Raw genomic sequence first — 57,671 nt, 5'->3', positions numbered from 1 at the left:
TTATTAGCTAGTGGGAAAAGTGTATATGGAGTTGAACCATCTCAACCGATGAGAGAACTAGCGATTGAAAAGTTAGGGAAAAAAATTAAGGTAGAAGACGGGGATTTTCTTCAATTTGAAGTGCCTGTTCAACAGATCGATAGTGTTGTCAGTACGTATGCATTTCATCACTTAACAGATGAAGAAAAACAAGAAGCCATCGTAAAGTATGGAAACTTGCTAGAGACAGGTGGTAAAATAGTGTTTGCTGATACCATGTTTGAAAGCAAAAAAGCTTTTGAAGACACGATTGAGCAAGCAAAAGCAAACGGTTATCACAACTTAGCTGAAGACTTGCAACGTGAGTATTACACAACTATTGATGTGTTGCGCACCAGTTTTGAGGAAAATGGATTTGAAGTAACGTTTAGTCGCTTTAACCATTTTGTATGGGTGGTGGATGCAACAAAAAAATAAACGAAAGAGGGTTTCAAATGAAAATTGCAATTATTGGTGCAATGGAAGAAGAAGTAACGATTTTGCGCGGGAAAGTAGAAAATCGACAAGAAGTAGTGATTGGTGGTTCGGAATATTCAACAGGAACAATTGATGGTGTTGAGGTTGTACTATTAAAATCAGGGATTGGAAAAGTAAATGCTGCTATGTCAACAGCTATCTTACTAGAAAAGTTCCAGCCAGATTATGTGATTAACACAGGATCAGCTGGTGGGTTTCATCCAGACTTAAACGTTGGAGATGCGGTCATTTCAACAGCTGTTGTTCATCACGATGTAGATGTAACAGCTTTTGGTTATAAATACGGTCAAGTGCCAGGTTCACCAGCAACATTTGAAGCAGATGCAAAATTAATTGAAGTAGCAGAAAAAAGTGCAAAAGAAGTAACAGATATGCAAGTAGCAAAAGGATTAATTGCAACGGGTGACTCATTCATGAACGACCCAAAACGTGTAGAGTTTGTTCGTGAGCAATTCCCAGATTTGTATGCAGCTGAAATGGAAGCAGCAGCAGTAGCGCAAGTATGTAACCAATTCAATGTTCCATTTGTTGTACTTCGTGCATTGTCTGATATTGCCGGTAAAGAATCAGATGTTTCATTTGAACAATTTTTAGAAAAAGCGGCGATTAACTCAACAAATCTTGTTCTGAAATTTGTTTCTAATTTAAAAGGTTAAACAGCTAGTTTACTTACATTCATGCTTATTCTGCCAAGTGTGAATAAACAAAGCCCTCTCAACTTCGTCAGTCTATACTTAATGTAGAAAGCAGGGGGCTTTGTGGGCTGTGCGAAAGGGGGCAGATTTGCTCCTTTTGGCACAGCTCCTTTCCTTAAGTGTAAGGTCAATCGTAATGAGGTGAAACAATGCAAGTAGCAAAAAGTGTACATGAGCTTATCGGGAAAACACCAGTGGTGGAAATTACACATTTTTCACTTCCTGAAGGTGTTCGTCTCTTTGCTAAATTAGAATATTTTAACCCAGGTGGTAGTGTAAAGGACCGACTTGGTCAAGAGCTGTTAGAAGATGCATTACAATCAGGTAAACTAAAAGAAGGCGGTACAATTATCGAACCAACGGCTGGAAACACAGGTATTGGTTTAGCTTTGGCCGCAATTAATCGTAATATTAATGTCATTGTGTGTATGCCAGAAAAGTTTAGTGTTGAAAAGCAAGAGATGATGAAAGCGTTAGGAGCTAAAATTGTTCATACACCGACAAGTGAAGGAATAAAAGGAGCAATTGCGAAAGCGCAAGAATTGCTAAAGGAAATTCCCAATTCATTCTGTCCGCAGCAATTTGCCAATCCTGCCAATCCATTAACCTATTATAAAACACTAGGTCCAGAGCTGTATGAACAGCTAGATGGGAAAATCGATGTGTTTGTTGCGGGAGCTGGAACTGGTGGTACCTTTATGGGCACGGCCAAGTTTTTAAAAGAAAAGATTCCGCATTTAAAAACAGCCATTGTTGAACCTGAAGGATCGATTTTAAATGGAGGAGAATCTGGGCCTCATAAAACAGAAGGAATTGGAATGGAATTCTTACCAGAATATATGGAAACTTCTTATTTTAATAGCATTCATACTGTATTTGATGTAGATGCTTTTGAACGGGTAAAACAACTTGCTCAAAAAGAAGGATTACTAGTTGGGAGTTCATCAGGTGCAGCATTTCACGCAGCGTTAATTGAAGCAGAGAATGCCAAGCCTGGGACGAACATCGTTACGATTTTCCCTGATAGTAGTGAACGTTATTTGAGTAAAAAAATTTATGAAGGTGGGATTTAAGAATGAAACGAAAAACACGTTTAATTCACGGCGGTATTTCAGGAGATCCACATACAGGAGCTGTTTCAGTTCCAATCTATCAAGTAAGTACGTATAAACAACATGGAGTAGGAAATTTTAATGGATTTGAATATTCACGTACAGGTAATCCTACAAGACATGCACTAGAAGAACTTATTGCAGATGTTGAAGGTGGAAAAGCAGGGTTTGCATTTGGTTCGGGAATGGCTGCAATTACAGCTGTTATGATGTTATTTAATAGTGGTGATCATGTTATTTTAACAGATGATGTGTACGGTGGTACGTATCGTGTTATGACGAAAGTATTAAATCGAGTGGGAATTAATTCTACTTTCGTTGATACGAGCAACCTAGACAACATTGAAAAAGAAATCCGACCAAACACAAAAGCTATCTATATTGAAACACCAACTAATCCATTATTGAAGATTACTGATATTGAAGGTGCTGCACAGATTGCGAAGAAACATCGCTTACTTACAATCGTTGATAATACGTTTAGCACACCTTATTGGCAAAATCCAATTGAACAAGGTGCAGATATTGTTCTTCACAGTGCTACAAAATATTTAGGTGGACACAGTGATGTTGTTGCTGGACTTGTTGTTGTAAATGATAAGCAATTAGCTCAAGATTTACATTTTGTTCAGAATTCAACAGGTGGTGTATTAGGGCCACAGGATTCTTGGTTACTAATGAGAGGGATGAAAACGTTAGGAATTCGTATGGAAGAGCACGAAGAAAATACAAGAAAAGTTGTTGAATTTTTAACAAATCATCCAAAAGTTACGAAAGTATACTATCCAGGGCTCAAATCTCACCCTAATCATGAGCTTGCGAAAAAGCAAGGACGTGGGTTTGGTGGAATGGTCTCCTTTGATGTCGGAAGTGAAGAAGCAGCTGATCAGTTATTGAATTCAGTGAGATATTTTACACTAGCAGAAAGCTTAGGAGCGGTTGAGAGTTTGATTTCCGTACCTGCTCGAATGACACACGCATCAATTCCGGCAGATCGTCGTCAAGAGTTAGGAATTACGGACGGGTTGGTTCGTATATCGGTTGGTTTAGAAGATGTTGAAGATTTAATTGAAGACTTAGCCAGTGCAATGAATTAACGGAGAAGCTCGAGAAATCGAGCTTCTTCTTGCGTTTATACGTTTAAATCAATGTGTTGGCCTGCATATGGATGAGGTGCTTGTACTGTACTGTTCTGAAGTAGCTCGACCATACCGCGTTCGGTTTGTTTTGATTGATTCATTGTCATTTTCATCACAGAAAGGCTCGCTTGATTTTGTACATTTGATTGATTGAGAACAACAGATAGTGACGCAATATCCATTAAAACCCTCCTTTATTTTCTCTATGAATAGAATACCATAACTAATATATACCTAAATAAACCACTAATTGAAAAAATTGCTAGATAAGCTCCCTCGTCATATATGTTACAGTAGTAGTATCACATTCAATTCAGAGGTGATACAACATGAAGAATACATTAACGAAAAAAATTGAAGCTAAAATTGAAGACTATCGTCGATTTATTTATGTACTATTATCTATTAGTACATTTTTATATATTGGTATTTTAATTGGGAATGGAGAAAAGGCAGAGCTTCAACTTAATTTAATGATGGGTGTTATTGTTCTACTGTTAGGTGCCGCCTTTTTCTTTGCATTTAAAGTGAAACAGTTAAAGAATGAGTTGCTTGAGAAAGAAGAAAGCTAGAATTTCTGAAAAGACAAGGTAAGCGGTGAGAGGTCACTAACTTTGTCTTTTTTTGTTGAAAAGAATTTAGAAAAAGAGGTTTACAAACTAAGTGATTGTGGATATAATTACCAATGAAAGTATTTAACATTACGAATGAAAAAAGGAGGTCGAATGATATGTTAAGAATTGTAGAGTCGTCAGTAACAAATACAACAAAATATGTATATTCTATTCGACCGGTATGTGTATCTTCGTAATGTAGAAGTGTTTCTAAACATGTCTAATTACCACAGGTTCGAATAGTCGTCCTGTGGTTTTATTATGTCTTAAAACTGCAGGAAGGTATATTCCTGTGGTTTTTTTATTGAAAGGAGGTGGGAAAAAATGACACTTAATATCTTTTTTCTTACAATTACAATCCAACCACGTAAATTAACAAAGAATGAACTTGAACATGCGCGACGCGTGAAGAAAATTGAAGAACAATTAAAAGACCGTAAACATGAATTTCATCGATTTTTTTAATGGACACATAAAATAAACGAAAGGTGTGATCAATGATGGTAAATCCGACTTTTTATATGATTACTTGGTTATTTGTGGAGAAGGACTCCACCTAACGACATATGCCGAAAATTAGGGGGAAGAGCGATGATTTTATTAAGACTTATCATCTGGCCCGTTCGAATTAAATGAAAGAAAAAACGGTAAGTAAGAGGATGAAAGTCCCCTTACTTACCGTTTTTTCGTTTTTCCTTTTCAGCTCTGTAAAATTCATGGAACATTTTCATGAGTGCGCGCTTTTCAATTCGGGAAACATAACTACGAGATATACCAAGTTCCTTCGCAATTTCTCTTTGTGTTTTTTCTTTTTGAAGGTCTAATCCAAACCGGCCAACGATGACTTCTCGTTCTCGGTCATCTAATATATCGATATATTCTTTTATCTTTTCAAGTTCCATATTTAATTGAATCGTATCAATGACATCATCTGACTCAGACTTTAGTACATCAATGAGACTAATTTCGTTTCCTTCCTTGTCTTGACCAATTGGATCATGGAGAGAAACATCTTTTTTCGTTTTCTTTAACGCTCGAAGATGCATTAAAATTTCATTTTCAATACAACGAGCTGCATAAGTCGCTAATTTTGTTCCTTTACCTTGAGAATAGCTTTCGATGGCTTTAATGAGGCCAATTGTTCCAATTGAAATTAAATCTTCTGCATCTTCACCTGTGTTTTCAAACTTTTTGACAATATGTGCAACAAGCCTTAAATTGTGCTCAATGAGTGTGTTACGAGCGTGTGCATCACCTTCGGCCATAAGCGTTAAGTATTTTTGTTCATCTTCGGATGAGAGCGGTTGGGGAAACGCGTTGTTTTTTACATATGATACGAGAAAAATAAGCTCTTTCACTAAATAACCAACAGCAGCAAAAAAAGTAGACATCTCCTCACCTCCACATAGTAAAAAGCGACTAAAAGCCTATTGTTTATTTATATGAGAAAAGAGACGTTCTGTGTCTGTACAATAAAAAAACCATGCTTACGAATGTGTTGAGGTATTTAAAAAGGTGATAAGCATTAGACTTATAAACGGTTTCTTTGTAAAATAAGGATGAATAATAAAGACAAGGTGAACGAATATATGATGAAAAAGATAATGGTTTTACTCACTGGGGTTGTTATAATACTCGCAACGATTGCAAATATAATAGAGGAGGGATTTACATTTAAGTGGATCTCGATACTCGTTTTAACCATTTTACTTGTAGGAGTTTTATGGATAAAGCCGGAAAGATAAAAATGAGAAAATTGACTGTGAGTTGTGTTATAAGAGGGAATCATTAACGCAATCCTTGTTTAATTCTCCTTCAAATTCGGTGGCAACTTCTGTTCCGATAATAATGGCAATAACAGAAGTTAAGACGATAGTAAGTACGCTTAAAAACATCTCCTTCACTCCTTTTCGTTCTTTTCTTTAATGTAACATGTAGGTAAAAAGATAGGGAGACGTTATTTGGATAACTTGTTACTATCTAGTGGCTGATTTATAAACGAGAAGAACCTTGTAAGAGTAGGATAAGTGCCTATACAACTTCTACTATTGTACATATTTTATGAGTAACGAGAAATAAAGGGGTGAAATATGATGCAATATGGATGTTATCCTTATGGGTATTCTTGCTATCCTCCTTGTGGGGGAGGTGGATTCGGCTTTGGATGGGGGTTAGCCATTATTATCGTTCTAGTCGTGTTGTTACTGATTTTTGGTTGTTTCTGGTGGTACGGCGGCTATTATTGTAAATAACAGAGACTAAAAAAGCTCATGCATATGCATGAGCTCAGTTTATACCTTTTTAAGACGAAATGTTCCAATCATTAATAGCGCTAATGTAATGGTTAAGAACATAAAAAAGTGTGAAGGTAAATAAGGTACTCCTAAATAACTTAACGTAAGTAGGCACCCTGCTGCTGTAATAGGCAAGCCTGTAAAATAGCCGTTACTCTCTGTAATATTAAAGCGAGCAAGTCTTAAAGCGCCACAAGCGATATAAAAAATGGTGAAAATCGCACCTGGTGCTCCGTATTCAAATAAAATACCTTGATAAAGTAGTAGAGCTGGGGCGATTCCAAATGATATAATATCGCACATGGAGTCTAATTGTTTGCCAAGCTCTGATTCAATTTGAAGCTTTCGTGCTACCATCCCATCAAAACGATCTGCTAATGCAGCTAAAAAAATTAATAGTAAACTTAAGTTTAATTGATCTCTTAATATAAACAAGATAGCTAGGCCACCTAAACTTAAATTAAGCAATGTTAATGCATTGGCTGCTTGTGATTTTATTTTTTTAATTGTATGGTCTAAATACTCTAATAAAAACATTCTCCTCACTCCTTTACTGAGGATGGGACGTGTTAAAAAAAGGAAAACTTAAAAGTGCATTGTAATCTTATTTTAGATGTAAATATTAGTCTAGTAAAGAGGTATTTTTTATGGAGGTAAATTTTATTGATTAAAAATGTCTATCGTGTTCTAATCGAACTAACAAACCATCCCATGTCTTCTAAGGTTGTTCGTAAATTTGCAATGTCTCGAATTAGTTCTTTGTTAATTCCATCATATGCACGAATATTTAAAATTAACCAAGACGAGATGGGTAAAAGTTTGAGTTCTTATCCAACGTTGCATGATTTATTCATTCGTCAGTTAAAAGAAGGCGCACGCCCAATTGACAATATCACCAACAGTTTAGTTAGTCCAGTAGATGCAAAGGTAGAAGAGTGTGGTCGTATTTTACCGTCAAAAGAGATTGTTGTGAAAGGTAAAAACTATTCCATTCAAGAAATGGTAGGAAATGATGATGTTTTACATAAATATATTGATGGACAATTTGTCATTTTATATTTAAGTCCAAAAGATTATCATCGCATTCATAGTCCACTTTCAGGGAAAATCACCCACACATGGACATTAGGAAATAAATCATATCCAGTTAATCAAGCTGGTCTAAAGTATGGAAAAGATCCGCTTATAAAAAATTATCGAAAGTTAACTGAAGTTCAACACTCATCAGGTCATGTTTTAATGGTAAAAGTAGGAGCTATGTTTATTAATAGCATTGAGCGCACTCATGAGCATGAACAATTAACAAAAGGACAAGAAATGGCTTACTTTACATTTGGCTCCACTGTGATTTTGTTATTTGAAAAAGATACGATAACGCTTTCTTCGCATGTTAGGCAAAATCAAATCGTAAAAGTTGGAGAGAGAATTGGAACATTAAGCTGATAAAAAAAGAGCCCTTTATGGCTATATCTATCCGTTTAATTAGAAAAGATATGGTCATAAAAGGCTCATTTATGTGTTAAGAAGATAATTTCACTTTAATCTTTAAAGAACGACGTTTTATCTCTTTTTCAATAAGTTGAATAAACTCTGGGTTTAATTTCAATTCTGTCGCTTTACAATATGATTCGATAAGCAGTTTGTCAGATAATTTTTTCATTTGTCCGCCAATGTTAGGCGGCCACCTCCTATATAAATCAGATAGGTGTTCTAGCTGACTGATTGGTTGCATACAATAGTAAATTCCTTACACATAATCTACCACGAAATGGAAGGTAGAACAATCGTTCTGTTATCCACAAGTAGAAGTGGATAAATTGTGGGTATCTTGTTTATAATTACCAATAAATGTTGAGTTTTCAGAGGGGATAATGTTGATAAGATTATCCACACTTTTGTTTGTTCAAATTTTGTCGAAAAATTTATTTCGTATAATCCTGTTTTTATAAAATATTTTTGATTGTTAAAAAGAGTTAGGAAGAGTTAATTTCTGCTCTAATCAATTTTAAATAGCAGTCTTTCTAAAGGTGAGTTAAAAAAACAACAAGCTTTTAGAACAAAGTCTATTATAAAAACGTTTATAACTTCTTTGTACATTTATTTCACAACTTTATTAAATTTTATTGGAAAATTAATAGAAGCCATTGTTATAATTGTGTATTGTATTCTTTTAAGGGTTTTACTATAAATACGAGGTGTTGAATACGTGTTAAACTTTTTTTTACCAAATGAGCATGTAAAGAGTATTTTTCATATTACCCCAGCAATGCTAAAAGAAAGAGGCATTAAAGGGATTATTACAGATCTTGATAATACACTTGTGGAATGGGATCGTCCTGAGGCAACACCAGAGTTAATTGAATGGTTTAAAACAATGAAAGAAAGTGATATTACCGTAACGATCGTATCAAATAACGTAGAGAAGCGCGTGCGTGTTTTTTCAGATCCAATCGGTATACCATTTGTTTATAAAGCAAAAAAGCCGATGCGAAGAGCATTTCGTCGAGCGATAAAGGATATGAAGTTACAACAAGATGAAGTCGTCGTCATTGGTGATCAACTACTAACAGATGTGCTAGGAGGCAATCGTCTAGGTTTATATACCATTCTAGTGGTACCTGTTGCACAAACAGATGGTTTTATTACAAAGTTTAATCGCCGAATGGAGCGTCGCATCTTAAGTTGGATGAAGCGAAAAGGTATGATTAATTGGGAGGACTAAATACGTGAGTGGAAAAGATTTACATTGTATGGGCTGTGGAGTTGTACTTCAAACTGAAAACCCTAGTGAAATCGGATATACACCAAAATCAGCATTAGAAAAAGAAGTGGTCATCTGTCAACGATGCTTTCGATTGAAGCATTATAATGAAGTTCAAGATGTTTCGTTAACAGACGATGACTTTTTGAAAATATTAAATGGAATTGGACAAACCGATGGATTGATTGTTAAAGTGGTTGATATCTTCGATTTTAACGGTAGTTGGTTACCTGGTTTGCATCGCTTTGTAGGTAATAATAATGTGCTGTTAGTTGGGAATAAAGCAGACTTGTTACCGAAGTCGGTTAAGCATAACAAACTCATTAATTGGATGAAAAAGTCAGCAAAAGATCTTGGATTAAAGCCGCTAGATGTATTCTTAATGAGCGCCCATAAAGGACAAGGCATACAAGAAATGGCTGAAGCCATTGAGCACTATCGTTTTGGAAAAGATGTCTATGTAGTGGGGTGTACAAATGTAGGAAAGTCTACATTTATTAATGCAATTATCAAAGAAGTGAGTGGAGAGAAAGATGTCATTACGACATCTCAATATCCAGGAACGACATTAGATATGATTGATATTCCATTAGATAATGGTGCATCGTTGTATGATACACCAGGGATTATTAATCATCATCAAATGGCTCATTATGTTGATAAACGAGATTTGAAAATCATCTCACCTAAAAAAGAGATTAAACCGAAAATCTATCAGCTAAATGAAGAACAAACGCTTTATTTTGGTGGACTAGCTCGCTTAGATTATAGTAGTGGAGGAAGAAGGTCTTTCACTTGCTACATCTCAAATGACATTAATATTCATCGTACAAAGCTTGAAAAAGCAGATGAACTTTATAGAAACCAAGTAGGAGAACTTCTTCAACCTCCTCGTAAAAATCAGCTTGATGAATTTCCTGAGTTAGTGGCACATGAATTTACAATTAAAAATGGAAAGACAGATATTGTCTTTTCAGGTTTAGGCTGGGTTACTGTAAATGAACCGGGCGCAAAAGTTGTCGCTCACGCACCAAAAGGCGTTGGGGTATTTATTCGAGAGTCGTTAATTTAGGTTACGGATAAAGAACACCTTACTATAAGAGGTAAAGAGGGGAAATGCTTTGAATAAATTATATGGTTTAGTTGGGTATCCAGTTGGCCACTCATTGTCGCCTATTATGCACAATGATGCATTTCAACGTTTAAATGTAGAAGGATATTATCATCCTTTTCAAATTGAGCCTACTCAGTTTCAAAAAGCGATAGAAGGGTTAAAGGCAATTGAGATAGCAGGCTTTAACGTAACCATTCCATATAAGGTGAAGATTATGTCTTTTTTAGACGAAATTGACCCACTTGCAAAAGCAATTGGAGCAGTTAATACAGTTGTAAACGAAAATGGGCGTTACATTGGTTATAACACAGATGGTAGAGGATATGTCGCTTCGCTTGTACAAGTGTTAGATTATGATTCATTAGCGAACAAGCGAATTGTCATTATTGGAGCAGGTGGTGCTGCTAAGGCCATTTTTTATACATTGGCTGTTCATCATGAGCGACCTGCTGAAATTAGCATTTGTAATCGAACCGTTGAAAAAGCTGAACATCTCATTCATCATTGCCCAACTTCTATTACCTCTTATGCTTTAAGTGTAAAAGAGGCGGAAGAACAGCTAGACAAATTTGACATTGTCATTAACACAACGTCGGTCGGTATGTATCCTAAAACAGATGATATGCCGCTTAATATTGATTTGTTAAGATCACAGGCCATTGTCAGCGATATTATCTATAATCCGTTCGAAACCAAATTGTTAGCTTCTGCGAGAGAAAAAGGAGCTAAAACACATAATGGAATTGGCATGTTTGTTCTTCAAGGTGCGCTAGCATTTGAGAAGTGGACAGGCACATTTCCGAATCAACAAGCAATGGAAGATATTGTAGTGAAATCTTTAAGAAAAGTATAGTGGAGGAATTCGATGTTAACAGGAAAGCAAAAGCGTTTTTTACGTTCAAAAGCTCACCATTTAAACCCTATTTTTCAAGTAGGTAAGGGTGGCGTAAATGAAAACATGGTTAAGCAAATTAGCGATGCACTAGAAGCTCGTGAATTAATGAAAATTAGTGTGTTACAAAACTGTGAAGAAGATCGCGACACAGTTGCTGAGCAATTAAGTAAAGGTGCACGTGCAGAGCTTGTTCAAGTAATTGGTAATACAATTGTGTTATATAAAGAGTCACGCGAAAATAAAACAATCGTTTTACCGTAATGACAAAGGAGCGGAGGATCATTGAAGCGAATAGGCATCTTAGGTGGTACATTTAATCCACCACACCTGGGTCACCTTATCATTGCAAATGAAGTGTTCGAGCAGTTAAAACTAGACGAGTGTTGGTTTATGCCATCCTATACGCCTCCTCATAAAGAGGTAAGCAATGAGATTGATCCAGAACATCGATTGCATATGTTAAAACTTGCTATTCAAAATCATGAACATTTTTCAGTACAGGACATTGAGTTTCAGCGAAAAGGTACATCCTACACGTTTGATACAATGAAAGCTGTAAAGGAATTATACCCGGATGTTCATTTTTATTTCATTGTTGGTGGAGATATGGTGGAATACTTACCCAAATGGTACAAAATCGAAGAACTCGTTCATCTTGTTACATTTGTCGGTGTGAAAAGACCTGGCTATGAGCTCAAATCCTCTTATCCTCTTGAGTTTGTAGAGGTAATCCAAGTGGATATCTCTTCTTCTCTTATTCGTCAACGAGTAAAAAGCAAACGTTCCATTCAGTACTTAGTACCAAATGATATTAAACAGTACGTGGAGGAGAACAAGTTATATGAATCGAGATGAAGCACTGAAAGTTGTGAAGGAACAGCTGACTGATCATCGCTATCAGCATACAATTGGTGTGATGGAAACTGCGATTACGTTAGCTGAGCGTTATGGAGCGGATGCTAAAAAGGCCGAATTGGCTGCGATCTTTCACGACTACGCGAAATTTCGTCCAAAAGAAGAAATGAGAAAAATTATCGTTTCTCAAAAAATGGAACCATCTTTGCTGCTTTATAATACGGAGCTTTGGCACGCACCAGTTGGTACATACTTAGTTCAACAAGAAGTTGGCATAACCGATAAAGAAGTATTGGATGCAATTAAATACCATACATCTGGCCGACCTGATATGACGTTATTAGAAAAAATTATTTATGTAGCGGATTATATAGAGCCTGGACGACATTTTCCTGGTGTGGATGAGGTTCGTGAATTAGCGAAACAAGATTTAGATACGGCGCTCATTCAATCGTTAAAGAATACCATTGTTTTTTTATTAAAGAAAAATCAAGCCGTGTATCCAGATACGATGAAGACGTACAATTCGTTAGTATTAGGAGGGAAATAAATGCAAGAACGTGAACTATTATCGTTGGTTGCAAAAGCAGCTGATGACAAAAAAGCAATTGATTTAGTGGCCCTTAATATGCAAGGTGTGTCGTTAGTAGCCGACTACTTTGTGATTTGTCATGGTAACTCTGATAAGCAAGCGCAAGCTATTGCGCGTGAAATTAAAGATAAAGCCCAAGAGCAAGGTATTCAAGTAAAGCGCATGGAAGGTTTTGATGAAGCAAGGTGGATTTTAATTGACTTAGGAGATGTAGTTGCTCATGTCTTCCATAAGGATGAAAGAAGTTACTACAAATTAGAACGCCTATGGGGAGATGCGCCCGTTGTTAACTTGCAAGAAGAGTTGAAATCATGAGTGCGAGCTACGGGCATTTTGCCTATGTCTATGACCGTTTAATGTCGGATGTTCCTTACGAACAATGGGTTCATTACTTTAAACAACAGATGTTCAAAGCAAATGTGGAAAGTCCAAAAGTGTTAGACTTAGCTTGTGGTACTGGAGAAGTTGCGGTACGTTTGGCAAAAGAAGGTTTAGACGTGGTTGGGGTAGATTTGTCGGACGATATGTTGATGGTAGCAAAAGAAAAGGCAGCTGCTGAACATGTTTCACTATCCCTGTATCAACAAAATATGAGCGAATTAGATTTAGGCATGCAGTTTGACTGCGTTGTCATCTTTTGTGATTCACTCAACTATTTACAATCAGCTGATGAGGTTAAGCAAACAATCCATAAGGTTTATGAACATTTAAAGCCAGGAGGCATGTTGTTATTTGATGTGCATTCGGTTTATAAAATGACAACGATCTTTGGTGACAATACATTTTCGCACATTGATGAAGATGTCTCTTATATATGGAACTGTTTTTCAGCAGAAGATTATGTTGTAGAACATGAATTAACGTTCTTTGTGTATGATGAAGAGATTGAGGCTTATCAACGATTTGATGAGTTGCATAAGCAACAAACATTTACAATCGACACATATACAAAGTGGTTACAAGAAGCAGGATTTCGTGATATGAAAATTACAGCTGATTTTGAAGCGATGGATCCTGTTCATGATAGTGAACGTATTTTCTTTTCAGTATATAAATAAAAGAAGCTTTGCCATTAAGGATTACTCTTGACGGCGAAGCTTCTTTTTTGTAAGAGAGTCTTTAGCATAAATCGTTTCTGCTAAAAACAAAATGATGGATAAAAGCAGGAAAAACGAAGAAGAAAAAGAATACATAAAAAGTGCTGACTTGAATAAAGAAAAAGAATGTCTAAAAAGCCAACATCCCTCTTCTTTTTTAGCTACCTTGTTAGAAGTTAAATTGATGTGTTACTTTTTCAATGTCTTCATCAAATTTTAAATGTGTTTGCTGGAAAATATGCACGAACATATCTCCAAGTTCTTTTTCTAATACCTTAATACCTTCACCTGTTACTCCGCCTTTTACACATACCTTCTCTTGCAAAGTAGGGAGAGTGAAAATCTCTGACTCTAATAATTTCCCCATTCCGATAACCATTTCACTTGTTAGCTTTGTTGCTACATCTTCAGAGATATTCGTTTCTTGAACGGCTGCATCAATAAATCTTTGTAATAAAAAACTGAAAAAAGCAGGACCACAACTGACGATGTCAGATGATACGCGAGTAATATCATTGTCGATTGAGATAGGCCTTGAAATTTTAGAAAATAAATGTTGAAGGTAACTTCTGTAATAACGATTGCAACTTTCGCCGAATGTTGTTAGAGACACACCAGCTAATGCTCGGTTCGTAATGCTTGGAATGATACGTGCCACTTGACAATTAACCACTTCTTCCATTTGTTCAACAGAAATAGGACTTGTAATGGAGACAATGCAATGATTTGGTGTAAGTTTTGGCTTCAATTTTATTAAAAGGGGGTGAATGTCTAATGGCTTTACACATAAAAAAATAACCTTCGATTTATTTACGACCTCTTCAGCCGTACGCTCAACTGTGATAAGAGGGTGATCTGCTTGAATGGCTAACGCTTTTGATAAAGTACGATTCGTTACAGCAACGGTTGAAGGATGTATGGCTTCTGACTCTAAAAATGCATCAATCAGTATTTTTCCCATATTTCCGGTTCCGATAAACCCTATGTTCATTGTTTCATCCCCTCCTTCAAAACCTTCTCTCCTAAACATTATGAGTCATTCCACAAATTTATGATTCGGTTCAATTTTGAAAGGGTGTTCAGTATAAATTACCTAAAAAAATATAAAGTCATTGTTATCGTATGTATCAGTTTGATTAGTTTGTACATCATTTACGAGAAAAGTAATACTCCTTCAAAATCTTCGTCTTCAGAGGAACTGCAAAGTATGCTAGGTGATACAAAAGAGCCAGTTGCTGAGTTACCTGAACAACCAAAAGTTGCTGATGTGCCAAGTACGATTATTGTTGATGTAAAAGGTGCCGTGAAAGTTCCAGGAGTCTACGAACTTGAAGCGGAAAGTAGAGTACAAGATGTTATTATGTCTGCCGGTGGGTTGTTAGAAAGTGCAGATTCAAAGCAAATTAATTTTGCTATGAAACTTCAAGATGAAATGGTCGTATATGTCCCAATTGAAGGTGAGGTAACTGACACTCCTGTTCTTACAACCAATGTTGTAGAATCTCACTCAAATGATCAATCAAAACTCATTAACATTAATACCGCTACCGAGCAAGAGCTTCAAACACTTAACGGAATAGGACCTTCTAAAGCAGCTTCTATTGTCTCTTATCGTGAAGAAAATGGGTTGTTTAAATCAATTGAAGAGTTAACGAATGTATCAGGGATTGGTGAAAAGTCTTTTGAACAACTAAAAGATCAAGTTACAGTAAACTGAATGAATCAATGCATTGACGTTGAAAACCGGTAACAGCTACACTAGAAGTAATAGAACAGTAAAGGTAGGGGAGCTCTTTGAATAGGATTTCGTGGGATCAATATTTTATGGCACAAAGTCATTTATTATCATTTAGAAGTACATGTACAAGGTTAGCGGTTGGAGCTACAATTGTACGGGATAAACGAATCATCGCTGGTGGTTATAATGGTTCCATTAGTGGTGGTGTTCACTGTGCAGATGAAGGATGTTATGTGATTGATGGACATTGTGTTCGAACGATTCATGCTGAGATGAATGCCTTGTTACAATGTGCAAAATTCGGTGTGAAAACGGAAGGCGCGGAGATTTATGTCACCCATTTTCCTTGTTTGCACTGCTGTAAAGCGATTATACAAGCCGGAATTAAAACAGTTTATTATGCCAACAGCTATAAAAATCATCCCTATGCAATTGAATTATTTAAACAAGCAAACGTAAAAGTAGAAGAGGTTCCACTAGAAGAGTCTGTATTAGAACCAAACAGTAAAGAAAAAAGTGACTTTGTGTCACAGTTGCTTTCGATTCTTCAATCGAAAAATCTAGATAACGAGCAACTAACAAAGTTGCAACAGCAAGCATCTTCTCTCTTTTCCATGTCTAAATAAAAGGTGGACAAGCGTTTTGTCTGCCTTTCTTTTTTTCCATCGTCTACTTCTTGATGAAACAAGGTGATACATTGACAAACAATTGGATCTATCTAGCTTTTAGCTGTGCGTTATCCATCTGGATATATGAAGGACAACACACATTGAGTTTTCTTCTATCACTCGCTTATTTAGCTTTTTTGTACGTGCGTTGCTCTAGGAAGATTTTATTTCTCTGTATCGGTGCTTTTCTTTTGTCTGGGCTCTATTATGACTATATGGATAGAACCAATGCAACAACCCTCTTTGACAACCAACGTGAATTTGAAGGTGTTATTTCATCCCCTCCTTCTATAAATGGAGACAGCCTCAGGTTTCAATTTTCTATCTTAGATGAACACGTCACAGCTATATATAAACTTTCAACTGAAGCAGAAAAGCAAGCAATGGCATCGCTAGAGGTTGGAATGTCTTGCTTGTTAAAAGGTGAATTAAAGGTTCCAGAAGCAGCACGAAATGTCAATGCATTTGATTATAAGCAATATTTATATTACCATCGCATTCATTGGGTGTTACACATATCAGACATGGAGCTATCAACATGTAAAAATAACTCAAAAACGGCACGTGAGCACCTCTTAACGTGGCGCCAAAAAGGAATTCAATATATTCACCATACGTTTGGTGAGCCGATAGCACCGTTTATGCAAGCGTTGCTATATGGAGAACGAAAAGAAATGAATGAGGACGTCACCAAAAGTTATCAGCAACTAGGTGTTATTCATCTATTAGCTATTTCTGGATTGCATGTTGGTTTTCTTGTTGCTGCTGTTTTTTATGCTTTAATTCGAGTGGGGTTAACGAGAGAGCATGCGACGATTCTTATCATCTGTTTGTTACCTATCTATGTTCTTTTGGCGGGGGCTGCACCTTCTGTTATACGTGCTGCATTGATGACGATGTTCATCCTTTTTTCTCTTCGTGTGAAAAGTAAGTTACGACCGCTTGATGCGTTAAGTCTTGCGTTTATCTTCATGCTTCTCATCAACCCCTACTATTTGTTTCAAGTCGGCTTTCAGCTATCTTTTACCGTTAGTTTCTTTCTCATTGTATCCAATCCGTTTATTATTCAAAAGAGAGAGATGGTTATTTCGCAGTTGTTTATTGTTTCTTTTATCGCTCAGATAGGTTCATTACCTCTTATTTTGTATCACTTTTATGAAGTCTCTTTGTTAAGCTTACCTCTCAATATGATGTTTGTACCTCTTTTTTCAATCCTCATTCTTCCTTTGTGTTTTTTAACGGTTATTTTCACCATTTGTCTCCCATCAATTGGGGGCATTATTGAGTGGATACTTCACGTTTTATTAATCATAAGCATGGAGTTGGCCTCTTTCTTTTCTTCAATTTCGACTTTTCAACTAATAGTAGGGAAGCTTTCTATATGGGGACTTCTTTGTCTGTATGCATCTAGTTGTTATTTGCTTTACAAGATGGAGAAGAAATCTAACGCAAAATCCTTTTTGGTAGCAATAGGCATCTTTTTACTCTGTGTTATCGTTCAAATGGTACTTCCTTATTTACATCCTTTCGGTAGAGTAACGATGATTGACGTTGGGCAAGGAGACAGTATTTTAATTGAACTTCCTTTTCGAAAATCTGTTTATTTAATTGATGCAGGTGGAACAGTCCCATTTGATAAGGAAGCTTGGAGAGAAAAGAAAAAATCTTTTGAAGTGGGAGAAGATGTCATCACCCCCTATTTGAAATCACGTGGAATTAACAAAATTGATAAATTCATTATTACGCACGGCGATTATGATCACGCAGGGGGAGCTTTTACATTATTAGACGAATTCACCATTGATGAACTGGTGATTGGAAAGAAAAAACAAATAGAAGGTGTAGAACAGGCAATAGTGAAAAAAGCAATAGAACGCAACATAGCCATAACAGTTGTCCAAGAAGGAGATAAGTGGGAGGTTGGAGGCTATAGGTTCCACGTAGTTGCTCCATATGGTAACGAATCCTCCAAAAATGATGGATCTGTCGTTCTTTTTACAAAGTTAGGAAGGTATACGTGGCTCTTTACAGGAGACTTAGAACAAGAAGGAGAAGAAAAATTAATAAAAGAGCACCCGATGATGAAAGTAGATGTTTTAAAGGTTGGTCATCATGGAAGTAAAAGCTCCACAACTGAACAATTTATTCAACATGTTAATCCGAAAATTTCGTTCATATCAGTAGGAAAAACAAATCGTTATCACCACCCTCATCCAGATGTACTACGTACCTTGAAAAATCATCACATCTTTATTTTTCGAACAGATCAAGATGGAATGGTGACGTATACATTTTCTTCAAATAATGGAACCTTTACAAAGACATTGCCATAATCTATAACTAGGCAACTGTACAAAAAAAGCTGTGTCAACATGTGCAAAAAGCACTTCGTTTGACACAGCCCGCTACACCTCTTGTTTCATTAAATAAGCAAGAAATGTAGCCTGCAAACGCTATCTTAGCTTTACAGACCTATGAGACAGTCTTTGACGTCATATCTATGTAGGTATTATAGAGCTAAAAAATGAATAACCGTTGCGATTGCAAATAACGTAGTGAAAAATCCAAAAGAAACAACAAACCCTACTGCAGAATCAACAGCATCGTTACGTTTACTTTGTACACTCTTTTCAAATTCGTTCACTGCTACCCCTCCTATTTCATACTTAAGTATAAGCGAAGTATGTAAAAAAATCCATATGATGTTAAGCGTTTTCTTCAATGACAGTAGTTGTCACAAATAGTTCAAATTGATAAAGAGATACTATAGTCAAGGTAAATTTATTCGCTAGGTAAGGACGTTCCTTTTAGTAGGAATTGTTTGTAATCGATGGATTTATCACTGACGAATAGGAATCCTAGGGCTTATTTCGTTAGTGTTTAACATAAATAGAGCATGTGACTCGACAAGCGGATAGCTCTCTTGTTGAGTCGCACTCCTTGAAACAGATTGTCGTCAACGTTCCATTTGTTATTTTATTCTTTATAAGACAGTCTCTTTTGTATTCCAAGTAAATCATGTAGGATTATGAGTATGAATAAAATGCAAGTGTAACTTGGTTATGCATAGAGAGTGGGGCGACAGACAATTGGAATTAAAAAGTTTACAGGAATTAAAAAAAGCAAAGATTGCACCTGTTTATTTAATATATGGGGTGAACTCTTTTTTAATAAAAGAAGCAAGAAAAGAAATTATTAATCAAACTTTAAGTGAAGAAGAAAAAAGCTTTAACTTATCTACTTATGATCTAGAGGAAACACCGATTGAACAAGTCATTGAAGATGCAGAAACTCTTCCTTTTTTTGGAGATAAACGTGTGGTTATTGCCCACAATGCCTCTTTTTTAACAGCTGACAAGCAAAAGTCAAAGGTAAAAGTTGAACATCATGTGGAAAAGTTACTTCAATACATAGAACATCCTTCTTCGTTTACTGTGCTCATTATCATTGCTCCTTATGAAAAGTTAGATGAGCGTAAAAAAATGACAAAGGTTCTTAAAAATCAAACATTATGTGTAATGGCAAATGAGTTTGGTGAAAAGGAAATGAGAGAATGGATTTGTGATTATGCATCTTCAAACTCTGTTACAATTGATGAGGAAGCTGTTACGTTGTTACTTCAGCTAGTTGGATTAAACCTTACACTGATCACGAATGAGTTAGATAAGTTGATGTTATACAGTGGAGAGGGTGGACATCTTACACAAGACGTGGTGCTTCTTCTTGTTGCAAAAACGCTCGAACAAAACGTCTTTACTCTAGTAGAGGCTGTGATAAAAGGAAAGGTTTCAGAGGCATTGAGTATGTATCAAGATTTATTAAGAAACAATGAAGAGCCAATTAAGATCTTATCTATCTTAGCATCTCAATTTCGCCTTATTTATCATGCGAAGCAACTTTCAAGTCAAGGATACGGACAGCAGCAAATTGCCCAAACACTAAAAGTCCATCCGTTTAGAGTAAAACTAGCCGTTCAACAAAGCCGAGCATTTTCAGAGGAGCGATTGCGCTCTATTTTAAAAGACATTGCTCAAGCTGATTATGATATGAAAACAGGAAAAATGGACAAGTCACTCATTTTAGAGTTGTTTTTCTTAAAACAAGCACATTAAAAAAGCGATCCTATCTTTTGTAGGATCGCTTTTTTAACACATTATGCAGATAGACCGTTTAATTTTTTCGCTAAGCGAGATTTTTGACGGTTTGCAGCATTTTTGTGGATAAGCCCTTTTTGAGCAGCCTTGTCTAATTTTTTAGAAGCAACAGCGTATGCAGCTTTTGCGTTATCTAAATCATTGTTTGCTACTAATGCTTCAAAGTTTTTCACTGCAGTACGCATAGCAGATTTAACTTGAATATTTTGAGCACGGCGAGCTTCAGTTGTTTTAACACGTTTGATCGCTGATTTAATATTTGGCATTCATTTCACCTCCCGAAATTAACAATCGAGATTATATAGAACTCGACATTTCATTACAATAAGAACACAAGATATTCTATCAAACCAAAAGACAGAATGCAATAGCATTTTATCTCAATGACGATTGCTATTCCTATGATTATGAGTAAATAAATAATTCTCTTCGTAAAAGGGGGGGTTAGGAATGAAAAGTTGTGATGATGTAGAAACAACTAGTGAATGAAGACGGCTTTTTCAGGTCAAAATAAGTCTATTCTTTTTGACTGGGAGGAATAGGCTGTGAATGAAAAATTAGACTTAAGTATGTATAGTGTCAGAACGGATTTAGCTGTAGAAGCTCGACAAATGGCTGTTGAAGAACGTGAGAAAGCCAAAAATACGTCCGAAATAGAAGGCGTCATTATTAAAGAAAGAGAAGTAGATGGGGTAAAAGTGTCAGCGGTTGAAATTACTCCTGAAGGAGCAAAGAGTCTTGGAAAGAAAACGGGTAGGTACTTAACACTTGAATCGATAGGGATTCGTGAACAAGATACAGAGCTTCAGCAAAAGATGGAAGAAGTATTTGCAAGAGAACTCTCTTATTTTATTAAGAGCCTTAATATACCAGACGATGCAAGTTGTTTAGTTGTAGGTCTAGGAAACCGTCATGTGACACCCGATGCGCTAGGTCCTCTTGCGATTGAAAACTTATTAATTACAAGACACTTATTTGAGTTAGAACCTGAAAGTGTCCAAGATGGATTTCGGCCAGTAAGTGGCCTTGTTCCTGGAGTAATGGGTGTGACCGGGATTGAAACAAGTGACATTATCCTAGGTGTTGTACAAAAGACAAAACCAGATTTTCTGATTGCGATTGATTCACTTGCTGCCCGTAGCATTGAACGTGTAAATGCTACGATTCAAATTTCTGATACAGGTATTCACCCAGGGTCAGGTGTAGGAAATAAGCGAAAAGAGTTGAGTCAAGATACACTAGGAATCCCTGTTATTGCAATTGGTATCCCGACAGTTGTAGATGCTGTATCGATTACGAGTGACACCATTGACTTTATCTTAAAACACTTTGGGAGAGAAATGAATGAGGGAGGACGACCATCGAGGTCGCTTGTACCATCTGGGATGACATTTGGTGAACGAAAAGTGTTAACAGATGAGGATTTGCCAGCAGAGGAGCATCGCCAAACGTATTTGGGGATGATTGGGACTCTTCCTGATGAAGAAAAGCGCCGTTTAATTCATGAAGTGTTAGCACCGCTTGGTCACAATTTAATGGTGACGCCTAAAGAAGTAGATTTATTTATTGAAGATATGGCCAACGTTGTCGCAAGTGGGTTAAATGCAGCTTTGCACCATGAAGTTGATCAAGAGAACTATGGTTCTTACACACATTAATTACTGTTCTTCCTTTGAGAGCTTGTACATATAATAAATGTGTACAAGCTTTTTTGTAACGAAAATAGCAAGACCGACAGAGCTAGAGTGCCATGCGTGGTAAGAAAAAAGAAATGAGAGGGTTACGCTAATAGCTGAAGTACATAGTAAAAGTGATGAATAAACGAAAAAAGCTGAATGCCTAAGTTGATAAAAAGCAATAATGGTAAGTAGTAGAATAGCAGAAGGAGTTTAAAAAGAATGAAATTCATGATGCAGTGCTTTTTACTTACGACGATTTTGTTGTTTGGTGTTTTACTTGGGATGCAAACTGCACAACAAGGACTTGTTAAAATGAAGGGGTATGAAGAGGAGAATATGTCAGGCGCTTTTACTATCTCTAAAACAAAAGAGGGTGAAGTAGAAGCATCTGTTTTAGGTACAACTAGAGTGGTGGACTTACAAGAAAAACAAAAAGTCCTTGAAGAACGAAAAATTTTCAATTTATTTTCTTCTCTTGGTAAACAACTAGCGACAACGGTGCAATCCACCATTGAAAAAGCAGTAGAAGCTATACACAACGTGTTATCAAAGTAGTTTGCAAAGGATAAATGGAAAAGTTGAGAGGTGAAGGGAAAGGTGTTGTCGACCCTTTTGAACACCTCTCAACTTTTTCTGCGTATTGAATGTTGCGTAACGTATTGTTATAATTTAATCTAGTGAAGTTTGTCGAGTTTTGGTAGGAGTGAAAAGACGATGGATAGAGAAGCGAAATTAAAACGTCAATCGAAAATACGTAACTTTTCGATTATTGCACATATAGATCACGGGAAGTCTACACTAGCAGACCGTATCTTAGAAAAAACAAATGCGTTAACACAGCGTGAAATGAAAGAGCAGCTTTTAGACTCTATGGATTTAGAACGTGAACGTGGGATTACAATTAAGTTGAACGCAGTACAGCTTACGTACAAGGCGAAAGATGGAGAAGAATATATTTTTCATCTAATTGACACACCTGGGCATGTCGACTTTACATACGAGGTATCACGTAGCTTAGCGGCATGTGAAGGAGCTATTCTTGTTGTAGATGCAGCGCAAGGGATTGAAGCACAAACACTGGCTAATGTGTATTTAGCGCTAGACAATGACCTTGAAATCTTACCCGTTATTAACAAAATTGATCTTCCAAGTGCGGAGCCTGAACGTGTTCGTCAAGAAGTTGAGGATGTTATTGGTTTAGATGCATCAGAAGCGGTATTAGCTTCTGCAAAAGCAGGTATTGGAATTGAAGACATTTTAGAGCAAATTGTTGAAAAGGTTCCAGCGCCACCAGGAGATCCTGATGCGCCTTTACAAGCCCTTATTTTTGATTCCCTATACGATGCATATCGAGGTGTTATTGCATCCATCCGTATTGTAGAAGGGTCGGTAAAAGTTGGCGATAAAATCAAGATGATGGCGACAGGTAAAGAATTTGAAGTGACTGAGATTGGTGTCTTAACACCAAAAGCTGTACCAAGACAAGAACTAACAGTTGGAGATGTAGGATATTTAACTGCTGCAATTAAAAATGTTGGGGACACACGCGTGGGTGATACGATTACTCATGCAAAAGGTGGAGCGACTGAACCATTACCAGGTTACCGTCGTTTAAACCCAATGGTATATTGTGGTTTATATCCAATTGATACAGCTAAATATAATGATTTACGTGATGCTCTTGAAAAATTAGAGTTAAATGATTCTGCTTTGCAATTTGAGCCAGAGACTTCGCAAGCATTAGGATTCGGTTTCCGCTGTGGATTCTTAGGGTTATTGCACATGGAAATTATTCAAGAACGTATTGAACGTGAATTTAAAATTGACCTTATCACAACAGCACCAAGTGTTATTTACGAAGTGTATTTAACAGATGAGAGCAAATTAACAGTGGATAACCCAGCAAACATGCCAGATCCACAAACAATTGAGCGTGTAGAAGAGCCGTTTGTAAAAGCGACAATGATGCTTCCAAATGATTATGTAGGAGCAGTTATGGAGCTTTGTCAGAAAAAACGTGGCGTCTTTGTTGATATGCAATATTTAGATGAAAATCGAGTAAGCATCGTTTATGAAATTCCACTTTCTGAGATTGTTTACGATTTCTTTGACCAATTAAAATCAAATACGAAAGGTTACGCTTCTTTCGACTATGAGCTAATTGGTTATCGTCCATCTAAACTTGTGAAAATGGATATTTTATTAAATGCTGAAAAAGTTGATGCTTTGTCCTTTATCGTTCACCGTGATGCTGCTTATGAGCGTGGGAAAGTCATTGTTGAAAAGTTAAAAGAATTAATTCCGCGCCAACAGTTTGAAGTGCCTATTCAAGCTGCAATCGGTCAAAAAATTGTGGCTCGTTCCACAATCAAAGCAATTCGTAAAAACGTATTAGCAAAATGTTATGGTGGAGATATTTCACGTAAACGAAAACTTCTTGAGAAACAAAAAGAAGGTAAGAAGCGTATGAAACAAGTAGGTTCAGTCGAAGTACCACAAGAAGCATTTATGGCTGTTCTGAAAATGGATGATGATAAGTAATCGTCTTGTTTTAAAATAGATATAAGCTCTGATATGATAAAAATACCGCAGATTGACTCTGCGGTATTTTTATCATTTACTATCAAGCATAATTTGAGGTGGAAATAAAGTGGTACAAGCAGCATACTTGCATATACCGTTTTGTCATCATATATGTCATTACTGTGACTTTAATAAAGTCTTTTTTGAAAATCAACCAGTCGTTCCTTATTTAGAAAGTATGAAAGAAGAGATGAAAAACACAGTAGAGGCTTATCCGACAAAAGGATTAAATACAATTTTTGTAGGTGGTGGTACACCTACAGCTTTAGATGAAAACCAATTGCACTATTTCTTAGATGCGATTCGAACATATCTACCTTTAGAAAAAGAAGGAGAGTTTACATTTGAAGCAAACCCAAATGAGCTCACAGAACAAAAGTTGAAAATTCTCAAAGAATACGGTGTGAACCGATTGAGTATTGGTGTACAAACTTTTAACGATGATTTGCTACAAAACATCGGTCGTGTTCATACAAAGAATCAAGCATTTCAAGCAATCGAAACTGCAAGAGAGATAGGGTTTAATAACATTAGTGTTGATTTAATGTATAGTTTACCTCATCAAACAGTTGAAGATTTCAAGAAAACATTAGACATTGCTTTTTCGCTAGATGTTGAGCATATGTCGGCTTATTCGCTTATTATTGAACCAAAGACAGTCTTTTATAATTTGATGAAAAAAGGGAAATTGCATGTTCCGACACAGGAAGCGGAAGCGACCATGTATGATTTACTTATGATAGAGATGGAGCGCCATGGCTTCCATCAGTATGAAATTAGCAACTTTGCCAAAAATGGATATGAGAGTAAGCATAATTTAACTTACTGGGATAATTCGGAGTATTACGGAATCGGTGCTGGAGCTCATAGCTATGTAAATGGTGTTCGACGAGCAAACAGTGGACCATTAAAAAAATACATGTCGTTGATTGAAGAAACAGGTTTTCCGTATTTAGAAGAAAATAAAGTGTCAAAAGAAGAGATGATGGAAGAAGAAATGTTTCTAGGTTTGCGCAAAACAGCAGGGGTGTCAAAAGAGATTTTTAAAGAAAAATACGGAGTAGAACTTTCAACGGTTTTTGCTGAACCGATTCGAGAGTATAAAGAGAAAAAGTTACTTCAAGAACAGGATGATTCTTTATTCCTCACAAGAAACGGACGTTTTTTAGGTAATGAAGTGTTTCAGGCATTTATTGGTGTAATCTAAACGTTGACATCACACAGTCGTTTTGGTAATTTATTATTAGATTTAGCACTCGTTATAAAAGAGTGCTAACAGAGGTGATGAAATGTGCTTACTGATCGACAACTGCTTATTTTGCAAGTGATAGTAGATGACTTCATTCGATCTGCACAGCCTGTAGGCTCTAGAACTTTGTCTAAAAAACCTGATATTAATTTTAGTTCAGCTACAATTCGTAATGAAATGTCTGATTTAGAAGAGTTAGGTTTTATTGAAAAAACACATAGTTCATCAGGTCGAGTCCCTTCAGAAAGAGGATATCGTTATTATGTTGATCATTTGCTAACGCCATCTCTTTTAGAAAATAAGGATGCTAAGCAAATTAAGTCTTTGTTTGCAGAAAAAATTGTGGAGCTTGAGCAAGTCGTGCAAAAATCCGCACAAATTTTATCTGATTTAACAAGCTTAACGTCTATTGTATTAGGTCCACAAGTAATCAATCATAAGTTAAAACAATTGCAAATTCTACCACTTTCTCCTGGTTCTGCCGTTGCGATTATTGTAACGGACACGGGGTATGTAGAGAGTAAAACCATTACGTTACCAACGTCAATGAATGCATCTGATGTCGAAAAAATGGTGAATATCTTAAATGACAAGCTCGTTGGGGTATCAATTGTTGATTTACAAGACAAGATGTATAAAGAAGTTGCTAAATTGTTAAAAGCTCATATTGAAAACTATGAACAAGCAATGGCTCTCTTGAGTGGGGCATTAAAGTTGAGAACCGATGAGAAAATCTTTATCGGTGGTAAAACGAATATGTTCAGTCAGCCAGAGTTTCATGATGTTGATAAGATGCGCGCTTTACTGACAATGATTGAACAAGAACAGCAAGTCTATCAAATGCTACGAACAAACAAAGCAGGTATTCATGTTAAAATTGGACGAGAAAATGAAGTAAGTGCGATGGAAAATTGTAGTTTAATTACAGCTACGTATTCATTAGGACAAGAACAATTAGGGACAATTTCAATACTTGGTCCAACACGGATGGAGTATTCACGTGTCATTAGCTTATTGCATGTTCTTTCTTCTGATATGTCGAAAGCATTGACGAGATTATATAATCAGTATTAAGGTTGATAGGTCGGATGAAGAATGAATGAGTTCATCCGATCTACCTATGTGATGTATTCTTTAAGGGAGGTGAGTTCATTGTCGAGCGAAAAGCAAGTAGAAGATGTGGTTGAAGAAGTTGAAAGTGTAGAAGAGGAAACAGAGACAGTTGAGGAAGAAACTCAAGAAACTGTAGATAATCCACTTCAACAACAAGTTGATGAATTAAAGCAACAGCTTGAAGAACAAGAGAATCGCTACTTACGTCTCCAAGCTGATTTCGATAACTTCCGTCGTCGTGTGCGTTTAGATACAGAAGCTGCTGAAAAGTATCGTGCACAAAGCTTAGTAACGGATATTTTACCAGCACTTGATAATTTTGAACGTGCTTTACAAGTTGAAGCAAACGATCAAACAAAAGCTGTTTTACAAGGAATGGAAATGGTCCACCGTCAATTAGTGGAAGCTCTTCAAAAAGAAGGAGTAGAAGCGATTAAGGCTGTAGGCCAAACATTTGATCCTTATGAACATCAAGCGGTGATGCAAGTAGAAGATGAGTCACATGAGTCAAATACTGTAGTCGAAGAATTCCAAAAAGGTTACAAGTTAAAGGATAAAGTGATTCGTCCATCAATGGTAAAAGTTAATCAATAATAAAGAAACTACATAAATTATTTAGGAGGTAGTAGTCAATGAGTAAGATCATCGGTATCGACTTAGGTACAACTAACTCATGTGTTGCTGTTTTAGAAGGCGGCGAACCAAAAGTTATTCCAAATCCAGAAGGAAATCGTACAACACCATCTGTTGTTGCGTTTAAAAATGGAGAGCGTCAAGTAGGGGAAGTAGCGAAGCGTCAAGCAATTACAAACCCTAATACAATTATCTCTATTAAACGTCATATGGGTACAGATTATAAAGTTGAGGTAGAAGGAAAAGATTATACACCTCAAGAACTTTCAGCTATTATTCTTCAAAACTTAAAAGCATCTGCAGAAGCTTACTTAGGTGAGGAAGTAACAAAAGCAGTTATTACGGTTCCTGCTTATTTTAATGATGCAGAGCGCCAAGCAACAAAGGATGCAGGTCGCATTGCAGGTCTTGAAGTAGAGCGTATCATTAACGAACCTACGGCAGCAGCGCTTGCTTACGGTTTAGATAAAACGGAAGAAGATCAAACAATTCTTGTATATGATCTTGGTGGCGGTACGTTTGACGTATCAATCTTAGAACTAGGTGATGGCGTATTTGAAGTTCGCGCTACAGCTGGTGACAACAGACTTGGTGGAGACGACTTTGACCAAGTGATCATTGATTATTTAGTTGCTGAGTTCAAAAAAGAAAATGGCATCGACTTATCAAAAGACAAAATGGCTCTTCAACGTTTAAAAGATGCAGCTGAAAAAGCGAAAAAAGATTTATCAGGTGTAACATCAACACAAATCTCTTTACCATTCATCACGGCTGGTGAAGCAGGACCTCTTCATTTAGAAGTATCATTATCACGCGCTAAATTTGAAGAGCTGTCTTCAACTCTTGTTGAGCGCACAATGGCACCTGTACGTCAAGCGTTAAAAGATGCGGGTATGTCAGCAAGTGAACTTGATAAAGTTATTTTAGTTGGTGGTTCAACACGTATCCCAGCGGTACAAGAAGCGATTAAAAAAGAAACGAACCAAGAGCCTCATAAAGGTGTAAATCCTGATGAAGTAGTTGCACTTGGTGCAGCAATTCAAGGTGGAGTATTAACAGGTGATGTAAAAGACGTTGTTTTACTTGACGTAACACCACTTTCACTTGGTATTGAAACAATGGGTGGCGTATTTACGAAGTTAATTGAGCGTAATACAACAATCCCAACAAGTAAATCTCAAGTATTCTCAACAGCTGCAGATAATCAAACAGCGGTTGATATTCATGTTCTACAAGGTGAGCGTCCAATGGCATCTGATAACAAAACTTTAGGTCGCTTCCAATTAACAGATATCCCACCAGCTCCACGTGGTGTACCACAAGTTGAAGTATCATTTGATATCGACAAAAATGGTATCGTAAATGTACGTGCAAAAGATCTTGGTACAAATAAAGAGCAAGCTATTACAATTAAATCTTCTACAGGTTTATCGGATGACGAAATTGACCGCATGGTAAAAGAAGCGGAAGAAAATGCTGATGCAGATAAACAACGTAAAGAAGAAGTAGAACTTCGCAATGAAGCTGATCAATTAGTGTTTACAACTGAGAAAACATTAAAAGATCTAGAAGGAAAAGTAGATGAAGCTGAAGTTGCAAAAGCGAATGAAGCAAAAGATGCTTTAAAAGCGGCAATTGAAAAGAACGACCTTGAAGAAATGAAAGCGAAAAAAGATGCGCTTCAAGAAATCGTACAACAGTTATCTGTGAAGCTTTATGAGCAAGCACAACAAGCGGCTCAAGCAGCACAAGGTGGCGAAGAAGGTCAAACAAAGCAAGATGATAATGTCGTAGACGCTGAGTTTGAAGAAGTAAACGACGATAAAAAATAATAAGAACGACAAAATGATGAGAGTGTGAGTATGCTCGATGTATAAAGTTCATTTTGGCGCTAGCTAGGATTGATAAAAAAGTCAAAGCCATTTTACCTTGGCTTTGGCTTTTTATCATCATGTTGAAAAAATAGGATGATCATAAGAAGGTGAAGAAGTAGTTGTAACTTTTATGTTGCGATGAAAAGATTAATAGTGATACAATAACCTTTATGTGAAACGATTCGGGAGTGAGTATTGATGAGTAAGCGGGATTACTATGAAGTACTCGGTTTGGGCAAAAACGCCGGGAAAGATGAGATCAAAAAAGCCTATCGCAAACTTTCAAAAAAATATCATCCAGATATTAATAAAGATGCGGATGCACCAGAGAAGTTTAAAGAAATTAAAGAAGCATATGAAGTATTAAGTGATGATCAAAAACGTGCTCATTACGATCAGTTTGGTCACACAGATCCAAATCAAGGATTTGGTGGAGGCTCTGACTTTGGTGGAGGCTTCGGTTTTGAAGATATTTTCAGCTCTATTTTTGGTGGTGGAGGCCGTCGAAGAGACCCTAATGCGCCAAGGCAAGGTGCTGACCTTCAATACACAATGAGTCTTTCTTTTGAAGAAGCTGTATTTGGAAAAGATACAACGATTGAAATTCCACGTGAAGAAACATGTGATACATGTAACGGAAGTGGAGCAAAACCTGGTACAAAAGTGAATACATGTTCACACTGTCAAGGTTCTGGTCAATTAAATGTCGAACAAAATACACCATTTGGACGTATTGTAAACCGTCGAGTGTGTCATTACTGTAATGGAACAGGTAAACAAATTACCGAAAAATGTAACACGTGTCATGGTGCTGGAAAGGTGACAAAAACGAAAAAGATTAGCGTGAAAATTCCAGCAGGTGTTGATGATGGTCAACAGTTACGCGTATCCGGTCAAGGTGAACCAGGTGTAAACGGAGGACCTGCGGGAGATTTATATGTTGTATTCCATGTAAGAGGTCATGAGTTCTTCGAACGTGATGGTGATGACATTTATTGTGAAATGCCACTTACGTTTGCACAAGCAACGCTAGGAGATGAAGTTGAAATCCCAACATTGCATGGGAAAGTAAAGTTGAAGATTCCGGCTGGTACGCAAACAGGAACAAAATTCCGCTTAAAAGGAAAAGGTGTTCCAAATGTACGTGGATATGGCCAAGGTGATCAACATGTTATTGTGAAGATTGTCACACCAACAAAACTATCCGAAAAACAAAAGCAACTTTTACGTGAATTTGCAGAGCTTAGTGGTCAAGGAACACCAGATGAGCAGCATGACTCCATCTTTGCAAAAGTAAAACGTGCTTTTAAAGGTGAGTAAACAAAAAATCATAACGATGCATACAGAAAGGAATGGAGTTGGTAGAGATGAAGTGGTCTGAAATTTGTATTCATACGACACAAGAAGCAATTGAACCAATCTCACATATTTTACATGAAGCAGGAGCTAGTGGTGTTGTGATTGAGGATCCGGAAGATTTAGTGAAGGACAGAGATACAAAGTTCGGCGAAATCTACCAACTCGATTCAAACGATTATCCTGAAGAAGGCGTTATTATCAAAGCATATGTACCAGTGAATAGCTTTTTAGGTGAAACCGTTGAGGGGATTAAAGAAGCGATTAATGGGTTACTTGTTTATGACTTTGATTTAGGAGCCAACAAAGTCACGATTAGTGAAGTCAATGAAGAGGAATGGGCAACAGCTTGGAAGAAATATTATCACCCTGTTAAGATTTCTGAACGCTTCACAATTGTTCCGACGTGGGAGACGTATGAACCAGTGAGTACGGATGAGTTAATTATTGAGTTGGACCCTGGAATGGCGTTTGGTACAGGAACTCATCCAACGACTGTCATGTCTTTGCAAGGGCTAGAACGTACAGTTAAACCTGGTGACACAGTTATAGATGTTGGAACTGGATCAGGTGTATTAAGTATCGGTGCAGGCTTATTAGGAGCTAAACATGTACAAGCGCTTGATTTAGATGAAGTAGCAGTTGCATCTGCACGTTTAAATATTAAGTTAAACAAAGTTCACGATGTAGTAACAGTGTCACAAAACAACTTGCTAGATAACGTTGAGGGTCCTGTTGATGTAGTCGTAGCTAACATTTTAGCTGAAGTGATTGTGCGCTTTGTTGATGATGTAGCACGTGTATTAAAGCCAAAGGGTGTATTTATTACGTCTGGTATTATTAGTGCTAAAAAGGATGAGGTAAAAGAGGCGCTAATCAAAGCAGGTTTTATTATTAAAGAAGTGACAGTTATGGAAGACTGGGTAGCTATTATTGCTCAAAAAGGTGAGTAACTTTTAACGTTTAAACGACATGAGAGTATAGGCTTTGGGTAAGTTTATCATTAGAGAGCTTTGTGAGGTGTGTTAAGTGGGGGTTTTGCTACTACACTTAACACATCTTATGTATTTCATGCAGGTTTACTTTACGATAGAGAAGGTGCAAAGATGCAACGCTATTTTCTAAAAAATAGTCAATTCCAACAGGAGCATGTCACAATTTCAGGAGACGATGCTCATCATATTGTCCGAGTGATGCGGATGTCTGAAGGTGATCAAGTCATTTGTTGCAACGAAAAAGGCGAATCATCCCTTTGTGAAATTCAAAATATTTCCGGTAACGAAGTTCAATTGTCTATTGTAGAATGGTTAAGTGAACAAAAGGAACTACCTATTGCTGTAACGATTGTGAACGGTCTGCCTAAAGGGGATAAATTAGAGCTCATTATTCAAAAGGGAACGGAATTGGGTGCTACAATGTTTGTCCCTTTTATTGCGGCTCGTTCGATTGTGAAATGGGACGACAAAAAAGGCAAAAAAAAGTTAGAGCGCTGGAATAAGATTTCAAAAGAAGCAGCCGAGCAATCTCATCGGACCGTTGTTCCACAAGTCCAAGATCCTGTTAGTTTGCAACAATTAATTCAGCTCAGTCGTTCATACGATTACAAAGTGGTAGCGTATGAAGAAGAAGCAAAAGCAGGAGAAACCACCAATCTCCATGCTACTCTCGCAAAAATGAACAAAGGAGAATCTCTCCTTGTTGTTATTGGACCAGAGGGTGGTTTAACAGAAAAAGAAGTAGTAGCGTTACAAGAAAATGATTTTATCTTATGTGGGTTTGGCCCCCGTATTTTACGAGCAGAAACAGCGCCGATGTACGTATTGGCAGCTGTTTCATATCAAACTGAAATGATGAGGTGATCTTATGCCAACAGTTGCTTTTCATACATTAGGCTGTAAAGTAAACCATTATGAAACAGAGGCGATTTGGCAGCTTTTTAAAGCTGAAGGCTACGATCGTGTAGACTTTGAAAAAACATCCGATGTGTATGTGATTAATACATGTACGGTGACAAATACAGGTGATAAAAAAAGTCGACAAGTGATTCGACGTGCAGTACGAAAAAACCCAGATGCGGTTATTTGTGTAACTGGTTGTTATGCTCAAACATCTCCAGCAGAAATTATGGCTATTCCTGGAGTAGACATTGTTGTTGGAACACAAGATCGTGTGAAAATGCTTGAATATATTGAGCAATATAAAACAGAGCGTCAACCAATTAATGGTGTAGGTAATATTATGAAGTCTCGTGTATATGAGGAATTAGACGTACCTGCGTTTACAGATCGTACGCGAGCTTCTCTTAAGATTCAAGAAGGCTGTAACAACTTCTGTACGTTCTGTATTATTCCATGGGCACGTGGATTAATGCGTTCGCGTGATCCGAAAGAGGTAGTTGTACAAGCTCAAAAATTAGTTGATGCTGGGTATAAAGAGATTGTTCTTACAGGTATTCATACAGGTGGATACGGTGAAGATATGAAAGATTATAACTTAGCTCAACTTCTACGTGATCTTGAAGAAAAAGTGGTCGGGTTAAAGCGTGTACGTATTTCTTCTATTGAAGCAAGTCAAATTACAGATGAAGTTATTGAAGTGTTAGACAAATCTAAAATTGTTGTTCGTCACTTACACATTCCGCTTCAATCAGGTTCTAATACCGTATTAAAGCGTATGCGCCGTAAATATACCATGGAATTTTTCGGTGAGCGATTAGATCGTTTGCGTGAAGCTCTTCCAGGCTTAGCGATTACGTCTGACGTTATTGTTGGTTTCCCAGGTGAAACAGAAGAGGAATTTATGGAAACGTACAACTTTATTAAAAAACATAAATTCTCTGAATTACACGTATTCCCGTATTCAAAACGTACAGGAACACCGGCAGCAAGAATGACAGATCAAATCGATGAAGAAGTAAAAAATGAACGTGTGCATCGTCTAATTGCTCTATCAGATCAATTAGCTAAAGAGTACGCTTCACAATTTGATGGAGAAGTACTTGAAGTGATTCCAGAAGAAGTATACAAAGAAGACCCAACAAGTGGTTTCTATATTGGTTATACAGACAATTACTTGAAAGTGAAATTTCAAGCAACAGAAGAAATGGTAGGAAAGCTTGTAAAAGTAAAGATTACAAAAGCAGGTTATCCATACAATGAAGGTGAATTTGTTCGAGTAATGGACGATGTTCCGGTTCCTGAAAGACTAAGTTCATAATTAAAAATGCTCGGTATGTATTTGAACATACCGAGCATTTTTATTAGATACAATTGACAAACTAACAATGTCGAAGGGTAAATTTTTCTCGTCATTTTTATTGTTTAGTGATATGATGAGAGAAGTACGGACAACTTGTGAAAATTGAAAGGAGAAACATAATGACACAGCATATTGCAAAAATGATTGACCATACAGCTTTAAAAGCAGATACAACAAAAGAGCAAATCGTACAGCTTTGTAAAGAAGCTAAAGAATACAATTTCGCTTCTGTGTGTGTAAATCCCACGTGGATTGAACTAGCTGCAGAATTATTAAAAGGTACAGATGTAAAAGTATGTACAGTTATCGGTTTCCCACTAGGTGCAAATACACCAGAAGTAAAAGCATTCGAAACAAAAGATGCTATTGAAAAGGGTGCAACAGAGGTTGATATGGTGATCAACATTGGAGCATTAAAAGATAACAATGACGAATTAGTAGAGCGTGACATCCGCGCTGTTGTTGAGGCAGCAAAAGGGAAAGCGTTAACAAAAGTTATTTTTGAAACATGTTTATTAACAGAAGAAGAAAAAGTAAGAGCTTGTGAGTTGTCAGTAAAAGCAGGCGCAGACTATGTGAAAACATCAACAGGTTTCTCAACAGGTGGGGCAACAGTTGAAGATATCGCACTTATGCGTAAAACTGTAGGTCCGGATATTGGAGTAAAAGCATCTGGTGGAGTGCGTAATGCTGAGCAAGCTCAAGCTGTTATTGACGCTGGAGCTACAAGAATTGGGGCAAGTGCAGGGATTGCAATTGTTAATGGCTTAACTGCAGACTCTGATTATTAATTGTTCAACTTATAAATGTTTTAGTCATAAAAAAGGTTTATGGAAAAAGTTCTTTTTCCATAAACCTTTTTCTTTATTTCTTTATCGAACCATTTCACCCCCGTGTACTTTAATAATAAATTTGGCTAATAAACTTGTGAGTGGCAGTGCTAAAAGAGAGCAAACGATGTTAAAAATTAAGCTGACGTGTGCAAGTTGTGCATCAGGAAATTGAGTGAGTTTAGTAGCAATCGTGCTGAATGCTTGTATAAATGGGAAAAAGAAGAGAACGCCAAATACATTTAACCACGCATGGGCGAATGCAGTTAATTTGCCTTCACGGCTTGAACCAATACTAGCAAGAAGAGCAGTAATGCATGTACCAATGTTTGCACCAAAGAGAATAGCAATACCAGCTGGAAGAGACAAAATGTTTTCATTTAAGAAGCTCATAATAATTCCGGTGGTAGCTGTGCTTGATTGGATGATGGCGGTGATAAAGGTCCCAATCCATAGTCCTAATAGTTCGCTTGTATTTGCTTGTTGAATAACACCTTCAATCGAAGGTAATTGCGAAAGGGGAACAGCTAAATGCTCAAATCCATTCATAGAGACGAAGATACACCCTAATCCAAATAGCATTGCACCCAGACATGAAATAAACACATTCGAAAATAGAAGTAAGATAGCACCTATCACTAACATAGGCACTACAAATTGATCGATAGGAAACGTAATGAGTTCAGTTGTAATTGTTGTACCAATATTTGTACCTAAAATAATACCAATCGATTGTCTAAATGTTAAATAACCTGTGGCAACGAGCCCGACAGTTAAGACCATAACAGCCGAACTGCTTTGTAAAATCGCCGTTACAAACGTTCCGATTAACATGCCTTGTAAAGGGTTTTTTGTCATTTGCATTAACCATTGTTTCATTTTATGTTTTGACACGTTGTATAAACCGGTACGTAGCACGGTCATTCCGAATATGAAAATGGCAATATAGACAGCAAAAAATGAAAGTACTTGAAGCATCCTTTTCACCTCTTCTTTTCATTTTTATAGACAAGTTATGTTAGATATGACTGAATCGCAAAATAAAGTAAAGAGCAATAAAATGGTTGAGTGTATTTGTTTTGTGAAAGCAGTTGACCTTGAGAGAGCATTATATTATAATTGCAAAAGACATGTCTTTGACATGTTATTGATTATGATGTAGTTGTTTTGTTCGGAGGGAGGGAATTAGAATGTCAAAAACAGTTGTTCGTAAAAACGAATCGCTTGAAGATGCTCTTCGTCGCTTCAAACGTACAGTATCTAAATCTGGTACTATTCAAGAAGCAAGAAAGCGCGAATTCTATGAAAAGCCTAGCGTAAAGCGTAAGAAAAAATCTGAAGCTGCTAGAAAACGCAAGTTCTAAAAGAGGGTGTATTTATGAGTCTTCTCGAGCGTTTAAACAACGATATGAAGCAAGCGATGAAAAACAAAGAAAAAGAGAAACTTACTGTGATTCGCATGGTAAAGGCATCTCTTCAAAATGAAGCTATTAAATTAGGTACTGACCTAACTGAAGCAGACGAGTTGACGGTTATTTCTCGCGAATTAAAACAACGTAAAGACTCCCTCCATGAATTTGAGAAAGCAGGTCGTCAAGATCTTGTTGATAAAATTCATTCTGAACTAGCTATCTTAGAAGCTTATGCGCCTAAGCAGCTAACTGAAGAAGAGTTAACAAACATTATTAATGAAACCATTGAAGAAGTGCAAGCTTCCTCTAAAGCAGATATGGGAAAAGTAATGGGAGCTCTTATGCCTAAAGTAAAAGGTAAAGCAGACGGTGCTCTTGTTAACAAGCTCGTTCTTCAACAATTAGCATAAAAAAACACCTTACATTTGTAAGGTGTTTTTTTATTTGAGATAGTCTGGAATAATATGTATATGGGAGAGTTTTAATTTCTAAAAGTACCTTGTGAGAACGACTATATCGTCTACCTATCGATGACTCAGTCAAATCATCTAGATTATTTACATAAACTTTTTAAAAAAATTGAAACTATTTGTGATGGAGGTCGTATATATAGTGACAATGATTTACAAGCTGAAGGAAGGAGGGAAAACGTGACGATTAAACGAGGCATATGGATTATTTCATTTGTAATGGCTTTTATTTTGCTTCTTCCTTTTCATTCAATATCCGCAGAAAAGCAAACGGTATACGTTATACCTGTAGAAGAAACAGTTGAAAAAGGATTGCTTGCATTTATTAATCGAAGCATTACGGAAGCAGAAGAGCAAGGGGCAGATCTTATTGTGCTAGATATTAATACCCCAGGTGGAGCTGTAGATGCTGCTTCGGAAATTGGGAAGCAATTAACATCGACCGAATTACCCGTTATTGCATTTGTAAATAAAAATGCATTATCAGCCGGTGCTTATATTGCCTTAAATGCAGATGAGATTTATATGACCCCTGGCTCAGCGATGGGCTCTGCAGCTGTCATTGACCAAGAAGGGAATGCAGCTGATCAAAAAGCACAATCGTATTGGTTGTCTGCCATGAAAAGTGCTGCTGAACAAAGTGGGAGAAATCCTGAATATGCATTAGCAATGGCTGATAAAGATATTGACTTACCAGATTTAGGAGCTGGAAAAGGAAAGTTGTTAACCTTAACGCCAGAGCAAGCATTACGTGTAAAGTACTCAGAAGGTACAGTTGCTAACTTAGATGAGTTATTACAACAAGTTGGTTATGCGAATGCCGAAGTCAAGACAATGGAAGTAACATTTGCTGAAAAGCTTGCTCGCTTTCTTACACATCCTGTTGTGGTACCAATTTTGCTTTCTATTGGAAGTTTAGGTCTCATTATTGAACTTTACACGCCTACCTTTGGATTGGCGGGCTCAATGGGAGTGGGGGCATTGCTGCTTTTCTTTTACGGACACCTTGTAGCTGGATTAGCGGGGATGGAGTCTATTATTTTGTTTTCTATAGGCATTTTGCTTGTTATTTTAGAGTTATTTGTCGCAGGAGGCATTCTTGGGATTATTGGATTAGGTGCAATTGTAGCAAGCTTCTTTATGGCAACAGATAACTACATGTTGATGGGGATTTCTTTGTTAATCGCGATTGTAGTTGCAATCGGAGGTGCGTTTGTAATGATGAAGTTTTTTGGCAAACGGTTATCAGCATTTAAAAAGATTGTCTTAAAGGATTCTATGAATACAGAATCAGGATATGTGTCAAATCATAATCGTAAAGAGTTACTAGGAAAAGAAGGTTTAACGATTACGCCGCTACGTCCTTCAGGAACTGTTTTAGTTGATGAAGAGTATATCGATGTTGTAACAGAAGGTAGTTATTTACCTAAAGATGTAAAAGTGAAAGTAGTAAAGGTAGAAGGGTCAAGAGTTGTGGTCAGAAAATTAACTGATCTAAAAAAATAAGGCAATATCTATAGGTGTTTACGTAACAACGTAACGTGTAAGGTGTTATGATTAAACTTTGTAAAACAATTAAAGGAGGAATAAGAAGAATGGAACCAGGTACATTATTGTTCTTTTTAGCAATTGGTTTAGGTGTGATTTTATTAGCTGTTTTCTTTACATTTGTCCCAGTCATGCTGTGGATTTCTGCATTAGCAGCAGGGGTGCGAATTAGTATCTTTACATTGGTTGGAATGAGATTACGACGAGTGATTCCGTCTCGTGTTGTAAATCCGTTGATTAAAGCAAGTAAAGCAGGATTAGATGTAAATATTAATCAGTTAGAGAGCCATTACTTAGCAGGTGGTAACGTCGACCGTGTCGTAAATGCGTTAATTGCAGCCCATCGTGCAAATATTGATTTAAGTTTTGAACGTTGTGCAGCAATCGATTTAGCAGGCCGTGATGTATTAGAAGCGGTACAAATGAGTGTTAATCCAAAAGTGATTGAAACGCCGTTTATTGCTGGTGTCGCGATGGATGGAATTGAAGTCAAAGCAAAAGCTCGTATTACCGTTCGTGCCAATATTGATCGTTTAGTCGGTGGTGCAGGTGAGGATACAGTTGTAGCACGTGTAGGGGAAGGGATTGTTAGTACAATCGGTTCGTCTATTGATCATAAAAAGGTATTAGAAAATCCAGACTTAATTTCTCAAACTGTTTTAGGAAAGGGACTAGATTCAGGGACTGCTTTTGAAATCTTGTCAATCGATATTGCCGACATTGATATTGGGAAAAATATTGGTGCTGAACTACAAACAGATCAAGCAGAGGCAGATAAAAACATTGCTCAAGCAAAAGCGGAAGAAAGAAGAGCGATGGCTGTTGCACAAGAACAAGAGATGCGTGCCAAAGTTGAAGAAATGCGTGCCAAAGTTGTGGAGGCAGAAGCGCAAGTACCACTCGCAATGGCAGAAGCGTTACGCTCAGGAAACATTGGCGTCATGGATTATATGAACATTAAAAACATCGATGCTGATACAGAAATGCGCGATTCAATTGGTAAATTAACAAACGACCAAGACGAAGAGAAGTAAAAAATGGTTAATTCAAAGGAGGAAGACTCCTGATGAACATAATTGAGTATGTAATCAATTTTTTATTGAGCAACATGTTTATTGTAGTGATTATTGGTGGGCTAATCTTAAATGTGTATCAGCGCTTTGTTGAACAATCAAAAGAAAGAAACAAAGCACCAGAACGACCTCGTGAGCAAAAAGACAACAAAGCACCACAACGTCCATTTCAACAACCGAACATTGATAGTCCTAAAAGAACAATGGCGGAAAAAGTTGAAGAACAAAAGCGCCAAATGGAAACACGTATAGACGACGTGAAAGGACAGAAAAATGTTCAAGAGTTACAAGAGAAGTTAGCAAGTTTAAAAGCAAAAGCCGCGCAAGCAAAAGCACGAAAAGAAGCGGTTGAACAAACAAGTTCTCAAAATATGGCTACTCGTACAATGGTGAATTCACCAAAGCGTACAAGTCGAAAAAACGTTGGTAGATTATCTATAAATGGAAAAAAAGCAGTAGAAGGTGTGATATGGTCAGAGATCCTTGGCCCACCAAAGTCGAAACGACAAATTTATAAAAGATAAATAGATGTGATACAATAACCCCCTTTCTCATAAATATGAGATGAAAGGGGGTTCTTTTTTATGGGCAAAACATGGAAAAACATGAAGCGATGGATTACAAATCATATGGAACTACCCGCTGATGTCTTAACAGATCTTCCTCGAATTACAATGGTTGGTCAAATTCATATATATATTGAAAACCACAAAGGGCTTCTTGCCTTTTCTGATACAGAAATACGAGTATTACTGAAACAAGGGCAGATGCTCGTTAAAGGAGAGGGTCTTGTGATTAAAGTTATTCTTCCAGAAGAACTAGTATTAGAAGGCAAAATTAACGAAGTGACGTATTTAGAACAGTAAAATCAAGGAGGAAGCAAATGAAAAACGAATGGACAAACTTTGTGACCGGAACAGTTGGCATTTCAATCAAAGGAAAGGGAATTGAACGGTTTCTAAATCAGTGTATTCGGCAGAACATTCATTTGTTGAACATAAAACGAGTCAATCATGAAAGTGTATCTGCAGAAATGTTATTAAAAGATTTATCAAAAGTTCGCGTGCTTATTCGAGACGCGGACTGTAAGCTTTATTTTAGAAGAAGACAAGGGTTACCGTTTGTTATGAAGCGAATGATTAAAAATGGTGGGTTTGTATTGGGGCTTGTGGCGTTTTTAACTATTTTAACGTTGCTTTCTAATATGGTCTGGCGAGTTGAAATTACCGGAGCTCAGCCTCATACCGAGCATGCAATTATGAAAGAACTTGAAGGAATGGGCGTAAAACAAGGGAGATTACAATTTTTACTTGATAGTCCTGAAATGATTCAGTATAAACTAACGAATAATATGAGTAACATCACTTGGGTAGGGGTAGAAGTGAAAGGAACATCTTATCATTTCCAAGTGGTTGAAAAAAATGAACCAAAAGCACAAGATCAATTATCACCTCAACATATTGTTGCAGGAAAAAAAGCAACCATTACAAATATGTTCATCGAAAAAGGACAACCACTTGTAAAAGTGAATGAGGTTGTAGAGCGTGGGCAGCCACTTGTATCAGGTTTGATTGGAAAAGAAGGGAATCAAAAAGTAATTGCAGCAAAAGGAAAAGTGTTTGGTGAAACATGGTACAAGTCTGAGGTAGTGATTCCGCTTAAAACAAAGTTTCAAGTGGTGACAGGTAATTCCTACGTGAAGCATTACTTTCACATTGGTCATTTAGGACTACCGATCTGGGGCTTTAAAAATGAAGAATACAAAACGAAAAAAATTGAAAGCGTAAAAAAACCGATTTACTTTTTAAAGTGGAAACTTCCAATTGCATATGAAACAATAACAGTACGAGAACAAGAAGAGATTGAACGAAACTATTCCGTTGTAGAGGCGGTTCAGCAAGGAATTAAAGATGGAAGAGAACAAGTCATGCTAAAGTTAGATGAAGATGGTAAAATAAAAGGTGAAAAAGTTTTGCACCAACGTGAGGACAATGGTAAAGTAAAATTATCAATACTTTACCAAGTTATAGAAAATATTGCAATTACTCAACCAATTATCCAAGGAGATTGAGGAATGTCAGAACAGCTAGTTACAATGAATTTACAACTTGAAGATTTAAACGAAGCAATTGCTTTATTTGGGGCACAAGATGCTCATCTAAAGCGCATTGAGGAAGAAACAGGTGTATCAATTGTAACACGTGGAGAAGCCGTAAGTTTGTCCGGTGAAGCTTCCTCTGTACAAAAAGTAGAAGAAATTCTAAAGAAACTCCTACATATTATCCGGAAGAATATTACAATCTCAGAGCGAGATGTTGTGTATGCGATTCAAATGGCGAAAGATGGATCGTTAGAATTCTTTGAGGATATATATGAAGAAGAAATCACGAAAAATGTAAAAGGTAAATCCATTCGTGTTAAAACGTTAGGACAACGTCAATATGTATCCGCAATTAAAAAGAATGATTTGATTTTCGGAATTGGTCCAGCAGGAACAGGGAAGACTTATCTGGCTGTTGTTATGGCTGTTAATGCGTTAAAAAACGGAATGGTACAGCGCATTATTTTAACGCGACCAGCTGTTGAAGCTGGTGAAAGTCTAGGGTTCTTACCAGGAGACTTAAAAGAAAAAGTAGATCCTTACTTGCGGCCTCTATATGACGCGCTTCATGATGTATTAGGTACAGAACATACACAGCGTTTAATTGAACGAGGAGTCATTGAGATTGCTCCCCTTGCTTATATGCGTGGTCGAACGTTGGATGATGCATTTGTCATTTTGGACGAAGCTCAAAATACGACACCAGCACAAATGAAGATGTTTTTAACGCGATTAGGGTTTGGGTCAAAGATGGTGATCACTGGAGATGTGTCGCAAGTAGACTTACCAAAAGGCGTTGAATCAGGACTGAAAGTGGTAAGTGATATTTTAAAAGGGGTAAATGGTATTTCTTTCATTCACTTAGAGCAATCAGATGTGGTTCGCCACCCTCTTGTGAGACGAATAGTAGAAGCTTATGAAAAAGCTTAATGAAAAAATCGGGCTGAGACAAATGGGGCAAAAAAGCCTGTTTGGCTCAGCATACAACATCCCTTGCCCCGAAATCCAGTAACATCAATGGATAAAGAGGCAAGGGATGTTGTATGTAAATCTACTTTTTTAAGTTTATTGACTGATGTTTTACCCTCATTTTTGTGTAAAAGGAGGACCTAACGTGTCGAAGTTTGGAATGATGAAACAAACAATGGCACAAATCGAACGACTTCGGCTCATCCAAATTGGTCTATATACGATACTAGGAGTAGTGTTGTATGCGTCTATGTATAGTAATGTAAAGCCAGAAGAATTAGATTTGCGTCTATTATCAATTTCCCCTCAAACCATTTATTCGCCTGTTACGATTGAAGATAAAGAAAGTACCGATAAAAAACGTCAAGAAGCGGAAGAGGCAGTCAAAGATGTTTACACGTTAAAAACGGAATATGCACAAAATAGGGTGGATTTAGTCGCATCTATTTTTAATGCAATTATTGAAACGAATGAAGACTTTGAGAAAAATGACAAGAATGGTATAGATGTAGAAGAATCTCTAAAAGCCAAAAGAGACATCTTATCTGATAAGTTACCATCAGATATTCAAAAAAGCCTTTCTTCAGATACCATTAATCAACTTTTGCAGTCTACGCCACAAGAGCTGTCAATTGCAAAAGATGCAGTTGTTACCGGTGTTCATCATGTCATGAAAGATCGAATTACTGTAAGTGAAGTGGAAAATAAAAAAGAACAAATTAAAAATCAATTAATCTATACAAATGTCAACAATTCACTAAAAGAATCCATGTATGAGATTGCGCAGTTTTCAATTATACCGAATGTCATTTATGATCCAAAGAAAACGGCTGAAAATAGGCAAGAAGCTGTTGAGCGTATTGAACCTGTAAGAATTAAACAAGGTCAAATTATTGTCGAAGAAAGTCAACTGATTACAGCTGATATTTATCGTCAATTGCAATTAGTTGGTTTATTAAATGATCAAACGTCTGTACAGCCATTTGTAGGGCTACTTTTACTGATCATCATTATGATTAGCTTTATAATGTATTATTTTAAAGATTTTAATGTGAAATCGTATCGAACGCTCTTGCTCTATGTCATTATTTTTACAATTACAATTGTACTGATGAAAGCATTAAGTTTATTTCAAGAGATGGAATTATCGGAAATTGGCTTTTTAATGCCTGTTGCCATTGGAGGATTACTTATTCGGATTTTAATTAATGAACGAATTGCAATTATTTCAAGTGTGATTTTTGCTATTTGTGGAAGTTTAATCTTTAACAGTGAAATGACAACTTCATTTAATATCCATGTGGGAACCTACTTTTTACTAGGTAGTATTGCAGGTATTTTATTTTTAAGCAAACAGCATAGACGTTCTCAGATTTTGCAGGCTGGCTTGTTTGTATCACTGGTCAATGTAGGGATTATCTTAGCTATGCAACTGATTAAAAATGGTCAATTAAGTACCGTGGAATTAAGTTATTATGGTATTATGGCAATCTCTTCTGGGATTGTTGCAGCTATTTTAACCATTGGATTACTTCCGTTCTTTGAAAGCGGATTTGGTATTTTATCAACAATGAAGCTTATTGAACTTTCTAGTCCTAATCATCCTTTGTTACGAAAAATTTTGACCGAAACGCCTGGAACATACCATCATAGTGTCATGGTGGCAAATTTATCAGAGTCAGCGTGTGAAACCATCGGTGCTAATGGATTGTTAGCACGTGTGGCAGCTTACTATCATGACATTGGAAAAACAAAAAGGCCTCAATACTTTATTGAAAATCAAATGAATATAAGCAACCCTCATGATAGGCTTACTCCAGAAGTAAGCAAAAATATTATTATTGCACATGCGACAGATGGAGCAACGATTTTACGTAAGCATAAATTACCGAAAGAAATTATTGATATAGCAGAACAACATCACGGAACAACATTACTGAAATACTTTTATTATAAAGCTGTCGAGGGAACAGAAGAGAAAGTAGACGAAAAGGATTATCGCTATCCTGGTCCAAAACCACAAACGAAAGAAGCAGCTGTTATTTGTATTGCTGATAGTGTAGAAGCAGCAGTTCGCTCAATGACCAATCCAACTCCTGAAAAAATAGAAGGGTTAGTCAGAAGTATTATTAAAGATCGACTACAAGATGAACAATTAAATGAATGCGATTTAACACTAAGAGAGCTTGAACTCATCGCAAAATCATTGTGTGAAACACTAAACGGTATTTTTCACTCTAGAATTGAATACCCAGATATGAAGAAAGAGAAGGTGGGAGTATGAATTTACTAATCGACTTTATTGATGAAACGAAAGAAGTCACAGTAGATCAACAAGAACAATTAGAAAAATTATTGCAAATGGCAGCAGAGGTAGAAGGCATAAAAGAAGAAGCAGAAGTATCTGTTACATTTGTAGACAATGATCGTATACAAGAAATTAACCGAGAGTATCGTAAAAAAGATAAACCTACTGATGTAATCTCGTTTGCGCTAGAAGAAATGGGTAAAGGAGAGCTTCAAATTATTGGACAAGAACTACCTCGTGTTTTAGGTGATATTATTATTTCTATTCCTAAAACACATGAACAAGCAGAAGAATATGGACATTCCTTTTTACGAGAGTTAGGTTTTCTAACTGTGCATGGCTTTTTACATTTGTTAGGATATGATCATGAAACAGAAGAACAAGAGAAAGAAATGTTTGGGAAGCAAAAAGAAATTCTAGATGCTTACGGTTTAAAGAGATAAAGATGAATACTAGGGTCAAAAGGCTTTTCAGAAGCTTTGGCTATGCATGGCAAGGAATCAGACATGTTATAAAGACAGAACAAAATATGCAAATTCACGTTCTTGTCTCCGTGCTTGTACTTGGAGCAAGTATTTACTTTCAAATTAGTTATTTTGAATGGATAACCATCATGGTGTTAATCGCCGGGATGTGGAGTTTAGAATTACTAAATACAGCAATTGAAAAAACGGTTGATTTAGTAACGGAAGAACATCATCCGTTAGCCAAAGTCGCAAAGGATGCAGCAGCTGGAGCTGTTTTGGTTTATGCAGTTGCTTCAGTGATTATCGGTTGTATCGTGTTTTTGAAATATATCTTTTAACAATGTTGTTGTTTGACAAGGTTTTTGATAAGATGTATTCACTTAAGAAAAGGTTTTTTTCTCACTTTTGAGGGTAATGATTTACAATAGATATGCTTTTTGTGAAAGGAAGAGACAAAATGGACAAGCAGATGTTAATGGAAGAAGCAAAGAAAGCAAGAGAATTTGCCTATGTACCTTACTCGAAGTTCAAAGTAGGAGCTGCGTTACTAACAAATGATGGAAAAGTGTACCATGGCTGTAATATCGAAAATGCTGCTTATAGCATGTGTAACTGTGCTGAACGTACGGCGTTATTTAAAGCGTATTCAGAAGGTGATACAACTTATGAGGCTATCGCTGTTGTAGCTGATACAAAGCGTCCTGTCCCACCTTGTGGAGCGTGTAGACAAGTCATTTCAGAGTTATGCTCAAAAGATATGAAAGTATATTTAACAAATTTACATGGAGATGTACAAGAGTTAACAGTTGGAGAATTGTTGCCAGGAGCATTTTCACCGGAGGATTTAAATGAGTAATAAAGAGTTCAAATCAGGTTTTGTTTCCATTATTGGAAGACCTAATGTAGGGAAATCAACATTTTTAAATCGTGTTATTGGCCAAAAAATCGCAATTATGAGTGACAAGCCGCAAACAACAAGAAATAAAATTCAAGGCGTGTATACAGAAGATGAAGCTCAAATCGTATTTATTGATACGCCAGGTATACATAAACCAAAGCATAAGCTTGGTGACTTCATGATGAAAGTTGCACAAAATACATTAAAAGAAGTAGACCTTGTATTATTTATGGTCAATGCTGTTGAAGGCTTTGGGCGTGGAGATGAGTTTATTATTGAACGGTTAAAAGAAACAAAGACGCCTGTTTTCTTAGTCATCAATAAAATAGATGAAATTCACCCTGATGAGTTGTTCAAGTTAATTGAAACATATAAAGATTTACACTCATTTGCAGAAATTATTCCTATTTCTGCTTTACAAGGAAACAATGTAGATCGCTTGTTAGATCAGATTAAAAAAGTGTTGCCGGAAGGACCACAATATTATCCGGCAGATCAAGTAACGGATCACCCTGAGCGATTTATTGTCGCGGAATTAATTCGCGAAAAAGTACTTCATTTAACGCGAGAAGAAATTCCACATTCCATCGCTGTGGTCATTGACTCGATGCAAACGAGAGAAAATGGTGCTGTGTACGTAGGCGCAACTATTGTTGTAGAAAGAGATTCACAAAAAGGAATTGTAATTGGCAAGCAAGGAAAGTTGCTCAAAGAAGTAGGACAGCGTGCTCGTGGCGATATTGAAGCTTTGCTTGGATCACGTGTTTTTCTTGAATTATGGGTGAAAGTACAAAAAGATTGGCGTAATCGTCTCACGCATCTAAGAGACTATGGATTTAAAGAAGACGAGTATTAAAATAAGATAAATTTTACAAAATTTGTTTTACATGATTTTTAGGTTGGAAGGTCATCATAAATATAAGGAATTGGAGTATGTATCTGATCGTCATGATTAGAAAGGTGGGGTTTTTTATGTTGGATTTTACCTGGAAAGTGTTTTCGAATACAGGTAATGTAGATACCTATCTTCTCTTTAAGGAGATTGAACAAGAAGGCTTTGAAACACCCGAAGCATATATCAATGAGGAGATTCAAAATCTCGATTTACCAATTTCTTGACCTTCCATCTGTTGGTAGGTGACCAAATTTGTTTAAAAAATGTGAAGGAATAGTCATTCGTACGAATGATTATGGTGAGTCTAACAAAGTTGTCACAATATACTCACGTGAGTTAGGAAAGGTAGGTCTCATGGCAAGAGGCGCTAAAAAGCCAAGTAGTCGTTTGTCTGCCTCCACTCAATTATTTACTTATGGTCATTTCTTTGTACAAGCAGGGTCAGGCATGGGAACTCTTCATCAAGGAGAGGTTATTTCTTCTATGAGAAGCATACGCGAAGACATTTTTTGTACCGCGTATGCTTCTTATATTATAGAATTGACGGATAAGGTTACTGAAAATAATAAGCCCAATCCGTTTTTGTTTGAGCTTTTATATCAAACGTTATCTTATATGAATGAAGGCTATGACCTAGATGTACTAACTTATATTTATGAAATGAAAATGTTAAATGCGTTAGGACTGTATCCATCATTAAACGAATGTGTATTTTGTCAGTCAAACGATGGCGTATTCGGCTTTTCAATTCGGGAAAATGGTTTGATTTGTCACCGTTGTGTAGAGAAAGATCCTTATCACTTAAGGGTAAGTCCAATTGCTATAAAACTAATTCGGTTGTTTTACTACATAGATTTACAAAGATTGGGATCCATCTCAGTCAAAGAAGAGACAAAAAGACAATTAAAACTAATGATTGATAGTTATTATGAAGAGTATTCTGGACTATTTTTGAAAACAAAGCGTTTTTTAAATCAAGTGGAAAAACTAAGAGAAACATTTAGTGAATCGAACAATTATAAAAAGCATTAGGTGGAAATGATTTCGACAGGTTGATATTCTTTACAAGATGTTAAAGTAAAATGATTACGTTTTTTAAGATAATATGGTATGATTTCATTTCAGAAACGCTGATGATTAACGTACAGCCGTCTCAAAAGGGGCGGTTTTTCCGCTTTGAATAAAAATTTTCTAATGATCCTATTTATGCGAGAAAATCGTACTACACGTAAGTAATAAAAAATATTTCTTTGTAATTTGCATCATTATTCTTTTACTTTTCTGAAAAAAGTATATAATGTTTTTAGAAATAGTATAACACATTGTAACTTTTTTACTTTGTAAGGTGGTGAGAACAATCGAACTAAATAAAAGGCAAGAGCAAATATTACAAATTGTCAAAGATTTAGGACCGATTACAGGGGAACACATTGCTGATAAGCTTAATTTAACTCGTGCAACATTAAGGCCTGATCTAGCTATATTGACAATGGCGGGTTACTTAGAGGCCAGACCCAGAGTAGGTTATTTCTATACGGGTAAAACGGGTGCGCAATTATTAACAGACAAAATCAAAAAAATACAGGTGCAAGAATATCAATCTATTCCAGTTGTCGTAAATGAGAATGTATCGGTCTATGATGCTATTTGTACGATGTTTTTAGAAGATGTCGGTACATTATTTGTAGTTGATGAGCATTCTGTGATCGTAGGAGTTTTATCAAGAAAAGACTTATTAAGAGCTAGTATCGGAAAACAAGAATTAACGTCAATCCCTGTGCATATTATTATGACGCGTATGCCGAACATTACATTTTGTAAAAAAGAAGACTTACTTATTGACATTGCGCAAATTTTAATCGAAAAGCAAATTGATGCGATTCCTGTTGTCAAAGAAGCAGAACATGGTTTTGAGGTAATTGGGCGCATTACGAAAACGAATATTACAAAATTATTAGTCGCATTGGCCAATGATGAGGTATTATAGAGTAAGTAATTCGATTATTTGGTATAAAAAATAAATGTTTTAAGATTTAAAAAAGGGGATGTGCAAATAGATGAACAACCCAATGATTTATGTGGTTTCAGATTCTGTAGGTGAAACAGCTGAGTTAGTTGTAAAAGCTGCATTAAGTCAGTTTACAATGTCAAATATGACAATTAAACGTGTACCGTATGTAGAGGATACGGCAACTTTAGCAGAAATTGTGTCAATTGCTAAATTAAATAATGCCATCATTGGCTTTACACTTGTGAAGCCGGACATGCGTCAGTTTCTAATTAATGAAGCTGAAAAGTCTGGTGTCGAAGTGTTAGATATTATTGGGCCTTTAATTGACCGCATTCAGCACTCATACCAGTTGCAACCACGCTTTGAGCCGGGAATGGTACGTAAATTAGATGAAGATTACTTCAAAAAGGTTGAAGCTATTGAATTTGCTGTTAAATATGATGATGGTCGTGATCCACGTGGGATTTTGCGTGCGGACATTGTTCTTTTAGGGGTATCACGTACATCAAAAACACCTTTATCACAGTTTTTAGCACACAAGCGATTAAAAGTAGCAAACGTACCGATCGTCCCAGAAGTAGAGCCACCGGAAGAGCTGTTTCAAGTTTCGCCTGAAAAATGCATCGGACTTATTATTAGCCCAAATAAGTTAAATAATATCCGTCGAGAAAGATTAAAATCACTAGGTTTAAATGATAAAGCAATTTATGCGAACATTAATCGCATTAAAGAAGAGCTTACATTCTTTGAAAGTGTTGTTGAAAAAATTGGTTGTCCAGTGATTGATGTGTCAAATAAAGCAGTTGAAGAAACAGCGGGTATTATCTTAAACCTTATCCAGCATCCTTCTTCGTAATGTTTTTACCGACAGTTGCATAGTAAATAAACCGTCCTCTACCACATTACTCTAACTTGTACATACGGTAAGGGGACGGTTTTTACCATTGTTAAAAAACGTTCATAAGGAAGAGCTTGATTCAGTATAGTATGGAAGTACATAACATTAATTAAAAACCAGTATTTTTGTCTAGAAAATCAGAATCATTTATATTATAATAAAAAATTGTGATAAAAAAGAATAGTTTTAGGTTTAGACTTTGTCTAGAACGAATAAACTATTTATATAAATGTCAAGTAAAGGGCGAAAAAAGTATTCGACAAACTCAATCTACACTAAATTACAAAATACTAGAAGGAATCTACGGAGGGATGTAGAATACAGAGTTATAGTGAGAGAAAGTTTAAAATTTTTGTCGATGCAGATGCATGTCCTGTCAAAAAAGAAATTGTTGAACTTGCACATACATATCGTACAGATCTATTATTCATCGCTTCGTACGCGCATGTTCAAAGTAATCCAATTGGCGGAGAGTGGAAATATGTTGATGCTGATAAAGAGGCGGTCGACTTATACATTGTCAATCATGCAAAGAGGCACGATATTGTCGTAACTCAAGATACAGCGTTGGCTAGTATTTTATTAAAGAGTGGTGTTTATGTCATTTCTCCACGTGGAAAGCAATATAGTGAAGAGGATATGAATACGGTGCTTTTTTTTCGATATGTTTCTGCAAAGGAGCGAAGGGCAGGACGTTATCCAAAAGGGCCTAAATCGTTCACAGAAGAAGATAGGCAACGCTTTAGAAAGTCTTTGAGTAGACTGTTGTCGAAACTTGCAGGAATTTAGCTTTTTATGAAGAATACTAAGAAAGACGGAGCTGTTATAATGACAAATCGAATCCCTGATGAAGTAATTGATCGTATTCGGCATTCGGTTGATATTGTCGATGTTATTAGTGATTATGTACAGCTGAAAAAGCAAGGACGAAATTATTTTGGTCTATGTCCGTTTCATGGAGAAAGTACACCTTCTTTTTCTGTATCACCCGAAAAACAAATTTATCATTGCTTTGGGTGTGGAGCAGGAGGAAATTCGTTTTCTTTTTTAATGGAATTAGAAGGATTGACATTTTTAGAAGCGGCGCAGCAGTTGGCTGATAAAGCTGACATTCCATTTGAACACGAAGTTCAACCCGAGGCATCTTTTAATGAACATAAACCAACTAATCGGATGGTTGAAGCTCATGAGCTTTTAAAGAAATTTTACCATCATTTATTAGTAAATACAAAAGAAGGCCAACAAGCATACGACTATTTAATGGAGCGAGGGTTTTCGCGAGAAACAATTGATGAATTTGAGATTGGTTTTTCGTTAGACTCGTGGGAGTTTATTACGAAGTTCCTCACAAAGCGTGGCTTTCAATTAACGGAGATGGAGAAGGCAGGCTTGTTAGCCAAGCGAGCAAAAGATGGCGCATTTTTTGACCGCTTTCGTGGACGAGTTATGTTTCCTATTGCTGACTTACAAGGTAAAACGATTGCCTTTTCTGGTCGTTTGTTAGAAAACATTGAAGGGCAACCAAAATATTTGAATAGCCCTGAAACCACGATCTTTAATAAAGGGAAAACCATTTATAATTTTCATCGAGCGAAAAAGCATATTCGTAAAAATCAACAAGTTCTATTGTTTGAAGGCTTTGCCGATGTCATATCTGCTGTGAAGGCTGGGTGTCCAAACTCAATTGCAACAATGGGGACAGCATTAACGGATGAACAAGCTAAAATTATTAGACGCAATGTTGAGTCTGTAGTCATTTGCTATGATTCAGATCATGCTGGAATAGAAGCTGCTTATAAAGCTGCTCATATCCTGACAAAATTCGGTTGCACAGTAAAAGTAGCTGTTATGCCTCAAGGGTATGATCCTGACGATTATATAAAAGAGCAGGGACCTGAGCGATTTAAAAATGAAGTGATTGATGGTAGCTTAACGTTGATGGCGTTTAAAATGCGTTATTTAAGAAGAGGCAAAAACCTTCAAAATGAAGCAGAGCAAATGCAATACATTGAAGCTGTCTTAAAGGAAATCAGCCAATTAACGAAAGCTGTGGAACAAGAACATTATTTGAGGCAATTGTCTCAGGAGTTTTCAATCTCTTTAGATGCTTTGCAACAGCAAAAAAGTCAGATGTCGAGCTTTTCAAGAAACAAAAAGGATAATGATGCTGGGAATAGAAATAATATAGCTAGACAACCTAGCTTTCAAAAAAGATTATTACCTGCATACCAAAATGCTGAACGATTGCTTATTGCTTATATGTTAAAGGACAGAGATGTTGCACATCGAATTCAAGAGTGGATTCAAGGGAATTTTAATATAGAAGAGCATCGAGCATTAGTGATGTACATTTATGCATTTTATGAAGAAGGATACGAACCGAATTTAAGCATATTTATGGAAAAGCTACCTGATGGAACATTAGCAAGGTTAGCTTCAGAAATTGCCATGCTATCTATCAATGAAGAACTATCAGAACAAGCTTTACATGATTATGTTCAACAAGTATTGACTCATCCAAAGCTGTTAGAGATAAAAGAAAAAGAAAAAGAAAAACATGAAGCGGAAAGACAAAAAGATTATTTGAAAGCTGCTTCAATTGCAATGGAAATTATTCAGTTGAAAAAAACTTTAAAAGCATGATTGTAATCATTGTTTCTTAAAATTTTGGAAGGAGGGGATCTGATGGCTGAAAAATCAGCTCATTCAAAAGAACTTGAATCCGAGTTAACGCTCGAACAAGTGAAAGATCAATTGACCGAAATAGGAAAAAAACGTGGTGTATTAACATACGAAGAAATTGCTGAGCGCATGGCAAACTTTGAAGTAGAATCAGATCAAATGGACGAGTATTACGAATTTCTTGGGGAGCAAGGTATTGAGGTTATGGGTGAATCGGAAACAAATGACAATGATCCAGATATCCAAGACTTATCCAAAGAAGAAGAATTCGATTTAAATGATTTAAGTGTACCTCCAGGTGTGAAAATCAATGATCCTGTTCGTATGTATTTAAAGGAAATTGGGCGTGTTGACTTATTATCTGCTGAAGAAGAGATTTCATTAGCTAAGCGTATTGAACAAGGTGATGAAGAAGCAAAACGTCGTTTAGCAGAAGCAAACTTACGTCTTGTTGTAAGTATTGCCAAACGCTATGTTGGTCGTGGAATGCTGTTTTTAGATTTAATTCAAGAAGGAAACATGGGTCTTATCAAAGCTGTTGAAAAGTTTGATTATCGAAAAGGCTACAAGTTTAGTACGTATGCAACGTGGTGGATTCGCCAAGCAATTACACGTGCCATTGCAGACCAAGCTAGAACAATTCGTATCCCGGTTCATATGGTTGAAACCATTAATAAACTAATTCGTGTACAGCGTCAATTGCTTCAAGATTTAGGACGTGAACCTTCTCCTGAAGAAATTGCGGAAGACATGGATCTAACACCAGATAAAGTACGTGAAATCTTAAAGATTGCACAAGAACCTGTATCTTTAGAAACTCCGATTGGTGAAGAAGACGATTCACATCTAGGAGATTTTATTGAGGATCAAGATGCAACTTCCCCTTCCGAACATGCAGCATATGAATTATTAAAAGAGCAGCTTGAAGATGTCTTAGATACACTAACAGATCGAGAAGAAAATGTTCTTCGCTTACGTTTCGGGTTAGATGATGGGCGTACACGTACGTTAGAAGAAGTAGGAAAAGTGTTCGGTGTCACCCGCGAACGTATCCGTCAAATTGAAGCGAAAGCTTTACGCAAATTACGTCATCCAAGTCGCAGTAAACGATTAAAAGACTTTCTAGAATAAACATTATATTTGGTTTGTTATTTACATGAAGTGGTTTACTCCTTATGATAGGGGTAAATCACTTTTTTTTGGAGTGAGACAAATGTCAAAGAATACAGATAAAAATAAATTAATTATAAATGAAATACAAATATGGAAAGAAAGTAAAATACTTCCTGAACATTATTGTGATTATTTATTGATGTTGTATACAAAAGGTGAGAGAGATGAAAATCAGTACGGCTCGTATAGCTGCTTAACACGTTTTAACAAGTTACATCTTTTGTTTATTTTGCTTTTTTTACCATTTGAACTACTTGTCATTTATTTTACTGAATTGTCATTCGTTTTGCAAATGGTCTTAAGTAGTATTTTTATCCTAATTAGCTTTTTAAGCAGTATTTTCTACCGTAAAGAAGGGGTGTTTTTACATACTGGATTAACGGTAAGTGCACTTTTACTATTAGTGCAATCCCATAAAATGGTGCAAATGTATTTTTATGATTCACCAGGTATAGTCAAGGTAGTAATCTTTATTCACTGCCTTCTTTGGTTAGCTTTGGGCAAAAAATTTCAGTTGTCTTATTTTATAATTGCTAGTGTAATTGGAATCGTTATCATCTTAATTTCACTTTTATTATAACACGAAATATTAAAATTGTTTTAAAAGTTGAGAAAATTAATAATTATACTATATAATTAGATTGTAAACGTATTCAGTACATTAGGGGGATGGCTATGAATTTCGATTTGACAACTGAACAAAAGATGATTCAACGAACGATTCGAGAGTTTGCTGAAGAAGTGGTAGCACCAGGGGCAGAACAGCGTGATAAGGAAAAAGCATTTCCGATTGAAGCGTTTAAGCAATTAAGTGAGCTTGGAATTATGGGTCTTCCTTTTCCTGAAGAGTACGGTGGTGGGGGAGCAGACACTGTAAGTTTTGCAATTGTTGTTGAAGAGTTGAGTCGTGCTTGTGGTTCGACGGGTATTACATACTCAGCACATGTTTCATTAGGGGGAGCTCCAATTTATTTATTTGGTACAGAGGAGCAAAAACAAAAGTATTTAACACCTTTATGTACAGGTGAGTCATTCGGAGCGTTCGGGTTAACGGAACCCAACGCTGGAAGTGATGCAGGTGGAACACAAACAGAAGCAATTGAAGATGGATCCGACTTTATTTTAAATGGTAGTAAGTGCTACATTACGAATGCAAGTTATGCGAAATTTTTAGCACTAACAGCTATTACTGGTCGAGATGGAGATAAGAAAGAAATCTCTGCAATTATCACCCCAACAGACGCACCAGGATTTACTGTAATCGATAATTATGAAAAAATGGGTCTACATGCTTCAAACACAACTGAATTAGTTTTAGAAGACGTGAGAGTGCCACAAGAGAATTTACTAGGAAAGCGTGGCGAAGGCTTTAAGCAATTCCTTGTTACGCTTGATGGTGGGCGAATTGGGATTGGAGCGATGGCGGTAGGAGTTGCTCAAGCAGCATATGAACGAGCATTGCAATATGCACAAGAGCGTAAACAGTTTGGTCGATCGTTGTCAACTTTCCAAGCGATTCAATTTAAATTAGCGGATATGGCAATGAAAATTGAGCTAGCTAGAAACATGGTGCATAAAGCAGCATGGTTAAAAGACCAAGGTCGTCCTTTTACGAAAGAAGCGTCTATGTGTAAATTATTTGCCTCTGAGATGTGTATGCAAGTAACGAGTGAGGCTGTTCAAATTCATGGTGGATATGGCTATATGAGAGAATATCAAGTTGAGAGATATATGCGTGATGCTAAGCTTTTAGAGATTGGCGAAGGAACATCTGAAATTCAGCGTATGGTAATTGCTAGACAAGTAGGTTGTTAACCTTATACTTACCATAAAAAATCGTAACCGCATACATATAGGGCGGTTACGATTTTTGTCTAATTGGTGAAATTGAAGATAATGTTAATAAAAGGCTTTCACTAACATCTATTTTGAAGTAAAATAGAGGGTGTTTATACTATGTGTTCATATTTATTAGTCACGGTCTATACATAAAAGGAGGTATAAAAATGAATCGAAATCCACTCGTACCATTTTTTCTAATTATGGTTTTTGGTGTTGGACTTATGTTTCTTCTTTCGTTCAATGGTCTTGATAACGCAAAGCAAATGGCTGACGAGGCAGAAGGCGGAAAAGAAACAGAAACAGCAGATGCAACACCAGAAGAGATTTATCAGCAGAGCTGTATTGGATGTCATGGGGACCAATATCAAGGTGGTGTCGGTCCAGCACTTAAGGGTGTTGGTGACAAGCTATCTCAAGAAGAAATTGCTGATATTGTTGTGAATGGTAAAGGCTCAATGCCAGGTGGTTTAGTTCCTGCAGAAAAAGCCGAGGAAATGGCAGCGTGGTTAGCTGAAATTAAATAGTTTCAAAGTGTGAAAGCCGGACAAGCTCTTCTGTAAATGGAAGGGCTTGTTTTTATATATTCATTTAAGTTTCTCAAACAGTAGAACACGTTAAAAATCGTTATTTAGACCCTTTGCCTCTTCCTGTAAAAATGAAATGTAGATACTCTTCTTGAAAGTGTTTTTTGGAACGTTTATCATAAGGAGATAAAATGAAAAATAGGTGAATGTATGAATGAATTAAAATTATCAAAACGTCTTGAAGAAGTAGTAAAATCAATTATTCCAAAATCCATGATTGCTGATATTGGCTCTGATCATGCCTATCTACCTTGTTATGCCTATCTAAATGGATATATAAAAGGTGCTATCGCTGGTGAAATTACAGATGGCCCGTTTCAATCTGCCCGTGAGCAAGTAAAGAAAACAGACTTAGAGCATGTCATTGAGGTACGAAAAGGAAATGGACTAGCCGTTATTTCACCGAATGAAGTGGATTGTATTACGATTGCAGGTATGGGTGGAAGTCTCATTCGAACCATTTTAGAAGAAGGTAAGGAAAAATTAGAAGGTGTCAAACGATTAGTATTACAACCTAATATTGGGGCTTCTAATATTCGAAAATGGTTAATTGACCACCAATGGGCTATTATAGATGAAAAAGTTTTAGAAGATGATGGGCGTATTTATGAGATCATTGTCGCAGAAAAAGGTAATCCCCTAGATGTATATGGTGGGAATGTTGAAGCAGGTCTGTTGCTAGGGCCTATCTTAATGAAACGTAAAAGTGATGTTTTTAAAAAGAAGTGGAACCACGAATTGAAGCACGCTGAACAGATTGTCGCGCAATTGAGTCAAGGAGCGGTATCTTCTGAAGGGAAGGTAAAGAAAGAGCGCTTTGAAAAAGACATTGTACTCATTAAGGAGGCGTTAAAATGAGTAAAGTACCTAATGGATTTGAAGTTATTCAAGCATTTGAGTCGTTTTCTCCAAAACATTTAGCGATGGAAGGAGACAAAATTGGGCTTCAAATCGGGACATTAAACAAAACGATAAGAAATGTCATGGTTACACTAGATGTACTTGAGGAAGTTGTGGATGAAGCAATTGAACGAAAAGTGGATTTAATTATTGCTCATCATCCACCCATCTTTCGACCGATGAAAAATATTGTGACGGATCAACCTTCAGGCCGTATCGTTGAAAAGTGTATCAAACATGATATAGCTGTGTATGCCGCTCATACTAATTTGGATATTGCTGAAGGTGGCGTAAACGACCTTTTAGCGGAGGCATTACAACTAACAAAAACAAAAGTGCTCGTTCCAACAGGTTCGGTGACACTAAAAAAACTAGTTGTGTTTGTTCCAAAAAGCCATGCAAATGAAGTAAGACAAGCAATGAGCAGGGCCGGTGCAGGTCATATTGGTAAGTATAGTGATTGTACATTTAATAGTGAAGGTACAGGAACGTTTTTGCCGTTAGAAGGAACAAATCCTTATATAGGAGAACAAGGCAAGGTGGAGCAAGTTGAGGAAGTACGCATTGAAACCATTATTCCAGTAGACATTCAACAGAAAGTTATTCAGGCTATGCAACAAG

The 57,671-nt window shown here is 36.6% G+C and carries 66 protein-coding genes (2 of these 66 running past the window's edge); 57 read left to right on the top strand and 9 right to left on the bottom strand.

All coding sequences use genetic code 11. The features are described from left to right. From DIS06_RS01245 to DIS06_RS01230, 4 genes are all read left to right on the top strand, one after another. Window positions 1-456: the 3' portion of a class I SAM-dependent methyltransferase gene (locus DIS06_RS01245; protein ID WP_110111425.1), read on the top strand. It extends 186 nt beyond the left edge of the window; the window shows 456 of its 642 coding nt (coding positions 187-642); the start codon falls outside the window, past its left edge; its stop codon occupies window positions 454-456. 17 nt (window positions 457-473) lie between these two features. Next, window positions 474-1,172 carry a 5'-methylthioadenosine/S-adenosylhomocysteine nucleosidase gene (gene mtnN, locus DIS06_RS01240; protein ID WP_110111424.1) on the top strand — a complete coding sequence of 233 codons (699 nt, stop codon included), beginning with the start codon at window positions 474-476 and terminating at the stop codon, window positions 1,170-1,172. Between the two features lie 188 nt (window positions 1,173-1,360). Beyond that, entirely contained in the window at window positions 1,361-2,284 is a 924-nt protein-coding gene (locus DIS06_RS01235; protein WP_110111423.1) for a PLP-dependent cysteine synthase family protein, read from the top strand. 2 nt (window positions 2,285-2,286) lie between these two features. Continuing rightward, window positions 2,287-3,420: a bifunctional cystathionine gamma-lyase/homocysteine desulfhydrase gene (locus DIS06_RS01230; RefSeq protein WP_110111422.1), complete on the top strand. Its 1,134-nt coding sequence runs from the start codon at window positions 2,287-2,289 to the stop codon at window positions 3,418-3,420. A 35-nt stretch (window positions 3,421-3,455) separates the two neighbouring features. Here the strand turns inward: DIS06_RS01230 and DIS06_RS01225 are convergent, their stop codons facing one another. Next, a complete protein-coding gene (locus DIS06_RS01225; protein ID WP_110111421.1) occupies window positions 3,456-3,644 on the bottom strand; it encodes a YjfB family protein in 189 nt (62 codons plus the stop codon). Between the two features lie 147 nt (window positions 3,645-3,791). Between DIS06_RS01225 and DIS06_RS01220 the strand changes: the two genes are divergently transcribed. Beyond that, window positions 3,792-4,034: a YrhC family protein gene (locus DIS06_RS01220; RefSeq protein ID WP_110111420.1), complete on the top strand. Its 243-nt coding sequence runs from the start codon at window positions 3,792-3,794 to the stop codon at window positions 4,032-4,034. 366 nt (window positions 4,035-4,400) lie between these two features. Then, window positions 4,401-4,541 carry a YrzI family small protein gene (locus DIS06_RS01215; protein ID WP_110111419.1) on the top strand — a complete coding sequence of 47 codons (141 nt, stop codon included), beginning with the start codon at window positions 4,401-4,403 and terminating at the stop codon, window positions 4,539-4,541. A gap of 206 nt (window positions 4,542-4,747) precedes the next feature. Here DIS06_RS01215 and sigK read toward each other — a convergent pair whose 3' ends face one another. After that, window positions 4,748-5,467, bottom strand: a complete 720-nt coding sequence (sigK, locus tag DIS06_RS01210; RefSeq protein WP_110111418.1) for an RNA polymerase sporulation sigma factor SigK — start codon at window positions 5,465-5,467, stop codon at window positions 4,748-4,750. A gap of 381 nt (window positions 5,468-5,848) precedes the next feature. Beyond that, on the bottom strand, window positions 5,849-5,971 hold the full coding sequence (locus DIS06_RS20690) for a hypothetical protein (protein ID WP_275425405.1): 123 nt from the start codon (window positions 5,969-5,971) through the stop codon (window positions 5,849-5,851). A gap of 198 nt (window positions 5,972-6,169) precedes the next feature. Here DIS06_RS20690 and DIS06_RS20285 point away from each other — a divergent pair, with 198 nt between their 5' ends. Then, a complete protein-coding gene (locus DIS06_RS20285) occupies window positions 6,170-6,328 on the top strand; it encodes a hypothetical protein (RefSeq protein ID WP_204166732.1) in 159 nt (52 codons plus the stop codon). Window positions 6,329-6,367: 39 nt separating this feature from the next. Here DIS06_RS20285 and pssA read toward each other — a convergent pair whose 3' ends face one another. Beyond that, window positions 6,368-6,907: a CDP-diacylglycerol--serine O-phosphatidyltransferase gene (gene pssA, locus DIS06_RS01205; protein WP_110111417.1), complete on the bottom strand. Its 540-nt coding sequence runs from the start codon at window positions 6,905-6,907 to the stop codon at window positions 6,368-6,370. Window positions 6,908-7,033: 126 nt separating this feature from the next. On the opposite strand from pssA, the gene DIS06_RS01200 reads away from it, so the two are divergent. After that, entirely contained in the window at window positions 7,034-7,813 is a 780-nt protein-coding gene (locus tag DIS06_RS01200) for a phosphatidylserine decarboxylase (protein ID WP_110111416.1), read from the top strand. 76 nt (window positions 7,814-7,889) lie between these two features. On the opposite strand, the gene sda is transcribed toward DIS06_RS01200, so the two are convergent. Continuing rightward, window positions 7,890-8,030: a sporulation histidine kinase inhibitor Sda gene (gene sda / locus DIS06_RS01195; RefSeq protein ID WP_110111415.1), complete on the bottom strand. Its 141-nt coding sequence runs from the start codon at window positions 8,028-8,030 to the stop codon at window positions 7,890-7,892. Window positions 8,031-8,576: 546 nt separating this feature from the next. On the opposite strand from sda, the gene DIS06_RS01190 reads away from it, so the two are divergent. The 8 genes from DIS06_RS01190 to DIS06_RS01155 are packed head-to-tail and all read left to right on the top strand — an operon-like array spanning window position 8,577 to window position 13,645. Then, a complete protein-coding gene (locus DIS06_RS01190) occupies window positions 8,577-9,092 on the top strand; it encodes a YqeG family HAD IIIA-type phosphatase (RefSeq protein WP_110111414.1) in 516 nt (171 codons plus the stop codon). Between the two features lie 28 nt (window positions 9,093-9,120). Further along, window positions 9,121-10,203: a ribosome biogenesis GTPase YqeH gene (yqeH, locus tag DIS06_RS01185; protein WP_110111567.1), complete on the top strand. Its 1,083-nt coding sequence runs from the start codon at window positions 9,121-9,123 to the stop codon at window positions 10,201-10,203. Between the two features lie 49 nt (window positions 10,204-10,252). Further along, a complete protein-coding gene (aroE, locus tag DIS06_RS01180; protein WP_110111413.1) occupies window positions 10,253-11,098 on the top strand; it encodes a shikimate dehydrogenase in 846 nt (281 codons plus the stop codon). A gap of 12 nt (window positions 11,099-11,110) precedes the next feature. Next, on the top strand, window positions 11,111-11,401 hold the full coding sequence (gene yhbY, locus DIS06_RS01175; protein WP_110111412.1) for a ribosome assembly RNA-binding protein YhbY: 291 nt from the start codon (window positions 11,111-11,113) through the stop codon (window positions 11,399-11,401). A gap of 21 nt (window positions 11,402-11,422) precedes the next feature. After that, window positions 11,423-11,995 carry a nicotinate-nucleotide adenylyltransferase gene (locus DIS06_RS01170; RefSeq protein ID WP_110111411.1) on the top strand — a complete coding sequence of 191 codons (573 nt, stop codon included), beginning with the start codon at window positions 11,423-11,425 and terminating at the stop codon, window positions 11,993-11,995. After that, window positions 11,982-12,545 (top strand): bis(5'-nucleosyl)-tetraphosphatase (symmetrical) YqeK, encoded by a 564-nt coding sequence (yqeK, locus tag DIS06_RS01165; RefSeq protein WP_110111410.1) that lies wholly within the window; start codon window positions 11,982-11,984, stop codon window positions 12,543-12,545. The genes DIS06_RS01170 and yqeK overlap by 14 nt, the downstream gene beginning before the upstream one ends. Then, window positions 12,546-12,902 (top strand): ribosome silencing factor, encoded by a 357-nt coding sequence (gene rsfS / locus DIS06_RS01160; RefSeq protein WP_110111409.1) that lies wholly within the window; start codon window positions 12,546-12,548, stop codon window positions 12,900-12,902. It begins immediately after the preceding gene. Beyond that, window positions 12,899-13,645, top strand: coding sequence for a class I SAM-dependent DNA methyltransferase (locus tag DIS06_RS01155; RefSeq protein WP_110111408.1), 747 nt, complete (start codon window positions 12,899-12,901; stop codon window positions 13,643-13,645). The genes rsfS and DIS06_RS01155 overlap by 4 nt, the downstream gene beginning before the upstream one ends. A 208-nt stretch (window positions 13,646-13,853) precedes the next feature. On the opposite strand, the gene comER is transcribed toward DIS06_RS01155, so the two are convergent. After that, entirely contained in the window at window positions 13,854-14,675 is an 822-nt protein-coding gene (gene comER / locus DIS06_RS01150) for a late competence protein ComER (RefSeq protein WP_110111407.1), read from the bottom strand. Window positions 14,676-14,891: 216 nt separating this feature from the next. On the opposite strand from comER, the gene DIS06_RS01145 reads away from it, so the two are divergent. The 3 genes from DIS06_RS01145 (at window position 14,892) to DIS06_RS01135 (ending at window position 18,423) form a co-directional block, all read left to right on the top strand. Continuing rightward, complete coding sequence (locus DIS06_RS01145; protein WP_239421754.1) at window positions 14,892-15,401, top strand: helix-hairpin-helix domain-containing protein; 510 nt, start codon at window positions 14,892-14,894, stop codon at window positions 15,399-15,401. A 77-nt stretch (window positions 15,402-15,478) separates the two neighbouring features. Further along, entirely contained in the window at window positions 15,479-16,048 is a 570-nt protein-coding gene (locus DIS06_RS01140; RefSeq protein ID WP_110111406.1) for a ComE operon protein 2, read from the top strand. A 53-nt stretch (window positions 16,049-16,101) separates the two neighbouring features. Next, a complete protein-coding gene (locus tag DIS06_RS01135) occupies window positions 16,102-18,423 on the top strand; it encodes a DNA internalization-related competence protein ComEC/Rec2 (protein WP_110111405.1) in 2,322 nt (773 codons plus the stop codon). A 176-nt stretch (window positions 18,424-18,599) separates the two neighbouring features. Here DIS06_RS01135 and DIS06_RS01130 read toward each other — a convergent pair whose 3' ends face one another. Next, on the bottom strand, window positions 18,600-18,734 hold the full coding sequence (locus DIS06_RS01130; RefSeq protein ID WP_110111404.1) for a YqzM family protein: 135 nt from the start codon (window positions 18,732-18,734) through the stop codon (window positions 18,600-18,602). A 445-nt stretch (window positions 18,735-19,179) separates the two neighbouring features. On the opposite strand from DIS06_RS01130, the gene holA reads away from it, so the two are divergent. Continuing rightward, entirely contained in the window at window positions 19,180-20,202 is a 1,023-nt protein-coding gene (holA, locus tag DIS06_RS01125) for a DNA polymerase III subunit delta (RefSeq protein ID WP_110111403.1), read from the top strand. A 41-nt stretch (window positions 20,203-20,243) separates the two neighbouring features. Here holA and rpsT read toward each other — a convergent pair whose 3' ends face one another. Next, complete coding sequence (rpsT, locus tag DIS06_RS01120; protein ID WP_110111402.1) at window positions 20,244-20,510, bottom strand: 30S ribosomal protein S20; 267 nt, start codon at window positions 20,508-20,510, stop codon at window positions 20,244-20,246. A gap of 279 nt (window positions 20,511-20,789) precedes the next feature. Between rpsT and gpr the strand changes: the two genes are divergently transcribed. The 12 genes from gpr (at window position 20,790) to deoC (ending at window position 34,780) form a co-directional block, all read left to right on the top strand. Further along, complete coding sequence (gpr, locus tag DIS06_RS01115) at window positions 20,790-21,902, top strand: GPR endopeptidase (RefSeq protein ID WP_110111401.1); 1,113 nt, start codon at window positions 20,790-20,792, stop codon at window positions 21,900-21,902. Window positions 21,903-22,142: 240 nt separating this feature from the next. Next, window positions 22,143-22,478, top strand: a complete 336-nt coding sequence (locus DIS06_RS01110) for a YqxA family protein (protein ID WP_110111400.1) — start codon at window positions 22,143-22,145, stop codon at window positions 22,476-22,478. 159 nt (window positions 22,479-22,637) lie between these two features. Further along, a complete protein-coding gene (gene lepA / locus DIS06_RS01105) occupies window positions 22,638-24,464 on the top strand; it encodes a translation elongation factor 4 (RefSeq protein WP_110111399.1) in 1,827 nt (608 codons plus the stop codon). Window positions 24,465-24,573: 109 nt separating this feature from the next. After that, the gene (gene hemW, locus DIS06_RS01100) at window positions 24,574-25,713 is read left to right on the top strand and encodes a radical SAM family heme chaperone HemW (RefSeq protein ID WP_110111398.1); all 1,140 of its coding nucleotides are present in this window, start codon (window positions 24,574-24,576) and stop codon (window positions 25,711-25,713) included. 84 nt (window positions 25,714-25,797) lie between these two features. Next, window positions 25,798-26,829, top strand: coding sequence for a heat-inducible transcriptional repressor HrcA (hrcA, locus tag DIS06_RS01095; protein ID WP_110111397.1), 1,032 nt, complete (start codon window positions 25,798-25,800; stop codon window positions 26,827-26,829). A gap of 78 nt (window positions 26,830-26,907) precedes the next feature. Continuing rightward, window positions 26,908-27,462, top strand: a complete 555-nt coding sequence (grpE, locus tag DIS06_RS01090; protein WP_110111396.1) for a nucleotide exchange factor GrpE — start codon at window positions 26,908-26,910, stop codon at window positions 27,460-27,462. Window positions 27,463-27,500: 38 nt separating this feature from the next. Continuing rightward, window positions 27,501-29,333, top strand: a complete 1,833-nt coding sequence (gene dnaK, locus DIS06_RS01085) for a molecular chaperone DnaK (RefSeq protein ID WP_110111395.1) — start codon at window positions 27,501-27,503, stop codon at window positions 29,331-29,333. Window positions 29,334-29,573: 240 nt separating this feature from the next. Beyond that, a complete protein-coding gene (dnaJ, locus tag DIS06_RS01080; protein ID WP_110111394.1) occupies window positions 29,574-30,695 on the top strand; it encodes a molecular chaperone DnaJ in 1,122 nt (373 codons plus the stop codon). Between the two features lie 47 nt (window positions 30,696-30,742). Next, on the top strand, window positions 30,743-31,684 hold the full coding sequence (prmA, locus tag DIS06_RS01075; RefSeq protein ID WP_110111393.1) for a 50S ribosomal protein L11 methyltransferase: 942 nt from the start codon (window positions 30,743-30,745) through the stop codon (window positions 31,682-31,684). Between the two features lie 153 nt (window positions 31,685-31,837). Beyond that, on the top strand, window positions 31,838-32,590 hold the full coding sequence (locus DIS06_RS01070; protein WP_110111392.1) for a 16S rRNA (uracil(1498)-N(3))-methyltransferase: 753 nt from the start codon (window positions 31,838-31,840) through the stop codon (window positions 32,588-32,590). 4 nt (window positions 32,591-32,594) lie between these two features. Next, window positions 32,595-33,947, top strand: a complete 1,353-nt coding sequence (mtaB, locus tag DIS06_RS01065; protein ID WP_110111391.1) for a tRNA (N(6)-L-threonylcarbamoyladenosine(37)-C(2))-methylthiotransferase MtaB — start codon at window positions 32,595-32,597, stop codon at window positions 33,945-33,947. Window positions 33,948-34,108: 161 nt separating this feature from the next. Continuing rightward, window positions 34,109-34,780, top strand: coding sequence for a deoxyribose-phosphate aldolase (gene deoC / locus DIS06_RS01060; protein ID WP_110111390.1), 672 nt, complete (start codon window positions 34,109-34,111; stop codon window positions 34,778-34,780). An 81-nt stretch (window positions 34,781-34,861) separates the two neighbouring features. Here deoC and DIS06_RS01055 read toward each other — a convergent pair whose 3' ends face one another. After that, window positions 34,862-35,797 carry a Na/Pi symporter gene (locus DIS06_RS01055; RefSeq protein ID WP_110111389.1) on the bottom strand — a complete coding sequence of 312 codons (936 nt, stop codon included), beginning with the start codon at window positions 35,795-35,797 and terminating at the stop codon, window positions 34,862-34,864. 212 nt (window positions 35,798-36,009) lie between these two features. Between DIS06_RS01055 and rpsU the strand changes: the two genes are divergently transcribed. The 25 genes from rpsU to DIS06_RS00930 form a co-directional block, all read left to right on the top strand. Then, the gene (rpsU, locus tag DIS06_RS01050; protein WP_015595024.1) at window positions 36,010-36,183 is read left to right on the top strand and encodes a 30S ribosomal protein S21; all 174 of its coding nucleotides are present in this window, start codon (window positions 36,010-36,012) and stop codon (window positions 36,181-36,183) included. 14 nt (window positions 36,184-36,197) lie between these two features. After that, window positions 36,198-36,641, top strand: coding sequence for a GatB/YqeY domain-containing protein (locus DIS06_RS01045; protein WP_110111388.1), 444 nt, complete (start codon window positions 36,198-36,200; stop codon window positions 36,639-36,641). Between the two features lie 240 nt (window positions 36,642-36,881). Next, window positions 36,882-38,207: an NfeD family protein gene (locus DIS06_RS01040; protein WP_481746833.1), complete on the top strand. Its 1,326-nt coding sequence runs from the start codon at window positions 36,882-36,884 to the stop codon at window positions 38,205-38,207. A gap of 89 nt (window positions 38,208-38,296) precedes the next feature. Further along, window positions 38,297-39,283: a flotillin-like protein FloA gene (gene floA / locus DIS06_RS01035; RefSeq protein ID WP_110111387.1), complete on the top strand. Its 987-nt coding sequence runs from the start codon at window positions 38,297-38,299 to the stop codon at window positions 39,281-39,283. A gap of 32 nt (window positions 39,284-39,315) precedes the next feature. Further along, window positions 39,316-39,846, top strand: a complete 531-nt coding sequence (locus DIS06_RS01030; RefSeq protein WP_110111386.1) for a hypothetical protein — start codon at window positions 39,316-39,318, stop codon at window positions 39,844-39,846. Window positions 39,847-39,906: 60 nt separating this feature from the next. Then, window positions 39,907-40,188, top strand: a complete 282-nt coding sequence (yqfC, locus tag DIS06_RS01025; RefSeq protein WP_110111385.1) for a sporulation protein YqfC — start codon at window positions 39,907-39,909, stop codon at window positions 40,186-40,188. Between the two features lie 17 nt (window positions 40,189-40,205). Then, complete coding sequence (gene yqfD, locus DIS06_RS01020; protein ID WP_110111384.1) at window positions 40,206-41,393, top strand: sporulation protein YqfD; 1,188 nt, start codon at window positions 40,206-40,208, stop codon at window positions 41,391-41,393. Window positions 41,394-41,396: 3 nt separating this feature from the next. Next, window positions 41,397-42,353, top strand: coding sequence for a PhoH family protein (locus tag DIS06_RS01015; protein WP_110111383.1), 957 nt, complete (start codon window positions 41,397-41,399; stop codon window positions 42,351-42,353). Between the two features lie 202 nt (window positions 42,354-42,555). Then, entirely contained in the window at window positions 42,556-44,676 is a 2,121-nt protein-coding gene (locus DIS06_RS01010) for an HD family phosphohydrolase (RefSeq protein ID WP_110111564.1), read from the top strand. Next, window positions 44,673-45,143, top strand: coding sequence for an rRNA maturation RNase YbeY (gene ybeY, locus DIS06_RS01005; protein ID WP_110111382.1), 471 nt, complete (start codon window positions 44,673-44,675; stop codon window positions 45,141-45,143). The genes DIS06_RS01010 and ybeY overlap by 4 nt, the downstream gene beginning before the upstream one ends. 2 nt (window positions 45,144-45,145) lie before the next feature. After that, window positions 45,146-45,505 carry a diacylglycerol kinase family protein gene (locus DIS06_RS01000; RefSeq protein WP_110111381.1) on the top strand — a complete coding sequence of 120 codons (360 nt, stop codon included), beginning with the start codon at window positions 45,146-45,148 and terminating at the stop codon, window positions 45,503-45,505. Window positions 45,506-45,624: 119 nt separating this feature from the next. Next, on the top strand, window positions 45,625-46,023 hold the full coding sequence (locus DIS06_RS00995) for a cytidine deaminase (protein ID WP_110111380.1): 399 nt from the start codon (window positions 45,625-45,627) through the stop codon (window positions 46,021-46,023). Continuing rightward, window positions 46,016-46,921 carry a GTPase Era gene (era, locus tag DIS06_RS00990; RefSeq protein WP_110111379.1) on the top strand — a complete coding sequence of 302 codons (906 nt, stop codon included), beginning with the start codon at window positions 46,016-46,018 and terminating at the stop codon, window positions 46,919-46,921. The genes DIS06_RS00995 and era overlap by 8 nt, the downstream gene beginning before the upstream one ends. A 116-nt stretch (window positions 46,922-47,037) precedes the next feature. Next, window positions 47,038-47,184: a YqzL family protein gene (locus DIS06_RS00985; RefSeq protein ID WP_110111378.1), complete on the top strand. Its 147-nt coding sequence runs from the start codon at window positions 47,038-47,040 to the stop codon at window positions 47,182-47,184. Between the two features lie 28 nt (window positions 47,185-47,212). Continuing rightward, the gene (recO, locus tag DIS06_RS00980; RefSeq protein WP_110111377.1) at window positions 47,213-47,992 is read left to right on the top strand and encodes a DNA repair protein RecO; all 780 of its coding nucleotides are present in this window, start codon (window positions 47,213-47,215) and stop codon (window positions 47,990-47,992) included. A 316-nt stretch (window positions 47,993-48,308) separates the two neighbouring features. After that, window positions 48,309-48,947, top strand: coding sequence for a transcriptional regulator CcpN (gene ccpN, locus DIS06_RS00975; protein WP_110111376.1), 639 nt, complete (start codon window positions 48,309-48,311; stop codon window positions 48,945-48,947). A 70-nt stretch (window positions 48,948-49,017) separates the two neighbouring features. After that, on the top strand, window positions 49,018-49,827 hold the full coding sequence (locus tag DIS06_RS00970) for a pyruvate, water dikinase regulatory protein (protein WP_110111375.1): 810 nt from the start codon (window positions 49,018-49,020) through the stop codon (window positions 49,825-49,827). A gap of 429 nt (window positions 49,828-50,256) precedes the next feature. Next, window positions 50,257-50,658 carry a DUF188 domain-containing protein gene (locus DIS06_RS00965; protein ID WP_110111374.1) on the top strand — a complete coding sequence of 134 codons (402 nt, stop codon included), beginning with the start codon at window positions 50,257-50,259 and terminating at the stop codon, window positions 50,656-50,658. Between the two features lie 39 nt (window positions 50,659-50,697). Continuing rightward, window positions 50,698-52,512, top strand: a complete 1,815-nt coding sequence (dnaG, locus tag DIS06_RS00960; protein WP_110111373.1) for a DNA primase — start codon at window positions 50,698-50,700, stop codon at window positions 52,510-52,512. A gap of 42 nt (window positions 52,513-52,554) precedes the next feature. Beyond that, on the top strand, window positions 52,555-53,682 hold the full coding sequence (gene rpoD, locus DIS06_RS00955) for an RNA polymerase sigma factor RpoD (protein ID WP_110111372.1): 1,128 nt from the start codon (window positions 52,555-52,557) through the stop codon (window positions 53,680-53,682). A gap of 82 nt (window positions 53,683-53,764) precedes the next feature. Then, on the top strand, window positions 53,765-54,304 hold the full coding sequence (locus DIS06_RS00950) for a hypothetical protein (RefSeq protein WP_110111371.1): 540 nt from the start codon (window positions 53,765-53,767) through the stop codon (window positions 54,302-54,304). A gap of 95 nt (window positions 54,305-54,399) precedes the next feature. Further along, on the top strand, window positions 54,400-55,539 hold the full coding sequence (locus DIS06_RS00945) for an acyl-CoA dehydrogenase (RefSeq protein WP_110111370.1): 1,140 nt from the start codon (window positions 54,400-54,402) through the stop codon (window positions 55,537-55,539). 191 nt (window positions 55,540-55,730) lie between these two features. Further along, entirely contained in the window at window positions 55,731-56,090 is a 360-nt protein-coding gene (gene cccA, locus DIS06_RS00940; protein WP_110111369.1) for a cytochrome c550, read from the top strand. Between the two features lie 210 nt (window positions 56,091-56,300). Next, window positions 56,301-57,008, top strand: a complete 708-nt coding sequence (locus tag DIS06_RS00935) for a tRNA (adenine(22)-N(1))-methyltransferase (protein ID WP_110111368.1) — start codon at window positions 56,301-56,303, stop codon at window positions 57,006-57,008. Further along, window positions 57,005-57,671 carry the 5' portion of a Nif3-like dinuclear metal center hexameric protein gene (locus DIS06_RS00930; protein ID WP_110111367.1) on the top strand. Its footprint extends 455 nt past the window's final position, so only the first 667 of its 1,122 coding nucleotides appear in the window; the start codon lies at window positions 57,005-57,007; its stop codon lies beyond the right edge, outside the window. Before DIS06_RS00935 ends, DIS06_RS00930 begins: the two co-directional genes overlap by 4 nt.

The organism is Bacillus sp. CGMCC 1.16541 (genome assembly GCF_003184905.1).
Lineage (GTDB): Bacteria > Bacillota > Bacilli > Bacillales > Bacillaceae_H > Priestia.
Note: the sequence above shows the minus strand (reverse complement) of the source record. Positions and strands in the feature narration are given on the sequence as shown.

Coding starts and splice junctions, on each gene's coding strand:
- mtnN (WP_110111424.1), top strand. CDS start 474: ATGAAAATTGCAATTATTGGTGCAATGGAAGAAGAAGTAACGATTTTG.
- DIS06_RS01235 (WP_110111423.1), top strand. CDS start 1,361: ATGCAAGTAGCAAAAAGTGTACATGAGCTTATCGGGAAAACACCAGTG.
- DIS06_RS01230 (WP_110111422.1), top strand. CDS start 2,287: ATGAAACGAAAAACACGTTTAATTCACGGCGGTATTTCAGGAGATCCA.
- DIS06_RS01225 (WP_110111421.1), bottom strand. CDS start 3,644: ATGGATATTGCGTCACTATCTGTTGTTCTCAATCAATCAAATGTACAA.
- DIS06_RS01220 (WP_110111420.1), top strand. CDS start 3,792: ATGAAGAATACATTAACGAAAAAAATTGAAGCTAAAATTGAAGACTAT.
- DIS06_RS01215 (WP_110111419.1), top strand. CDS start 4,401: ATGACACTTAATATCTTTTTTCTTACAATTACAATCCAACCACGTAAA.
- sigK (WP_110111418.1), bottom strand. CDS start 5,467: ATGTCTACTTTTTTTGCTGCTGTTGGTTATTTAGTGAAAGAGCTTATT.
- DIS06_RS20690 (WP_275425405.1), bottom strand. CDS start 5,971: ATGTTTTTAAGCGTACTTACTATCGTCTTAACTTCTGTTATTGCCATT.
- DIS06_RS20285 (WP_204166732.1), top strand. CDS start 6,170: ATGCAATATGGATGTTATCCTTATGGGTATTCTTGCTATCCTCCTTGT.
- pssA (WP_110111417.1), bottom strand. CDS start 6,907: ATGTTTTTATTAGAGTATTTAGACCATACAATTAAAAAAATAAAATCA.
- sda (WP_110111415.1), bottom strand. CDS start 8,030: ATGAAAAAATTATCTGACAAACTGCTTATCGAATCATATTGTAAAGCG.
- yqeH (WP_110111567.1), top strand. CDS start 9,121: ATGGGCTGTGGAGTTGTACTTCAAACTGAAAACCCTAGTGAAATCGGA.
- yhbY (WP_110111412.1), top strand. CDS start 11,111: ATGTTAACAGGAAAGCAAAAGCGTTTTTTACGTTCAAAAGCTCACCAT.
- yqeK (WP_110111410.1), top strand. CDS start 11,982: ATGAATCGAGATGAAGCACTGAAAGTTGTGAAGGAACAGCTGACTGAT.
- rsfS (WP_110111409.1), top strand. CDS start 12,546: ATGCAAGAACGTGAACTATTATCGTTGGTTGCAAAAGCAGCTGATGAC.
- DIS06_RS01155 (WP_110111408.1), top strand. CDS start 12,899: ATGAGTGCGAGCTACGGGCATTTTGCCTATGTCTATGACCGTTTAATG.
- comER (WP_110111407.1), bottom strand. CDS start 14,675: ATGAACATAGGGTTTATCGGAACCGGAAATATGGGAAAAATACTGATT.
- DIS06_RS01145 (WP_239421754.1), top strand. CDS start 14,892: ATGCTAGGTGATACAAAAGAGCCAGTTGCTGAGTTACCTGAACAACCA.
- DIS06_RS01135 (WP_110111405.1), top strand. CDS start 16,102: ATGAAACAAGGTGATACATTGACAAACAATTGGATCTATCTAGCTTTT.
- rpsT (WP_110111402.1), bottom strand. CDS start 20,510: ATGCCAAATATTAAATCAGCGATCAAACGTGTTAAAACAACTGAAGCT.
- DIS06_RS01110 (WP_110111400.1), top strand. CDS start 22,143: ATGAAATTCATGATGCAGTGCTTTTTACTTACGACGATTTTGTTGTTT.
- lepA (WP_110111399.1), top strand. CDS start 22,638: ATGGATAGAGAAGCGAAATTAAAACGTCAATCGAAAATACGTAACTTT.
- dnaK (WP_110111395.1), top strand. CDS start 27,501: ATGAGTAAGATCATCGGTATCGACTTAGGTACAACTAACTCATGTGTT.
- dnaJ (WP_110111394.1), top strand. CDS start 29,574: ATGAGTAAGCGGGATTACTATGAAGTACTCGGTTTGGGCAAAAACGCC.
- prmA (WP_110111393.1), top strand. CDS start 30,743: ATGAAGTGGTCTGAAATTTGTATTCATACGACACAAGAAGCAATTGAA.
- DIS06_RS01070 (WP_110111392.1), top strand. CDS start 31,838: ATGCAACGCTATTTTCTAAAAAATAGTCAATTCCAACAGGAGCATGTC.
- mtaB (WP_110111391.1), top strand. CDS start 32,595: ATGCCAACAGTTGCTTTTCATACATTAGGCTGTAAAGTAAACCATTAT.
- deoC (WP_110111390.1), top strand. CDS start 34,109: ATGACACAGCATATTGCAAAAATGATTGACCATACAGCTTTAAAAGCA.
- DIS06_RS01055 (WP_110111389.1), bottom strand. CDS start 35,797: ATGCTTCAAGTACTTTCATTTTTTGCTGTCTATATTGCCATTTTCATA.
- rpsU (WP_015595024.1), top strand. CDS start 36,010: ATGTCAAAAACAGTTGTTCGTAAAAACGAATCGCTTGAAGATGCTCTT.
- DIS06_RS01045 (WP_110111388.1), top strand. CDS start 36,198: ATGAGTCTTCTCGAGCGTTTAAACAACGATATGAAGCAAGCGATGAAA.
- floA (WP_110111387.1), top strand. CDS start 38,297: ATGGAACCAGGTACATTATTGTTCTTTTTAGCAATTGGTTTAGGTGTG.
- DIS06_RS01030 (WP_110111386.1), top strand. CDS start 39,316: ATGAACATAATTGAGTATGTAATCAATTTTTTATTGAGCAACATGTTT.
- yqfC (WP_110111385.1), top strand. CDS start 39,907: ATGGGCAAAACATGGAAAAACATGAAGCGATGGATTACAAATCATATG.
- yqfD (WP_110111384.1), top strand. CDS start 40,206: ATGAAAAACGAATGGACAAACTTTGTGACCGGAACAGTTGGCATTTCA.
- DIS06_RS01015 (WP_110111383.1), top strand. CDS start 41,397: ATGTCAGAACAGCTAGTTACAATGAATTTACAACTTGAAGATTTAAAC.
- DIS06_RS01010 (WP_110111564.1), top strand. CDS start 42,556: ATGAAACAAACAATGGCACAAATCGAACGACTTCGGCTCATCCAAATT.
- ybeY (WP_110111382.1), top strand. CDS start 44,673: ATGAATTTACTAATCGACTTTATTGATGAAACGAAAGAAGTCACAGTA.
- DIS06_RS01000 (WP_110111381.1), top strand. CDS start 45,146: ATGAATACTAGGGTCAAAAGGCTTTTCAGAAGCTTTGGCTATGCATGG.
- DIS06_RS00995 (WP_110111380.1), top strand. CDS start 45,625: ATGGACAAGCAGATGTTAATGGAAGAAGCAAAGAAAGCAAGAGAATTT.
- era (WP_110111379.1), top strand. CDS start 46,016: ATGAGTAATAAAGAGTTCAAATCAGGTTTTGTTTCCATTATTGGAAGA.
- DIS06_RS00985 (WP_110111378.1), top strand. CDS start 47,038: ATGTTGGATTTTACCTGGAAAGTGTTTTCGAATACAGGTAATGTAGAT.
- DIS06_RS00970 (WP_110111375.1), top strand. CDS start 49,018: ATGAACAACCCAATGATTTATGTGGTTTCAGATTCTGTAGGTGAAACA.
- dnaG (WP_110111373.1), top strand. CDS start 50,698: ATGACAAATCGAATCCCTGATGAAGTAATTGATCGTATTCGGCATTCG.
- rpoD (WP_110111372.1), top strand. CDS start 52,555: ATGGCTGAAAAATCAGCTCATTCAAAAGAACTTGAATCCGAGTTAACG.
- DIS06_RS00950 (WP_110111371.1), top strand. CDS start 53,765: ATGTCAAAGAATACAGATAAAAATAAATTAATTATAAATGAAATACAA.
- DIS06_RS00945 (WP_110111370.1), top strand. CDS start 54,400: ATGAATTTCGATTTGACAACTGAACAAAAGATGATTCAACGAACGATT.
- cccA (WP_110111369.1), top strand. CDS start 55,731: ATGAATCGAAATCCACTCGTACCATTTTTTCTAATTATGGTTTTTGGT.
- DIS06_RS00935 (WP_110111368.1), top strand. CDS start 56,301: ATGAATGAATTAAAATTATCAAAACGTCTTGAAGAAGTAGTAAAATCA.